45 protein-coding genes, 2 pseudogenes and 1 riboswitch (2 of these 48 only partly in view) are annotated in these 57,671 nt (G+C 61.2%); of the genes and pseudogenes, 30 read left to right on the top strand and 17 right to left on the bottom strand.

Features of this window, described 5'->3' with window-relative positions:
- The 4 genes from BLT65_RS48470 to BLT65_RS26970 all read left to right on the top strand — a co-directional run.
- On the top strand, positions 1 to 1,194 hold the 3' portion of the coding sequence (locus BLT65_RS48470) for a methyl-accepting chemotaxis protein (RefSeq protein WP_091783094.1). The gene continues 363 nt to the left of window position 1, outside the view; 1,194 of the gene's 1,557 nt are visible here — the last part of the coding sequence; its start codon lies off the left edge, out of view; it ends in the stop codon at positions 1,192 to 1,194.
- 344 nt (positions 1,195 to 1,538) lie between these two features.
- Entirely contained in the window at positions 1,539 to 2,780 is a 1,242-nt protein-coding gene (locus tag BLT65_RS26980; protein ID WP_091783091.1) for an MFS transporter, read from the top strand.
- On the top strand, positions 2,773 to 4,437 hold the full coding sequence (locus BLT65_RS26975) for a thiamine pyrophosphate-binding protein (RefSeq protein WP_091783088.1): 1,665 nt from the start codon (positions 2,773 to 2,775) through the stop codon (positions 4,435 to 4,437). Before BLT65_RS26980 ends, BLT65_RS26975 begins: the two co-directional genes overlap by 8 nt.
- 8 nt (positions 4,438 to 4,445) lie before the next feature.
- The gene (locus tag BLT65_RS26970; RefSeq protein WP_091783085.1) at positions 4,446 to 6,035 is read left to right on the top strand and encodes an aldehyde dehydrogenase (NADP(+)); all 1,590 of its coding nucleotides are present in this window, start codon (positions 4,446 to 4,448) and stop codon (positions 6,033 to 6,035) included.
- Positions 6,036 to 6,121: 86 nt separating this feature from the next.
- On the opposite strand, the gene BLT65_RS26965 is transcribed toward BLT65_RS26970, so the two are convergent.
- From BLT65_RS26965 to phnA, 3 genes are all read right to left on the bottom strand, one after another.
- Positions 6,122 to 7,063 (bottom strand): LysR family transcriptional regulator, encoded by a 942-nt coding sequence (locus BLT65_RS26965; RefSeq protein ID WP_091783082.1) that lies wholly within the window; start codon positions 7,061 to 7,063, stop codon positions 6,122 to 6,124.
- Between the two features lie 327 nt (positions 7,064 to 7,390).
- On the bottom strand, positions 7,391 to 8,848 hold the full coding sequence (gene phnY, locus BLT65_RS26960; protein ID WP_091783079.1) for a phosphonoacetaldehyde dehydrogenase: 1,458 nt from the start codon (positions 8,846 to 8,848) through the stop codon (positions 7,391 to 7,393).
- 13 nt (positions 8,849 to 8,861) lie between these two features.
- Positions 8,862 to 10,097 (bottom strand): phosphonoacetate hydrolase, encoded by a 1,236-nt coding sequence (phnA, locus tag BLT65_RS26955; RefSeq protein ID WP_091783076.1) that lies wholly within the window; start codon positions 10,095 to 10,097, stop codon positions 8,862 to 8,864.
- 278 nt (positions 10,098 to 10,375) lie between these two features.
- On the opposite strand from phnA, the gene BLT65_RS26950 reads away from it, so the two are divergent.
- From BLT65_RS26950 to BLT65_RS26930, 5 genes are all read left to right on the top strand, one after another.
- Entirely contained in the window at positions 10,376 to 11,368 is a 993-nt protein-coding gene (locus BLT65_RS26950; RefSeq protein ID WP_425273156.1) for a putative 2-aminoethylphosphonate ABC transporter substrate-binding protein, read from the top strand.
- Between the two features lie 115 nt (positions 11,369 to 11,483).
- Positions 11,484 to 12,575 carry a putative 2-aminoethylphosphonate ABC transporter ATP-binding protein gene (locus tag BLT65_RS26945; protein WP_091783072.1) on the top strand — a complete coding sequence of 364 codons (1,092 nt, stop codon included), beginning with the start codon at positions 11,484 to 11,486 and terminating at the stop codon, positions 12,573 to 12,575.
- Positions 12,572 to 14,299, top strand: a complete 1,728-nt coding sequence (locus BLT65_RS26940) for a putative 2-aminoethylphosphonate ABC transporter permease subunit (protein WP_091783070.1) — start codon at positions 12,572 to 12,574, stop codon at positions 14,297 to 14,299. The genes BLT65_RS26945 and BLT65_RS26940 overlap by 4 nt, the downstream gene beginning before the upstream one ends.
- 34 nt (positions 14,300 to 14,333) lie before the next feature.
- Entirely contained in the window at positions 14,334 to 15,464 is a 1,131-nt protein-coding gene (locus BLT65_RS26935) for a 2-aminoethylphosphonate--pyruvate transaminase (protein ID WP_091783205.1), read from the top strand.
- 96 nt (positions 15,465 to 15,560) lie between these two features.
- Positions 15,561 to 16,949, top strand: a complete 1,389-nt coding sequence (locus BLT65_RS26930) for an FAD-dependent oxidoreductase (RefSeq protein WP_091783067.1) — start codon at positions 15,561 to 15,563, stop codon at positions 16,947 to 16,949.
- 12 nt (positions 16,950 to 16,961) lie between these two features.
- Here the strand turns inward: BLT65_RS26930 and BLT65_RS26925 are convergent, their stop codons facing one another.
- Complete coding sequence (locus BLT65_RS26925) at positions 16,962 to 17,690, bottom strand: phosphonate utilization associated transcriptional regulator (protein ID WP_042309504.1); 729 nt, start codon at positions 17,688 to 17,690, stop codon at positions 16,962 to 16,964.
- 170 nt (positions 17,691 to 17,860) lie between these two features.
- Between BLT65_RS26925 and BLT65_RS26920 the strand changes: the two genes are divergently transcribed.
- Positions 17,861 to 18,013 carry a hypothetical protein gene (locus BLT65_RS26920; RefSeq protein WP_244186629.1) on the top strand — a complete coding sequence of 51 codons (153 nt, stop codon included), beginning with the start codon at positions 17,861 to 17,863 and terminating at the stop codon, positions 18,011 to 18,013.
- A gap of 89 nt (positions 18,014 to 18,102) precedes the next feature.
- Complete coding sequence (locus BLT65_RS26915; protein WP_091783064.1) at positions 18,103 to 19,023, top strand: PTS sugar transporter subunit IIA; 921 nt, start codon at positions 18,103 to 18,105, stop codon at positions 19,021 to 19,023.
- Between the two features lie 110 nt (positions 19,024 to 19,133).
- Here BLT65_RS26915 and BLT65_RS26910 read toward each other — a convergent pair whose 3' ends face one another.
- Positions 19,134 to 19,409: a hypothetical protein gene (locus BLT65_RS26910; RefSeq protein ID WP_042309585.1), complete on the bottom strand. Its 276-nt coding sequence runs from the start codon at positions 19,407 to 19,409 to the stop codon at positions 19,134 to 19,136.
- Positions 19,410 to 20,179: 770 nt separating this feature from the next.
- On the opposite strand from BLT65_RS26910, the gene BLT65_RS26900 reads away from it, so the two are divergent.
- The 4 genes from BLT65_RS26900 (at position 20,180) to BLT65_RS26885 (ending at position 24,197) form a co-directional block, all read left to right on the top strand.
- Positions 20,180 to 20,530: a hypothetical protein gene (locus BLT65_RS26900; protein ID WP_244186627.1), complete on the top strand. Its 351-nt coding sequence runs from the start codon at positions 20,180 to 20,182 to the stop codon at positions 20,528 to 20,530.
- A 204-nt stretch (positions 20,531 to 20,734) separates the two neighbouring features.
- Positions 20,735 to 21,076 (top strand): hypothetical protein, encoded by a 342-nt coding sequence (locus BLT65_RS26895; protein WP_091783055.1) that lies wholly within the window; start codon positions 20,735 to 20,737, stop codon positions 21,074 to 21,076.
- A 458-nt stretch (positions 21,077 to 21,534) separates the two neighbouring features.
- Positions 21,535 to 23,517, top strand: coding sequence for an SMP-30/gluconolactonase/LRE family protein (locus BLT65_RS26890; protein WP_091783052.1), 1,983 nt, complete (start codon positions 21,535 to 21,537; stop codon positions 23,515 to 23,517).
- 233 nt (positions 23,518 to 23,750) lie between these two features.
- A complete protein-coding gene (locus BLT65_RS26885) occupies positions 23,751 to 24,197 on the top strand; it encodes a cupin domain-containing protein (protein ID WP_091783049.1) in 447 nt (148 codons plus the stop codon).
- A 47-nt stretch (positions 24,198 to 24,244) separates the two neighbouring features.
- Here the strand turns inward: BLT65_RS26885 and BLT65_RS26880 are convergent, their stop codons facing one another.
- Complete coding sequence (locus tag BLT65_RS26880; protein WP_091783046.1) at positions 24,245 to 25,177, bottom strand: DMT family transporter; 933 nt, start codon at positions 25,175 to 25,177, stop codon at positions 24,245 to 24,247.
- Between the two features lie 130 nt (positions 25,178 to 25,307).
- Between BLT65_RS26880 and BLT65_RS26875 the strand changes: the two genes are divergently transcribed.
- A complete protein-coding gene (locus BLT65_RS26875) occupies positions 25,308 to 26,234 on the top strand; it encodes a LysR family transcriptional regulator (protein ID WP_091783043.1) in 927 nt (308 codons plus the stop codon).
- 143 nt (positions 26,235 to 26,377) lie between these two features.
- Here the strand turns inward: BLT65_RS26875 and BLT65_RS26870 are convergent, their stop codons facing one another.
- The gene (locus BLT65_RS26870) at positions 26,378 to 27,655 is read right to left on the bottom strand and encodes a D-amino acid dehydrogenase (RefSeq protein WP_091783040.1); all 1,278 of its coding nucleotides are present in this window, start codon (positions 27,653 to 27,655) and stop codon (positions 26,378 to 26,380) included.
- 146 nt (positions 27,656 to 27,801) lie between these two features.
- Positions 27,802 to 27,892, bottom strand: a riboswitch (glycine riboswitch).
- Positions 27,893 to 28,189: 297 nt separating this feature from the next.
- Between BLT65_RS26870 and speB the strand changes: the two genes are divergently transcribed.
- The gene (gene speB, locus BLT65_RS26865; RefSeq protein WP_086919291.1) at positions 28,190 to 29,167 is read left to right on the top strand and encodes an agmatinase; all 978 of its coding nucleotides are present in this window, start codon (positions 28,190 to 28,192) and stop codon (positions 29,165 to 29,167) included.
- Positions 29,168 to 29,178: 11 nt separating this feature from the next.
- On the opposite strand, the gene BLT65_RS26860 is transcribed toward speB, so the two are convergent.
- Complete coding sequence (locus BLT65_RS26860; protein ID WP_091783037.1) at positions 29,179 to 30,102, bottom strand: LysR family transcriptional regulator; 924 nt, start codon at positions 30,100 to 30,102, stop codon at positions 29,179 to 29,181.
- Between the two features lie 145 nt (positions 30,103 to 30,247).
- On the opposite strand from BLT65_RS26860, the gene BLT65_RS26855 reads away from it, so the two are divergent.
- A complete protein-coding gene (locus BLT65_RS26855; protein ID WP_091783034.1) occupies positions 30,248 to 31,387 on the top strand; it encodes a branched-chain amino acid ABC transporter substrate-binding protein in 1,140 nt (379 codons plus the stop codon).
- A gap of 24 nt (positions 31,388 to 31,411) precedes the next feature.
- On the opposite strand, the gene BLT65_RS26850 is transcribed toward BLT65_RS26855, so the two are convergent.
- A complete protein-coding gene (locus BLT65_RS26850; protein WP_091783031.1) occupies positions 31,412 to 32,338 on the bottom strand; it encodes a LysR family transcriptional regulator in 927 nt (308 codons plus the stop codon).
- A 193-nt stretch (positions 32,339 to 32,531) separates the two neighbouring features.
- On the opposite strand from BLT65_RS26850, the gene BLT65_RS26845 reads away from it, so the two are divergent.
- The 3 genes from BLT65_RS26845 (at position 32,532) to betA (ending at position 37,416) form a co-directional block, all read left to right on the top strand.
- Positions 32,532 to 34,040, top strand: a complete 1,509-nt coding sequence (locus BLT65_RS26845) for an aldehyde dehydrogenase family protein (protein WP_091783028.1) — start codon at positions 32,532 to 32,534, stop codon at positions 34,038 to 34,040.
- Positions 34,041 to 34,154: 114 nt separating this feature from the next.
- Complete coding sequence (locus tag BLT65_RS26840; RefSeq protein WP_091783024.1) at positions 34,155 to 35,681, top strand: purine-cytosine permease family protein; 1,527 nt, start codon at positions 34,155 to 34,157, stop codon at positions 35,679 to 35,681.
- Between the two features lie 43 nt (positions 35,682 to 35,724).
- Positions 35,725 to 37,416, top strand: a complete 1,692-nt coding sequence (gene betA / locus BLT65_RS26835) for a choline dehydrogenase (protein ID WP_091783021.1) — start codon at positions 35,725 to 35,727, stop codon at positions 37,414 to 37,416.
- 165 nt (positions 37,417 to 37,581) lie between these two features.
- Here betA and BLT65_RS26830 read toward each other — a convergent pair whose 3' ends face one another.
- Entirely contained in the window at positions 37,582 to 38,427 is an 846-nt protein-coding gene (locus BLT65_RS26830) for a DUF3667 domain-containing protein (protein ID WP_091783018.1), read from the bottom strand.
- A gap of 447 nt (positions 38,428 to 38,874) precedes the next feature.
- Here BLT65_RS26830 and BLT65_RS26825 point away from each other — a divergent pair, with 447 nt between their 5' ends.
- From BLT65_RS26825 to BLT65_RS26810, 4 genes are all read left to right on the top strand, one after another.
- Positions 38,875 to 39,519, top strand: a complete 645-nt coding sequence (locus tag BLT65_RS26825) for a hypothetical protein (RefSeq protein WP_042309582.1) — start codon at positions 38,875 to 38,877, stop codon at positions 39,517 to 39,519.
- Positions 39,520 to 39,634: 115 nt separating this feature from the next.
- Positions 39,635 to 40,243, top strand: a complete 609-nt coding sequence (locus BLT65_RS26820) for a hypothetical protein (protein WP_091783016.1) — start codon at positions 39,635 to 39,637, stop codon at positions 40,241 to 40,243.
- Positions 40,244 to 40,325: 82 nt separating this feature from the next.
- Positions 40,326 to 40,814 carry an NUDIX domain-containing protein gene (locus BLT65_RS26815; RefSeq protein WP_091783013.1) on the top strand — a complete coding sequence of 163 codons (489 nt, stop codon included), beginning with the start codon at positions 40,326 to 40,328 and terminating at the stop codon, positions 40,812 to 40,814.
- A gap of 110 nt (positions 40,815 to 40,924) precedes the next feature.
- Positions 40,925 to 41,938 carry a Gfo/Idh/MocA family protein gene (locus BLT65_RS26810; RefSeq protein ID WP_091783202.1) on the top strand — a complete coding sequence of 338 codons (1,014 nt, stop codon included), beginning with the start codon at positions 40,925 to 40,927 and terminating at the stop codon, positions 41,936 to 41,938.
- A 20-nt stretch (positions 41,939 to 41,958) separates the two neighbouring features.
- On the opposite strand, the gene BLT65_RS26805 is transcribed toward BLT65_RS26810, so the two are convergent.
- On the bottom strand, positions 41,959 to 42,372 hold the full coding sequence (locus BLT65_RS26805) for a GNAT family N-acetyltransferase (RefSeq protein WP_244186624.1): 414 nt from the start codon (positions 42,370 to 42,372) through the stop codon (positions 41,959 to 41,961).
- Positions 42,373 to 42,609: 237 nt separating this feature from the next.
- Here BLT65_RS26805 and BLT65_RS26800 point away from each other — a divergent pair, with 237 nt between their 5' ends.
- Entirely contained in the window at positions 42,610 to 42,930 is a 321-nt protein-coding gene (locus tag BLT65_RS26800; RefSeq protein WP_042309465.1) for a hypothetical protein, read from the top strand.
- A 489-nt stretch (positions 42,931 to 43,419) separates the two neighbouring features.
- Here the strand turns inward: BLT65_RS26800 and BLT65_RS26790 are convergent, their stop codons facing one another.
- Entirely contained in the window at positions 43,420 to 44,427 is a 1,008-nt protein-coding gene (locus BLT65_RS26790) for a transglutaminase family protein (protein WP_091783005.1), read from the bottom strand.
- 537 nt (positions 44,428 to 44,964) lie between these two features.
- Here BLT65_RS26790 and BLT65_RS48020 point away from each other — a divergent pair.
- Positions 44,965 to 45,063, top strand: a pseudogene (locus BLT65_RS48020) (IclR family transcriptional regulator); the annotation flags it as partial.
- Between the two features lie 11 nt (positions 45,064 to 45,074).
- Here the strand turns inward: BLT65_RS48020 and ptsG are convergent.
- On the bottom strand, positions 45,075 to 46,853 hold the full coding sequence (ptsG, locus tag BLT65_RS26785; protein WP_091783002.1) for a PTS glucose transporter subunit IIBC: 1,779 nt from the start codon (positions 46,851 to 46,853) through the stop codon (positions 45,075 to 45,077).
- Positions 46,854 to 46,971: 118 nt separating this feature from the next.
- Entirely contained in the window at positions 46,972 to 49,524 is a 2,553-nt protein-coding gene (ptsP, locus tag BLT65_RS26780; RefSeq protein ID WP_091782999.1) for a phosphoenolpyruvate--protein phosphotransferase, read from the bottom strand.
- 546 nt (positions 49,525 to 50,070) lie between these two features.
- Here ptsP and BLT65_RS26775 point away from each other — a divergent pair.
- The 3 genes and pseudogenes from BLT65_RS26775 to glgX all read left to right on the top strand — a co-directional run bounded on the left by BLT65_RS26775 (position 50,071) and on the right by glgX (position 54,784).
- Positions 50,071 to 52,470, top strand: a complete 2,400-nt coding sequence (locus BLT65_RS26775; RefSeq protein WP_091782995.1) for a phosphoketolase family protein — start codon at positions 50,071 to 50,073, stop codon at positions 52,468 to 52,470.
- Positions 52,471 to 52,473: 3 nt separating this feature from the next.
- A pseudogene (locus BLT65_RS48775) lies at positions 52,474 to 52,629 on the top strand (hypothetical protein); the annotation flags it as partial.
- On the top strand, positions 52,565 to 54,784 hold the full coding sequence (glgX, locus tag BLT65_RS26770; protein ID WP_425273155.1) for a glycogen debranching protein GlgX: 2,220 nt from the start codon (positions 52,565 to 52,567) through the stop codon (positions 54,782 to 54,784). The pseudogene BLT65_RS48775 and the gene glgX, both read left to right, overlap by 65 nt.
- A 12-nt stretch (positions 54,785 to 54,796) precedes the next feature.
- Here glgX and BLT65_RS26765 read toward each other — a convergent pair whose 3' ends face one another.
- The 3 genes in view from BLT65_RS26765 to BLT65_RS26755 are tightly spaced (at most 57 nt apart) and all read right to left on the bottom strand, a layout consistent with a single transcriptional unit that may run on beyond the window.
- On the bottom strand, positions 54,797 to 55,192 hold the full coding sequence (locus BLT65_RS26765) for a tautomerase family protein (protein ID WP_091782992.1): 396 nt from the start codon (positions 55,190 to 55,192) through the stop codon (positions 54,797 to 54,799).
- Positions 55,193 to 55,249: 57 nt separating this feature from the next.
- A complete protein-coding gene (locus tag BLT65_RS26760) occupies positions 55,250 to 56,491 on the bottom strand; it encodes a complex I 51 kDa subunit family protein (protein ID WP_091782989.1) in 1,242 nt (413 codons plus the stop codon).
- 19 nt (positions 56,492 to 56,510) lie between these two features.
- On the bottom strand, positions 56,511 to 57,671 hold the 3' portion of the coding sequence (locus BLT65_RS26755; RefSeq protein ID WP_091782987.1) for an FAD-dependent oxidoreductase. Its footprint extends 489 nt past the window's final position; the window shows 1,161 of its 1,650 coding nt (coding positions 490-1,650); its start codon lies beyond the right edge, outside the window — the gene reads right to left on this strand; the stop codon is at positions 56,511 to 56,513.

The following is a 57,671-nucleotide window of genomic DNA, read 5'->3' as shown; positions in this document are numbered from 1 at the left end:
CTTCAGAACCTCGTGACAACCGGCTACGAGCCGATCTTCCAGGCCATCGCGACACGCGACGGCGCGAGCATCAAGAGCGCTGTGCAGAACTCGTCGTCGGCGCTCTATCAGGATGTGACGGGCGGCATCGACACGCTGCAGAAGAAGCAGGCTTCCGTTGCCGCCACGACCTACGAACGGGCGCAAGCGCGCTTCGACTGGTTCGTGACGATTGCCGTCGCGGGTGTCGCCTTCGCGCTGATCGCCGCTGCGCTCGCATGGCGCTCGCTGCAACGCGCGATCGGCGGACCGCTGCAGGAAGCGCTCGCTCACTTCAAGGCGATCGCAAACGGCGATTTGACCGCACGCGTCGAAGTCCGCTCCCATGACGAAATGGGCCAGTTGATGAGCGGCCTTCAGGCAATGCAGCGCAAGCTCGTTGAAATGATCGGCACGGTCAGGGAGAGCGCAAGCGCCATCGACACAGCCGCGCAGGAGATCGCAGCGGGCAACACGGATCTGTCGCAACGCACTGAGGAACAGGCCGCGTCGCTCGAAGAGACGGCTTCGAGCATGGAGCAGTTGACGGCCACCGTGCGGCAGAACGCCGACAACGCGAAGCGCGCCACGCACCTCGCGGGCACGGCGTCCGACACCGCGCAGCGCGGCGGCGAAGTGGTCGGCCGCGTGGTCGAGACGATGCAGGGGATTTCGTCGAGTTCGTCGCGCATGAACGAGATCATCGGCACGATCGAAAGCATCGCTTTCCAGACCAACATTCTCGCGCTCAATGCGGCCGTCGAAGCGGCGCGCGCAGGCGACCAGGGGCGCGGGTTCGCCGTCGTCGCATCGGAGGTCCGCACGCTCGCGCAGCGGGTTGCGACGGCTGCCGGCGAGATTCGCGGCCTGATCGGCGAAGCGACGTCGCGCGTCGATACGGGGGCGACGCTGGTGCGGGACGCGGGCGGCACGATCGACGCGATCATTCGCGACGTCGCGCGCGTCAACGACATCCTGCAGGAAATCTCGTCGGCGTCCGAGGAACAGAGCACGGGCATCGGCCAGGTCAACACTGCCGTCAATCAGATGGATCAGGTCACGCAGCAGAACGCAGCGCTTGTCGAACAGGCTTCGGCGGCCGCGCAATCGATGGCTCATCAGGCACGCGGACTCAGCGACGCCGTGTCGATCTTCAGGGTCGGTGCAACGGCCTGAGTGGGATCTTCGGGGCGGCGGTGGACGTCGCCCATCTATCCCGTGACGGGACTTGCTCCCGTCCGTCATCGGGCCTTGGCGGGAATGCCGAGGCCTGTCTGCATCCGCTCGCAGCGCCGCCTTATGCAACGCGACAGGCAGCGCTCATGCCCTTTCCCGCCACGAGAAGCATAGCTGGTATGCATTGCCTGCAATGAGCGGGCACGACTGCAACCGCATAATCCTTGGACGTCAATTCGTGTGCCTCGCATGTGGATCCCGCACGGGACCACGCAGCGACGGCATCTCGACAAAGACCGACAGCGACAACAACGACAGGCCCTTGCCTGATGGAGATAAACCGCATGCAACCGTGGTACAGCACCATGGCGCCAGCCCAGCGCCGCACCTTCTGGGCGTGTTTTCTCGGCTGGGTTCTCGATGCAATGGACGTGCAGTTCTTCGCGTTCGTGATCCCCACGTTGTTGACGGCCTGGGGCATGACGAAGGCGCAGGCGGGCGTGATCGGCACCTCGGCGCTGGTGTCCTCGGCGATCGGCGGCGTGATTGCGGGCGTGCTGGCCGACCGGATCGGTCGCGTCGCCGTGCTCAAGCTGGCCATCCTGTGGTTCTCCCTCTTCACGGGTCTGTCGGCATTCACCAACAGCTTTCACGAACTGCTGATCACACGCAGCCTGCAAGGGCTTGGCTTCGGCGGTGAATGGGCGGCGGGCGCGATTCTCATCGGCGAAGTGGTCGACAAGCGCATTCGCGGACGCGCGGTGGGCACGGTGCAAAGCGGCTGGCCCGTGGGCTATGCGCTTGCCGCGCTCGCGTACTGGAGCCTGTTCGGTCTGCTGCCCGAACATATGGCGTGGCGCGTGCTGTTCCTGATCGGTCTGCTGCCGGGTCTGCTGGTGTTGTGGATGCGTCGTAACATCGATGAATCAGAAGCCTTCCAGGCTGCCGCGACCTTCCGCAAGAACAGCAATTCGTTCGGCACTTTCGCGCGCATCTTCGCGCCGAACGTGCTGTCGCGCACGCTGCTCGCTTCGCTGATGGCGGCGGGCGCGCTCGGCGGCAACTACACGATCCTCACGTGGCTCGTCACGTATCTTCGCGAGACGCAAAGCCTGACGGTCAATCTCACGACGCTCTATCTCGGCGTCAACATCTTCGGTTCGTTCTGCGGCTACATCGGCATGGCCTATCTGAGCGACGCGATCGGACGACGCTGGACCTTCGCGCTGTCCGCACTCGGCGCGGCGCTCACGGTGCTGGCCTACACGCGGCTGCAACTGCCCATGACGACGCTGCTGATCCTCGGCTTTCCGCTTGGTCTGTTCCAGTCGGGCATCGTCTCGGGCATGGGCGCCTGTTTCACCGAACTCTTCCCCGCGGAGATTCGCGCGTCGGCGGGCGGGTTCTCGTACAACTTCGGGCGCGGCATCGGATCGCTCGTCCCGGCAGCCGTCGGCATCACGAGCGCTTCGTTGGGGCTCGCCAAGTCGATCGGCGTGTGGGCTGCCCTGTCGTACGTGCTCGTTCTGATCGTCGCCGTGTTTCTTCCGGAAACCCGCAATATGGAGCTTGAATCTCATGTCTGACCACGGACAGCCGCGCAACGGCGGCCGCATTCTCGTCGACGCGCTCGCCAGCAATGGCGTCGATACCGTCTACTGCGTACCGGGCGAAAGCTATCTCGCCGTCCTCGATGCGCTGCACGACGCGCACGGCATTCGCACCATCACGACGCGTCACGAAGGCGCGGCGTCCAACATGGCCGACGCGTACGGCAAGCTGACGGGCCGCCCCGGCATCTGCTTCGTAACGCGCGGGCCGGGCGCCACGCATGCCGCCAACGGCGTTCACACCGCCAGCGAGGACTCGACGCCGATGATTCTGTTCATCGGCCAGGTCGAACAGAGTTTCATTGGGCGCGGCGCGTTTCAGGAGGTCGATTACCGCCAGATGTTCGGCGGCATCGCGAAGTGGGTGACGGAGATCGACAGCATCGAGCGCATTCCCGAGATCATGGCGAAGGCGTTCAGCATTGCGATGTCGGGCCGTCCTGGCCCCGTGGTGATAGCGCTGCCCGAGGACGTGCTGTTCGGCTCGGCAACCGTCGCTGATGCGCCTGCGGCGCGTGTCGTTCAGGCCGCACCTTCCGTCGCTGCGCTCGGCGAATTGCGCGCGCTGCTGGAACGCGCGTCGCGTCCGCTCGTGATCGTCGGCGGCACGGGCTGGGATGCCGAAGCGACGGCCGCCTTCAGGCGCTTCGTCGTTGCGAACCATCTGCCCGTCGCTGCATCGTTTCGCCGCCAGGATCTGTTCGACAACCGCGATCCGCATTACGTCGGCCAGTTGGGACTGGGTGTCTCTCCGAAGCTCGCGGAACGCGCGCGCGCTGCGGATCTGCTGATCGTCGTCGGCTCGCGGCTCGCAGAGACGACCTCGTCGGGCTACACGGTGTTCGAAAGCCCGACGCCGAAGCAGACGATGATTCACGTGCATCCCGATCCGCAGGAGCTTGGCCGCGTCTATCAGGCGCGTCTGCCCATCAACGCTGGTCTGCGCGAGTTCGCGCTGGCCCTCGACGGCATCGCGCCGGTCGCCTCGCAAGCCCGGCAGCAGTGGACGACGGACGCGCGCGCCGACTACGTCGCCCATTCGACGCCGCCCGCGCCATCGGCGGAAATCGCGGGCGTGGATCTCGCGCAGGTCGTCGGCCACCTGAGCGAAGTGTTGCCCGACGATGCCGTCATCGCGAACGGCGCGGGCAACTACACGGTCTGGGTGCATCGCTACTATCGCTATCGTCAGCCCGCTACGGAACTGGCGCCGACCAACGGCGCGATGGGTTATGGCTTCCCTGCTGCGATCGCCGCATCGCTGCGCGATCCGAAGCGTAGCGTCGTCTGCTTCGCGGGCGATGGCTGTTTCATGATGTATCCGCAGGAACTGGCGACGGCAGTGCAGTTCGGTGCGCCGCTCATTGTCATCGTCGTGAACAATGGGATGCTCGGCACGATCCGCATGCATCAGGAGCGCGAATATCCGGGCCGGGTTTCGGCAACACGGCTCGAGAATCCCGATTTCATCGCGTTCGCGAAGTCGTTCGGCGCTCACGCGGAACGCGTCGAGCGCACGGAAGACTTCGCTGCCGCGTTCGAGCGCGCGCAGAAGGCAGGCGTCGCGGCGCTGATCGAACTCGTCACCGATCCCCGGCAGATCACGCCGACCAACCGCCTGAGCGCAGCATGAGGCCGACGATGGATATCCGTGGCGAATTGATCATCGGTCAGCAGGCGTTCAAGGCGCGCGGCGGCGACGTGTATGCGATTGCGGCGGCCTCGGGCGAACGCCTCGAACCCGCGTTCGGCGCGGCGACCAGCGACGACGTTGAACGCGCCTGTACGCTGGCCGAAGAGGCTTTCGATGCGTATCGGCAATTGCCCGACGAACAGCGCGCGCAGTTCCTCGATGCCATCGCGCAAGCGATCGTCGATCTCGGCGCGGTGCTGACGGAGCGCGCCCATCTGGAAACGGGCTTGCCGCTGCCGCGTCTAGAAGGCGAGCGCATGCGGACCGTCGGTCAGCTGAAGCTGTTCGCGAGCCTCGTGCGCGATGGCCGCTGGCACGGCGCTGTGATCGATGCGGCGCAACCGCAGCGCGCGCCGCTGCCACGGCCCGATCTGCGTTTGCGGCGCATCGGGCTTGGCCCGGTGGCCGTATTCGGCGCGAGCAACTTTCCGCTGGCGTTCTCGGTTGCGGGCGGCGATACGGCTTCGGCTCTGGCTGCCGGTTGTCCTGTCGTCGTGAAGGCGCATCCGTCGCATCTGGGCACGTCGGAACTGGTCGCGCGCGCGATTGCAAAGGCCGCTCGCGAGACGGGCATGCCAGAAGGCGTGTTCTCGATGGTACACGGCGACGGCATCGCGATCGGCGAAGCGCTGGTGCGTCATCCCGCGATCCAGGCCGTTGGCTTCACGGGTTCGCGGCAGGGCGGCCTCGCATTGCAACGGATCGCGCAGAGCCGCCGCGAGCCGATTCCCGTCTACGCGGAAATGAGCAGCATCAATCCGGTCGTGCTTCTGCCTGCGGCGCTCGGTGCGCGCGGCGCGGCCATCGCACGCGATTTCGTCGACTCGCTCACGCTCGGCGCGGGACAGTTCTGCACGAACCCTGGTCTCGTTGTCGCGATCGAAGGCCCCGCGCTCGATGCGTTTTGCGCAGCGGCTGTCGAAGCGCTCATCGCGAAGCCGGCCACGACGATGCTGTCGCCGGGCATTCATGGTGCGTACTGTCGTGGCGTCGAGCGTCTGGCGACGCGCAACGGCGTTGCAAAACTCGCGGCGGGCAAGCCAGCGAGCGGCGCCTACGAGGCCGTCGCTGCGTTGCTGCGCACGGACGCAGAAAGCTTCCTCGCCGATGAATCGCTCGAAGACGAAGTATTCGGTCCGAGTTCGCTCGTGATTGCGTGCCGCGACTTCGACGAATTGCATCGCGTGCTGCGGCGTTTGTCGGGGCAGTTGACGGCAACGGTTCAGCTCGACGACGACGACCACGCACTCGCGCGAAAGCTGCTGCCCACACTCGAACGCAAGGCCGGGCGCGTGCTGTTCAACGGCTTCCCGACAGGCGTCGAGGTCAGTTATGCGATGGTGCATGGCGGGCCATTCCCGTCGACGTCGGACAGCCGTACGACATCGGTTGGCGCATCGGCAATCGACCGCTTCCTGCGGCCCGTGTGCTATCAGGCCGTGCCGGATACGCTGTTGCCCGAAGCGCTGCAGGCGGACAACCCGCGCGGGATCTGGAGGCTGGTGGACGGTCAACTGGCGCGCGATCAGGCGCAGTGACGACGGGCAGGGCGCCGGCACGCGTTGTCGGCGCAACGATGCACGAAGGTCACGCTCGCCGGGCGGGCCAACACCGTGCAGCCGTTTTACGCTTTGCTGGCCGGATGCAACGTCGTGTTCGGCCAGCTGCCGTCGCCGGAAAGATCGGCGGCGAGATCGCGGATCATCTGCGCGACATGCCAGACGCCCTCCGGCATCACGCGGTTCTGCGGCCACGCAAGCGCGACTTCGCGCTGGACCTCAGGGTCCGTTAGCGGGAAGCACCGCACGCGCCCGGATGCCACCTCCTCGACCACGGCAGCCGCTGGCAACACAGTCGAACCGCACTGCTCGATGACGAGACGCTTCGTGATCGAAATGGAGCCGTCGCATTCGAGCGCGATGTTGGGCGTGAACCCGTGTCGCGCCGCCAGCGATTCCACCAGTACGCGCAAGCCGTGATGCGTGCTCGGCAAGATCAGCGGCACGCCAGCGAGCCCGCTGACGGCAAAAGGTCCGTCCGGCAGCGGCGATGCGGCGGGCGTCACGAGGCACACCTGTTCCGATAGCAGCGTGTCGAACTGGCTCGCGCCCGGATGCTCGGGAACGTACATGACGGCGAGATCGACATCGCCGTCGTTGAGCCAACCGAGGATATGCGTCGCCAGTCCTTCGACGAAGCGAATCCGCGTGCCTGGATAGCGCGCTTTCAGCCGATGCCCGAGCCTGCCGAACATGATTCGCGCGATAGTAGGCTGTGCGGCGATGGAGAGTGTCGCGGGCCCGCGCTTGCCGCTGTCCTGCATCGCGATGCGCGCTTCGTCGAGTGTCTTCTCCATGGCAAGCGCATAGCCGAGCAACTGTTCGCCGTGCTCAGTCAGCCCCACGCCGCGTCCGCTGCGACGAAACAGGCGCACGCCAAGTTCGGCTTCGAGTATGCCGATGCGCCGGCTGATGGTGGACTGGTTGGCGCCGAGATCCATCGCGGTGCGCGAGATGCTGCCCGTTTTTGCGACGCGCGCGAACAGCTCGAGATCGTCTGAGTTCATGGCTTCGTGTGATGAGGGGCGACGGCAAACCGTTCGGCAGTGAACGGTTGCAAGGTGCGGCGCGCTTGATTGTAATCAGTCGCGGCGGCGCGCGGCCGTTAACCATCACATCCACTCTCGAAAGCGAACGAATCCAGGCGGTGCGGAGGCGCGGCCGGATCAACCGGCCGCGCTCCCTCTCTGCTCCATGCCTACCCAGCGACGATCACGCCTGCATCTTCGCAGACGTAGCCCAGTGCTTCAGCGACCTTCGGAACGCCTATGTGGATACTTGCCTCCTGTATGGAACTGCGTGCCAGCCATGCAGACGCGTCTATCCTCAGATGTTCACCACGGCAGCGAATAGGTTTTGGTATTGGTGAAGCTCTTCATCGCCTCCTGCACGCCTTCCTTATAGCCCAGGCCGGAATCCTTTACGCCGCCGAAGGGTGTGAGTTCGAGGCGGTAGCCGGGCACCTCGCGCACGTTGACGCTGCCCACCTCCAGTTCCGAAATGAAACGTGTGATGTAGTCGAAGCGATTCGTGCAGATCGACGAGGACAGTGCATAGTCCGTGCTATTCGACATGCGGATCGCTTCGTCGATGTTGCCAAAGCGCATGATCGGTGACACGGGTCCGAAGGTTTCGTGCTTGACGAGCGGCATATCAGGCGTCACGCGATCGACCACAGTGGGCGCATAGAGCGCGCCGTCGCGTCGGTTGCCCGCCAGCAGGCGCGCGCCGCGCGCGAGCGCATCGTTAACCTGGCGCTCGCAAAAGCGCGCGGCGGCTTCGTCGATGACGGTGCCCATGTCGACCGATGCATCGGCGGGATTGCCGTATTTCCATGCGCGCGTCTTGTCGACGACGAGATCGGTGAAGCGATCGGCAACGGCTTCATGGACCAGCATCCGCTTGATGGCGGTGCAGCGCTGCCCAGAGTTCTTGTACGAGCCCGAAACGGCGAGCGTGCTGGCTTCGTCCAGATCGGCATCCTCCATCACGATGATGGGATCGTTGCCGCCCAGTTCGAGCACCGCCCGCCGATAACCCATGCGCGACGCGATCGACTTGCCGATCGACACACCACCCGTGAAGGTGATCAGATCGATCGCGGGATTGGTGATCAGCTCATCCGCGATCACGGCCGGGTCGCCCGTCACCACCTGAAGCATCTGAGCGGGCAGGCCTGCTTCGTAAAGGATGTCGGCCAGCAGGTAGCACGACAGCGGCACTTTCTCCGACGGCTTCACGACGATACGATTGTTGGTCGCAATCGACGGCACGATCTTGTGCGCGACCTGGTTCATCGGATGATTGAACGGCGTGATGGCCGAGATCACGCCCAGCAGCGGATCGCGCTGCGTGTACACGCGCCGCTTCTTGCCGTGCGGCGTGAGATCGCACGAGAAGATCTGGCCGTCGTCCTTCATCACTTCGCCTGCGCCGAACACGAGCACATCGGCGACCCGTCCCGCTTCGTAGGTCGAATCCTTCATGCATAAACCGGCTTCCGCCGTGATGACGGCAGCAATCTCCTGCGTGCGCGCCCGTACCGCGTCCGCCGCGCGCCGCAGGATCGCGGCACGCTCGTAACGCGTGAGCGCGGGGCGATAGGCGCGCGCGACGGCGAATGCGCTGCGCACGTCTTCCAGCGTCGCCTTCGGCACCGTGCCGACCAGCGCGCCGTCATATGGGCTGCGCACTTCGATGACTTCATCGCGCCAGATCTTCTCGCCGTCGATACGCAACGCTTCGTGGCGAATCTGCGCGCTTGCTTTCGTCGTGTCTGCAATAGCGTTCATGAACGTGTCCTCGTCACTGGAGATGGTTGAGTGCGATATCGATGACGTCGAAGTTGCGCAGCCGCGCGCGTTGCGCGGCGGACTTCGCGACGGGCTGGCTGAAGATCAGCGGCACGCTTTGCTCGGCGAGGCCGCCGTGCGAGCGCAGCGGCGCGTCGAGCCCCGACAGGTCGTGCCGGATACGTTGCGTGCCGAGCACGACGTCGCGCCTGGAAATCACGATCAGGTCGCCCATCCGCGCGGGCGGCAGCTCGAACCGCGCGCAGCCTTCTTCGCTGGTCAGCACGAGTTCGATGCCGGGTTCGGCGGCGAGCTTGCTGCGCAATGCATCGATATCCGCCGATTCGGGCAGGTACACCGTCGCGAACGAACCGAGCGCGCCGTGATGCACGACGTAGGGATCGGTGATGGGCAGGATCACGCGCGCCTGGTCCTTGCCGAGCCATTCGTCAAAGCGCTCCTGCAGATAGATCACGTTCGGCTCGCCGTCTTCATTGTGTTTCGCGTTCATGCCGTGGTCGGCCGTGATCGCGACGATGGCGCCCAGTTCGTCGAGCCGTTGCAGATAGCCGTCCATCATCTGATAGAACGCGTTTGCGCCGGGCGTGCCGGGCGCGCATTTGTGCTGCACGTAGTCGGTGGTCGACAGGTACATCAGATCGATCTCGCGCGTTTCCAGCAGACGCACGCCCGCCGCGAACACGAACTCCGACAGCTCGGCGCTATAGACGCTCGGCACCGGCTTGCCGACGAGTTCGAGCACGTCGTCGATGCCGTTTTCTTCGAGCGAAGCCTCATCCGCTTTCTCCGATGAAAAGCAGATGCCCTTCAGGCCCTTGCCGAGCAGGCGGCGCAGCTTGTCCTTCGCGGTGACGACGGCAACCTTCGCGCCCGCCTCCGCGAAACGCGCGAGCACGGTTGGCGCGACGAGGTACTTCGGATCGTTCATCAGCACCTCGGTGCCGCTCTCGCGATCGAAAAAGTAATTGCCGCTGATGCCATGCACGGCGGGCGGCACGCCCGTCACGATCGACAGGTTGTTCGGGTTCGTGAAGCTCGGCACCACACAGTCGCCCTTGAGCGCGGTGCCCGGTTTCAACAGCTTGCCGATGAAGGGCGCGACGCCCGCCGCGGCGGCCATCTCCAGATATTCGTAGGCGCAGCCGTCCACACAGACCACGACGACGGGCCTGCGCATCCAGTTGTAGCGGCGGCCGTTCACTTCGACGGATGCAGGGGATGTGCTCATTCGCTTCTCCTTTGACCAGGGTAATCCGGGAATTGATGATGTGGCGTTGTGTGGCATTGTGCGGCAATACTTGACATTAAAATTGACACTTTGTAGATTGTCAACAACAGACAACAAGAAAGAAGTCTCCCCGGGGCCGCAGTAGTCGAAGCCGCATGTCGCAGTTCTGGCCGTTTCCGTCGCTGGCCGCGACGCCACTCATCAAGGGGTCTGAAATGAAGGAAGGAGCGGGATTCAACGGTTGCAAGGGATTTCTGAAGGTGGCGGCGCGCTGTGTGATGGCGGCGTCGGTGATGTTCGGCGCTGCACAGGCCGCACAGGCGAAGACGCAGTTGCTGGTCTACACCGCGCTCGAAGACGAGGCGATGAAGCCGTACAAGGACGCCTTCGAGAAGGCGAACCCCGACATCGAGATCCGCTGGGTGCGCGATTCCACGGGCGCGGTCACGGCCAAGCTGCTCGCCGAAAAGAGCAACCCGCGCGCCGACGTCGTGCTTGGACTTGCCGCGTCGAGCCTCACGCTGCTCGACCTGCAAGGCATGCTGATGCCCTATCAGCCGAAAGACTTCGACGCCCTGACGCGCAAGTACAGCGACAGCAACAATCCGCCGCATTGGGTCGGCATGGACGTGTGGGGCGCGACCATCTGCTACAACCGCGTCGAAGCGGAAAAGCGCCATCTGCCGAAGCCGACCTCGTGGGAAGACCTCGCCAAGCCTGTCTACAAAGGGATGATCGTGATGCCGAGCCCGGTGTCGTCGGGCACGGGCTATCTCGACGTGACGTCGTGGTTGCAAACCTTCGGCGACGAGAAAGGCTGGCAGTACATGGACGCGCTCGACAAGAACGTCGCGCAATACGTGCATTCCGGCTCGAAGCCTTGCACGCTGGCGGGCACGGGCGAATTTCCGATCGGCATCTCATTCGAATTCCGTGGCCATGAATTGCAGGCGCAAGGCGCGCCCATCGACCTGATCTTTCCGAAAGAGGGGCTTGGCTGGGACATGGAAGCGACGGGCGTCATGAAGACGACGAAGCATCCCGAAGAAGCGAAGAAGCTCGCCGACTTCATGGCTAGCCGGCAGGCGAACGAAATCACCGCGCAATGGTGGGCGATCGTCGCCTATCCGGGTGTCGCAAAGAAACTGTCGGGCATTCCTGACAACTATCCGCAACTGCTCGTGAAGAACGACTTCGTCTGGTCCGCGAAGAACCGCCAGTCGATTCTCGAAGACTGGCAGAAGCGCTACGGCAGCAAGGAGCAGAAGTAGCGACGGGTCTCGCGTGAAGCGCGCGCGATGCGCGCGCTTCGATCGGGGCGGGTAGCGTGCCGCATGTCGAGCGCGCTGCCGCGATGCGGAAAGAGTAGCGAAGTCGGAGGATCAGATGACAGCGTATTTGAGCGTGGAGCAGGTTTCCAAGCGGTTCAACGAGACGACCGTTCTGAACGATATCCATCTCGGCGTGAAGAAGGGCGAGATGCTGTGTTTCCTGGGGCCGTCGGGGTGCGGAAAGACGACCTTGCTGCGGATCATCGCCGGGCTCGAAACGCAGAGCGCGGGGCGCATCATGCAGGACGGCCGTGATATCTCGCGCTTGCCGCCGCAGTTGCGCGACTACGGCATCGTGTTCCAGTCGTATGCGCTGTTTCCGAATCTGACGATCTTCGACAACGTCGCGTATGGCCTCGTGAATCGCAAGATGAAGCGCGCGGCGATCGCGGAGCGCGTACACGAACTGCTTGCGCTGGTGGGCTTGCCGGATTCGCATCGCAAGCATCCGAACCAGTTGTCGGGCGGCCAGCAGCAGCGCATCGCGCTCGCACGGGCGCTGGCTACGTCGCCGGGCTTGTTGTTGCTCGACGAACCGCTATCGGCGCTCGATGCGCGCGTGCGCGTGCGCCTGCGCCAGGAGATCCGGCAGTTGCAGCAACGGCTCGGCGTCACGACGATCATGGTCACGCACGACCAGGAAGAAGCGCTGTCGATGGCTGATCGCATCGTCGTGATGAATCATGGCGTGATCGAGCAGATCGGCTCGCCGCACGAGATCTATCGCGAGCCCGCGTCGCCGTTCGTCGCGGATTTCATCGGCAAGGTCAACATGATTCCCGCCGAAGTGATGCGCGACGGCACGCTGAAAGCGGGCGAGATCGGGCTGCACTACGGCTGCGGAAGCGCGCAGCCCGCGCCGGGTTCGCAGGTCTCGGCCTTTGTGCGCCCGGAAGACATTCATATCAGCGTGCCCGGCAGCGCGCCGGACAACCTGCTTGCCGCGTGGGTGGAAAAGCTCGAGTTTCTCGGCGCGTTTTGCCGCGTCAGTTTCAAGGTTGAAGGACTTGCGGGGCAGGAGATCGTCGCCGACCTGTCGTTCCATGAGATGCACCGCACGGGCCTGCAAGCGGGCGCGCGCTTCGACCTTGCCATTCAACGCGAAAACGTCTGCGTGTTCACGGCCGCGAAGGAGCGTCTGCAATGAGCGCCGTTCTGATCGAACGCCGCAGCGGCGAGGAAGCACACGCCGAAGTGCGGCAAATCACGCATTGGCATGACAGGATCGCGCAGCTTGCGCTGTTGCTGATGTCCGCGATGCTCGCCATGTTTCTGCTGATGCCGCTCGCGCTCGTGATCGGCAAATGTTTCGTCGATGCGGATGGACGGTTTATTGGGCTGGCGAACTTCAGCGGCTATCTGGCCAACTCGGCCGTCTGGACGTCGGCGCTGCATTCGGTGGCCGTCGCGTGTACGGTGACGTCGATCGTCATTCCGATGGCGTTCACGTTCGCCTACGCACTCACGCGTTCGTGCATGCCGATGAAGAACGCAGTCCGCACGGTGGCCTTGCTGCCGCTGCTCGCGCCTACGCTGCTGTCGGCGGTGTCGTTCATCTACTGGTTCGGCAATTCGGGGCTTCTTAAACCGCTGTTGCACGGACATTCGATCTACGGTTTCTCCGGCATCGTGTGCAGTCTCGTCTACGCTGCGTTTCCTCATGTGCTGATGATTCTCGTCACGGCGTTGTCGCTCTCGGACGGACGCCTGTATGAAGCCGCCGATGCAATGGGCACGAGCCGTCTGCGCAAGTTCGTGACGATCACGCTGCCGGGCGCGAAGTACGGCCTCATCAGCGCGACGATGGTGTCGTTCACGATCTGCATCAACGATTTCGGGGTTCCTGTTGTGATCGGCGGGCCGTACACGGTGCTCTCCACGGATATCTACAAGCTCATCATCGGCTTGCAGGACTTCAATCGCAGCGCAGTGGTCAGCTTGCTGCTGCTGTGCCCCGCGCTGGTTGCATTCGCCGTCGACTACTTCATTCGCCGCAAGCAGCAGTCGCAACTCGGCGCGCGTTCGACGCCGTTCCAGCCGAAGCCGTCGCGCGGCTTCGACATGACAATGCTCGCTTACTGCGGGATCGTGTGTCTGTTGATGATCGCCGTGGTCGGCATTTCGGTGTTTGCATCGTTCGTGAAGTTCTGGCCGTATCAAATGAGCCTCGGCTTGCAGCACTACAAGATGGGCCTGATCGCCGCCGGCATTTTCGATGCGTACAAGAACAGCCTGCAGATGGCGGCATGCGTGGCGCTCGGCGGCACGGCGATCGTGTTCGGCGGCGCGTATCTCGTCGAGAAAACGCGCGGGCCGCGCTGGTTGCGCGGCTTCATCAACCTCTGCGCGATCCTGCCGATGGGCGTGCCGGGGCTCGTGCTCGGCATCAGCTACATCTTTCTGTTCAACGCGCCTGCCAATCCGCTCAACGGTCTGTACGGCACGCTCGCGTTGCTCGCCATAGTGACGGTGGTCCACTACTACTCGTCGAGTCACCTGACGGCAGTGACTGCGCTGCGGCAGATCGATAACGAGTTCGAGGCTGTGTCCGCTTCGCTGAAAGTGCCTTTCTACAAGACCTTCTGGCGCGTCACCGTGCCCGTATGTCTGCCGTCGATCCTGCAGATCGCACGCTATCTGTTCGTCAACGGCATGACGACGGTATCGGCTGTCGCGTTTCTCTATTCGCCCGACACGCAACCCGCATCGGTCGCGATCCTGAACCTCGACGACGCAGGTCAGATCGGACCGGCCGCAGCGATGGCGACGCTCGTCCTCGTTACCGCTGCATTTGCGTGCCTGCTGTTTGCCGCCGTTTCGCACGGCGTGTTGCGTCGAACCCAGGCATGGCGCACCACGCGCCGTGGCTGAAATGAACCTTCATCGTGTCCATCAAGGAGATGCCGTGAATCTGCCCCGTCAACCGATTTTGCTCACTCCCGGTCCGCTCACCACGTCTGACCGCACGCGCGACGCCATGCTGCGCGACTGGGGATCGTGGGATGGCGATTTCAACCAGATCACCGCGCGGATTCGCCGCGAGACGCTGCGCATCGTGCATGGCGAAGACACACACGAGTGCGTGCCCTTGCAGGGCAGCGGCACGTTCTCGGTCGAAGCGGCTATCGGCACGCTCGTTCCGCGCGACGGTCATGTGCTGGTGCCGAACAATGGCGCGTATTGCCAGCGCATCGTGAAGATCTGCCGCGCGCTCGGGCGGCGTCATCAGAGCATCGACTATCCGGAGGACAGGCAAGTCAAACCGGCCGATATCGACCGCGCGCTCGCGGCCGACCCGAGCATCACGCACGTCGCGCTGGTCCACTGCGAAACGGGCGCGGGCGTGCTCAATCCGCTGCACGAGATCGCGATGGTGGTGGCGAAGCACGGGCGCAGCCTGATCGTCGACGCGATGAGTTCGTTCGGCGCGATCGATATCGACGCACGCCAGACGCCGTTCGATGCCGTCGTCGCGGCTTCGGGCAAGTGCCTGGAAGGGGTTCCCGGCATGGGATTCGTGATCGCCCGGCGCAGCACGCTCGAACGCTGTGAAGGCAACAGCCATTCGCTCGCGATGGATCTCTACGATCAATGGGCCTACATGAACCGCACGACGCAATGGCGCTTCACGCCGCCGACGCATGTCGTCGCAGCGCTCGATCAGGCCATCGCTCAGTACGTCGAGGAGGGCGGTCTCGAAGCGCGCGGCGCACGGTATACGCGCAACTGCCGCGCGCTGATCGACGGGATGGCGGAACTGGGGTTCAGGCCGTTTCTCGACCCGTCGATTCAGGCGCCGATCATCGTGACGTTCCATGCACCCGACGATCCCGCCTACGACTTTAAAACCTTCTATCAGGAGGTGAAAAAGCGCGGCTACATCCTCTATCCTGGCAAGCTGACGCAGATCGAAACGTTCCGCGTCGGGTGCATCGGGCATTTCGGCGAGGCAGGTATTCCCGGCGCGGTTGCGGCAATCGCGGACACGCTGAATGCAATGGGAATCTCGCAAGTGTCGCCGAAAGCACTTGCATGACTTGACTGACCGTTTCGAAGACTTCGCGCGGTGTCATAGGCGCGAGGTCTTCGGAGCATCGGCGTGGCTTTCGGCAAACCTATTCTGCGAGCAAACATGCGACCCTTCTGGATCGAACAGGCGCTTTTCTCCGATGGCGAATTGTCACCTGCCTTGCAAGGCGCGACCACGGCTGACGTGTGCATTGTCGGTGGCGGCTATACGGGACTGTGGACAGCCATTCAGACAAAGCTGCTCAAGCCCGACATCGATATCGTGATCGTCGAAAGCGATCTTTGCGGCGCGGGCGCGAGCGGCCGCAACGGCGGCTGCATGCTGACGTGGTCCACGAAGTTCTTCACGTTGCGGCGCCTGTTCGGTGAAGCGGAAGCGCTACGGCTGGTCAAGGCATCGGAAGAAGCCGTTCACCGCATCCGCGATTTCTGCGCGGCGCATCGTATCGACGCCGAACTGCGCATGGACGGCACGCTCTATACGGCGACATCGCGCGCGCAGATGGGCGCGCTGGACCCCGTCATCGCCGCGCTGCGCGATCACGGCATCCATTCGTATCATGACGTTTCACCCGATGAGGTGGCGCGCCGTTCCGGCTCGGCGCGCAATCTGGGCGGCGTGTTTTCTCCTACGGCGGCGACGGTGCATCCGGGCAAACTCGTGCGCGGCTTGCGGCGGGTCGCGCTCGAGATGGGCATACGGATCTACGAACGCACGCCGATGCTCGACTTTTCAGGCGGTGAACGTGTGACGGTACGCACGCCGTCGGGAAGCGTAACGGCCGGCAAGCTCGTGCTCGCCATCAATGCGTGGATGGCGAGCCGCTTCAGGCAATTCGAACGTACGCTCGCAATCGTCTCCAGCGACATGATCGTCACGGAGAAGTGCCCCGAACTGCTGGCGCGCAGCGGTCTCACGAATGGCGTGTCGGTGCTCGACTCGCGCATCTTCGTCTACTACTACCGCAGCACGCCTGACGGGCGGTTGATGCTGGGCAAGGGCGGCAACACGTTCGCATGGCGCGGCCGGATCGCGCCCGTATTCGATCAGCGCTCGCCGTATGAAGCCGAGTTGACACGCGGTCTGCACGCGTTCTTTCCCGCGTTGCGTGAGGTGCCCGTGACTGCGAGCTGGAACGGCCCTTCGGATCGATCGGTGACGGGCTTTCCGTTCTTCGGCAGGCTCGACGACGCACCCAATGTGTTCTATGGATTCGGCTACTCAGGCAACGGCGTAGGGCCGACTTACATGGGCGGACAGATTCTGTCTTCGCTGGTGCTGGGACTCGACAACGCCTGGACACGCAGCCCGTTGACGCGTGGACCGCTGGGTCACTTTCCGCCGGAGCCGGTACGGTATGTTGGTTCGATCACCGTGCGCAACGCGATTCGCCGCAAGGAGCGCGCCGAGGACGAGGACAGGCAGCCGTGGCTGGTCGACCGGTGGCTGAGCCGGTTTGCGAGCGCAGCGGGTAAATCGGACAAGGCGTAGTCGGGTGTAGTTCTACGCCTCCGCGACGGATGCCCCATTAGAACTGGCGGCTTCGATCCAGCGCTCATGCGCGCGCCGCATCCTGGCGATACCGTGCGCGACATGCTCGCGCACAAGCGCGACCGCGCGCTCTTCATCGCCGCTTGCGAGCGCGTTGACGATCTTCTCGTGCTCGGCGACGGATTCGCTCAACGCGCTTTGATCCGTTTCGATCGCCGCCTGGCGCAACAAGCCGAGTTGCAGCACCAGTTGGCGGTACGTCGCAACGAGATGCTGATTGCCGACGCCTTCGACCATCGCACCGTGCAACTGGACATTCAGTTCCGTGTAGCGCGCGAGATCGCGGGTTTTCTTCGCCGTTTTCATCGCCGTGATGATGCCCTTCAACGTGGCGAGCGTGTCTGGCCGCATGTGATTCGCCAGCTTCCGTGCGACCGATTCGTCGAGCATCGCGCGTACTTCATAAATCTCTTCCGCTTCCCGCAGCGACACGACACGTACGATCACGCCGCGGTTCTTTTCCGTCTTCAGCAGGCCGGACGCCTCCAGCGCGCGAAACGCTTCGCGCACGGGGCCACGCGAGACACCCAGGCGCGTGGCGATTTCGACTTCATTGAGCTTTTCGCCGGGCGCGAACTCGCCCGACAGGATGCTGCGGTGAAGACTTTCCTGCACGAGCATCGCGAGGGATTGTCGACGCAGGAGTTCGAAGGCATCGGGCAGGTTGTTGTTGTCGGTCATGGAGATCGATCCCGGAGTGTCAGCGGTCACATATCATCTGCGCAAACATTGCGGTGAGTTTTGTTTATTGTCAACAGTAACCGTGGGAGAAGACCTTCAGGATAAACACGATCCACACCGGTGGGCCGTCCGGCTCGGGCCCGGACCCGCATATCACGCTGGCGAACGCGATGTATCAGCTCGATCACGTCGCGGCAGTGTGGGTGAAGGACACGAAACGCGACCCCGATGCCGTGCGCGCGGAAATCGGCGCATTATTGCGTGATAACGCGCACGCACCGTTCGGCTCGCCGGCGATCCGTTCGTCAATGTGCTCGAGGTGAACCTCGATTTGCGCCGCTGTTATGGACCGCCTGCATAACCGCTGCTGAAACCCGAAGCGAAAACGGGAACGCATGCATCAAGGGACAACATGAAACACGCCCTGCCAGACCTGAAAGCCCTCTTCGGCCGGAGGCACGCCGCACCGCATCGCGCTGCACCACCCGCCACGGGCCGCGACGTCATCATGCGCATCACACTCGATGCGCAGCATGCGACGCCGTTGCGCCAGGCGTTGATCCGCGATTGCGCCGGGCAGTCGTGGACGATTCGCATGACGCCGCTGCACGGAACGGATCGCGTTCGGCTGATACTCTACTTGCCGAGATCGGCGCTGAAGGACGCGATGCAGCGCGTGACGCGTTTCGCGCCGACTGCCGAAATTGGGCAGTTGCTGGAGGTGCCGGACGCGCCCACCGACGCGTGGAGCAAGCTCATGCATGATGCCGAGCCGCCGCTTGCCGATGCGTATGGGCGGCACAAGGACCTGGCCACGGGCGAAGACACGATCGCTCATCTGCTCACCGAGGACCACGTTCTGCTCGATCTGGCGGTTGCCGATCGCGAAGCGCTTTTCGCACACCTTGCGCAATTCATCGAACAACACTACGGGTTGGAGGCAGCCTCCGTCACGGCCGGGCTGGCTGCGCGCGAAGCATTGGGTTCGACGGCGCTTGGCCAGGGGGTTGCCGTGCCTCATGGCCATATCAAGGGGCTGCAGCAGGCGCTGGCGCTATACGTGCGGCCGCGCACGCCGATCCCATTCGATGCGCCGGACGGCAGGCCCGTGACCGACCTGGTCGTGCTGTTCGTGCCGGAATGGGCGAACATGACGCACCTTCACCTGCTTGCCGAGGTCGCGGAGCGCTTTTGCGATCAACGGTTTCGCGAGCGGCTTCACGCCTGCGCAGACCCTCACGCCGTATGCGGGCTTTTTGCCGATTTCGAGGTGCAAGATGCTGCGGAGCGTGGCGTAACGGGTGCAGCGCGGGCGACAGATCATCGACTGTAGTGAAACCGTTTCGGCCGTGCATGATTGCAAATGGTCTCGAGGAAGTCACGCAAGCGACCGTTTTCAGGCCACGCACCCGTGAATTGTTGATGCTTCGCCGAAGCGTGGCGTTAGAGGTCGGCGGCGCAGAGCGTAATCCGCTCGCCTGTACGTGGCAATTGCTTCTCGGCGATCGCTTTCCGAAGATGGTGTTTACCGAGCTCGAATGCGAGCACCAACTGTCTTGGCGTCTGGTCCGCCGCACCCAGTCCCTCGCACATCACTTCGGCAGGCAGCGCGAAGGCGCAGTATCCCCATCCGAAACCGTACGCGGAAAACCACACCGACGAGTCGGTAGTGAGGGTGGGTGCGGTGAAATGGGTCTTGGTTCGATCTTTGTCCAACACGATTCTGTCCGATAGCAAGGGATACGGAAGATCCGGCACGATCCAGACGCGCTCGTCGCAAGTAGCGCAACGCTGTCGCAAGCGCTCGCAGAAACACGTCCGGTGTATGCACGATTCATGCACTTCGTGCCGTTGCCGCCCCCGACCACCTGGCGTATTCCTGCAAGCGCTTGCGTCAACCGTCTACGAAAAGAACGCGAACGGCAAAATCGCTGCGATATAGACCGAGATTCCGAACGTAGCAAAGCCCAGGCTGATCGCCAGGAGTCCGAGAACGCCAGCGGCGATTGCCAGTCTGACGCACCAGCGGTGCTGGATTTGACGGCCTGCGATGACGCTTCTATCCACGGTCGCTTCCGCGACGGTTTCTGCTGTACTTGTGTATTGACGAAATCTCAACCGAAGCATGTACAACCTCGCTTTCTTTAACGTTGAGATTCTGTTACTTGCCGTGTAACGAATTTATAAAACCATGGGTGCGCGGCGTTAATTCAGCGTATGCGAGCACGCGTTCAACATACGATTTTTATAAGCCGCGTCAGGTGTCTTTACGCGGATTTTAGAAGCGGCTCGTTACGATTTCGCCGATTGGCTTTGCAGCCCGCTGAGAGTGACCCGAACCGGCACGGCACGATGCCTTCGTCCGGAAGGATCGACTGCGTCGAACAGCGGCACAAGACCGCGTGATGGCTTTGACACAAGAGGAACATCCCATGCGAATCCAGCCCACGAGAAGTCGACATCGACGGGCACCGCGTACAAGAGCACTGGTGAAGATCATTGTCCTTGTCGTGCTGGTCAACCAGATTCTGACGGCCAGCTTCGCGTTTCTCGCGCACGAGAATCATCCCGACATTGCGTTCGGCCTGACGACGCTTTTCAGTTTTCTGCTGTGCGCGATTCTCAGTACCTGGATCCGCTCGGATGCGAAGCACGCATGGCTTCACGCACGCGACGCAGGTTTTTTGAGTTCCGCGTTGATACGTGGCGGCCGCACGGTGTGGATCCGGCCGGACTGTCCCAGACGCTGGCTGGTCGTACTTCATATCGAGCTCGAAGGCGGGCTTGCGGCGTCGGAGACCGATCCGGCGCGAGCCGCGCAGACTGGTCGCGAGACCTGACATACGCACTCGCGTGTGCGACGGATCTCCGATGTTTCCTCAGGTGCTTGCCGACGAGCCAGATCGCGGTGAGTAAGAGCGGATCAGGTTTGACTGGCGCTACAAATGGGAGCGTCTTTCTGCCGCTCTTTACGACATTTTTTCTTGCGGCGCTTCAACGACGAACCCTACACTTCGCGGGTTTGGCGAAGCCAGAGGAAAGCAATGACCCGCACCAAGGCAGCAATGTTTTTCAGGGGGATGAGCAAGGTTATGTTCATCGCGATCGCAGTGAACCTGTTCCTGACGAACATCTTCGAATATCTGGCGCAGACGCTGGATCTCGGTCTGGACAATCAGGCAGTGACGCTGTTCAGTTGCGTGACGTGCGGGCTGCTGACGCTATGGCTCCAGTCCGATGCGCGCCGTGCATTTGCACTCGCGCAGACCAACGGTTATGTCCGCGCGGAAGGCGAGAGCCGCGATGGCCTGCAGATCGCCGCTGATTGTCCCAAACGCTGGCTCGTCGTCTTGCACGTCGAACTGAGTTCCGCCGCCTTGCGCTAGCCGCCTTGCCGCGCTGCACTACGACGCGCGGCGCAACGCAGACATATCGTGAGATGCACATCTCAGGCGCGCTGACGACGCAAACCTTCCGTCGGCCTTCGCCGTGACTGCCAATGATTTTTGGAACGACACGTACAAACCTCAAACTTGATTCGCTAGCCGATTCGGCAATAATCAACGGGTCACTACGCCGCCCAGAATTCACCGAGCGCCCGACCGATAACGATAAGCAAAGCCCGGCTCGCGGCCTCGTCATCATGGTCCAGTTGAAAAATCGCTCAACTCGAGTCGCGCTTCGCCGTTAACTCAGACGATATCCCACACCATTTCGACGCGCTACGTCGCCCGCGACGCACGGGCTCGAATCGTGAGGGTTCGGACTGCAAGTTTGCCAGGGTTGGCAACACCGCGCTATGGACGCCCGTACTGCACGGCGTGCGATCGGACAAACATCCCTCATGGTATTCAAACGACTCTGTACCGCGTTAGTCGCGGTCATGCTGAATGTAGCGGCTGCGTCCGTTTGCGAAGCCCAATACTCCACCAGCTGGATGGCCAACACACATGGTACGGCGACGACTCGGGTAGGCAATGTGGCTCGCTCGATGTGGGTGGCATCCGAAGGGGTGATCTATACGGCCTCTATGTGGGACGAGGACGAGGGCGGCATCGCGGCCTATCAGAACGGACGGAACATCGGCTCGATCGGGGCGCACGGCGAGTTTCAGGGTGGCGCGATCACCGGCAACTCGACCTCGCTGTTCGCTGCGCTGCAGTTCAACGCCACGTACGGAAGCGGCAAGGTTGGCCGATACGACCGGGGAAGCCGCACGCGCGACCTGCTGATCACGGTAAGCGACACGACCACCGAACACCTCGCGGATGTCGTTACGGGACTCGCGACGTCGGGCTCGCTGCTCTACGCGAGCGATTTCCCAGGTAACCGCGTACGCGTGTTTACGACGTCGGGTGTCTGGCTGCGCGATATAGGCGTGGCAGGGCCGGGCGCGCTCGCGGTGGACGCGGGCGGCAACATCTGGGTCGCGCAACAGAGCATGGGTACTGTGATCCAGTTCAGCCCGACGGGTGAACGCGGAAAGACCATCCAGCTGGCGGCGAAAGCGCAACCCTCATCGCTGTATTTTGACTCGCTCACCGGGCAGCTATGGATCGGCGACGAGGGGCCCGATATGAACATCAAGATCTATGACGTCTCCAGTACACCGTATGTTGCCGGTACGTTTGGTGTTCAAGGTGGATTCCTCAATACGGTCACCGGCATCAAGGGGCAGGTGGGCGACAGGCGGTTCACGCGCGTTACCGGCATCGGCAGGGATTCTGCGCGCAATCTCTACGTGCTGAACAACCCGTGGGGCGGATCGTGGGATCTCGGCCGCAACGGCGGCACCGACATCCACGCATACGATGGCACGGGAGTGTTGCGCTGGCAGCTTCAGTCGGTGAACTTTGAAGGCAACGCCGCACCCGACCCAGCCACCGACGGGGCGATCTTCTACGGCGGTATGAACATTTATGCGGGCACCCCGGGAGGCGTCTACGTTGCGAACACGATCGATCCATTCACCTACCCCTCCGATCCGCGCATCAATCTCGCCGACCACGAGCGCGGCGAACATTTCGCTCAGGTAGTCAGCGTGGGCGGACACCGGATACTCGTCGCAGCGAGCCAGAATCCCGATACCTTTTACTTTTTCCATTTCAATCGGGCAAGCGGGTACATTGCGATTCCCGATAGCACGCTGCCGGGAACGTCGTTCGGCGCGACGGCAAAAGTCCGCAATGGCTTCTGCCTGGATAGCAAGGGCGATATCTGGGCTGGCCTCGACAAGACCAACGCGATTTCACACTACCCGCTGAACGGTTTCGATGCGAACGGCAAACCGCTGTGGGGTGCCGCGATCACGATGCCGATTCCGGCGACGATCGGGCAACTGACGCGCATCATGTACCTGCCCGAAAGCGACACGATGATTCTCACGGGGATCACGGGCAGCACGGACTGGACCGCGATCGGATCGCGTGTCGAGGTGTATCACGGCTGGCTGGCCGGCAACAGGACTGCGCCGAATCCGGTGATCAACCTTGCTAGCGCCAATCCAAAATCGGTTGTGGCCGCCGGGAATTATCTTTTTGTGGGCTACGTCCATACCGTGCCGAATATCGATGCGTTCAACCTCACGACGGGGAACCTCGATATCACGCTCGTCAATAGCAATCCGAACACGGTCGATGTGGGCAACGACGTGGACTCGATGTATGGACTTCGGGCGTATCGGCGTTCGAACGGCGAATATGAAGTAACGAAGGACAACTACAACGACGCGAGCATTGTGCTGTATCGCTGGACGCCGCCTGCGTCGAGCGGGACGGGCGTGAGTGCGACCAAGACGATGATGGTGTCACCGTTCAGCGTGAATTGACGATGCGCGTGGGCCGCAGCGACCGAAGGGGCGAATCAATGCATCGATGCGTGAGTGGGCAGGGTTCGGGCCAATAGCGGCCTATCGCCCTTCTGCACAAAATGCGTTCTAGAGAGGCGCATAATCCGAGATGAATTGCGTTCCGTTCGGTCGGCGGACGCGCCGCGAGCGGCACGCCCCAACCTGCAACGCGGGCGGACTGACGAGTATCCTTAATCCGAAGGAATTCGAAAATGACACCTGGCGGCGCGGTTCCGATCGAACCCATCAACATTGGTCAATTGAGCATTCAGTATCTGATTGATGGAACTGCCACTGGCGGGATGGGCGTTTTCGAGTTGACTGTGGCCCCCGGCGCTCAAGTCCCGCCGCCACACAGCCACACACGTAACGAGGAGTGCGTCTATGTGCTGGAGGGCATGCTCCGGTACTCGGTCGACGGGGTAGTCCGCGACCTCGTACCGGGCGAATGGATGTTTACCCCACGCGGGTCGGTTCATCACTTCAGCAACCCGCACAATGGCACGGCCCGCGCACTGATCGTCCTGACGCCGGACGTAGGTGCTCAGTATTTTCGTGATGTCGGAGCAATCGTAAGCGCCGGCGGGCCGCCCGACCGCTCGAAGCTTATCGATGTCATGTCCAGGTACGGGCTGGTGCCAGCGCCGCCGCCTCAATGAAACCAGGGTGTTGGGCGTTCAGGGGGCGGCCAACAACCTCTGCCTCGTCAAGCCTCATTCGAAATCACCGGACGCATGTCGACCGAAGTGCCGTCACGCCTTTGCCAACGCACTGTCGCAAGCACCGAGGCAAATACCATCAACCCACCTCCGGCCCAGCCCCAGACAGACAGGTGCTCCCCGAGCCACGCATACGCGAACAGCGCACCAAACGCCGGTTCGCTGCCCATCAGCAACGCCACGCGCGTTGGGCTACTACGCTTGACGGCAAAGTTCTGCGCGAAGAATGCGAACAGCGTACACGCAGCCACCAGATAGCCGATGCTCATCCAGAAGCTGCCATGCCCAGCTAACGTCGGCAGAGCAGGCCACGGCTGCGACGGACACACCAGCGCCGCGATGACACTGCCGAACGCGACGGTGCCTGCCTGAACCGCCGTCACGGACAACGGAGCGAGCGTCGAGTCGTGCATCACGCGCCTCGTCACGCACATCATCAGCGCGCGGAGCAGCGCAGCCAGAAGAATCAGCGCGTCGCCTGCAGTCGGAATGAACACGCCACCACTCACCAACGTGGCGCCGGCCAACGACACTACGACGGCAATACGCTCGACGTGCGACGGCTTTCTATGCAGCAGCGCCCATTCGACGAGCGGCGTGAGCACGACACACAAACTGATGAGGAACGCTGCGTTCGAAGCACGGGTCAAAGATATTCCAAATGTCTCGGCCAACAGGATGCTGAGCAGTAGTACACCCGTGCCGAGCGTGCCGATCAGCTCGGACGCCTTGGCCCGCCGGAGCGAACGCAACGCGGGCGACAGCACCACAAACGTCAGCCCAAAGCGCAGCGCCAATAGCCCCAGCACGGGATAGAACGCGAGCGCGCCTTTCGCGACCCCATAGCTTGTGCCCCACACCATCGCGACCGCGAGCAGCATCAGGTCGGAGATCCAGAGCAAGCGCTTTTGTTTCGACATGGCGGACCTTCAATCTCTATTCGAACAGTCCAGATTGTCGAGTATTGCGTACAAAACTATAATCGGGTCTAGCGGAACATCTTTTATGTCGCCGATGCACAGATGCGTTCGGCGGGTGTGTGTACGACAAATGAATCCCAATGAGCTTTTTGCGTTGTTACCGGACATGGCGACTTTCGCCCGCGTCGTCGACGCAGGCAACTTCTCGGAGGCCGCGCGCCAGCTGGGCAGCACGCCGTCGACGGTAAGCCGGCAGATCAAGCGCCTTGAAGAAGCGCTTGGCACGCGCTTGCTGGAGCGGTCGACGCGCAGCGTCCGGGTCACGGATTCGGGCGCGCAGGTCTACCGGTATTGCCGCGACATGGTAGGCGCGGCGTCGGGTGCCGTCGATGTCGCGGGACAAGTGGTTGGCGAGCCGCGTGGCAAGGTCAGCATCAGCGCACCGGTTGCATTCGCCAAGTCCGTCATCCATCCGCTGATCCCGGGATTTCTGCGTAGCTTGCCGGACGTGGACGTTCAGTTGATCTTCGCCGACCGCGAAGTCGATCCGCTGCGTGATGACGTCGATATGGTGATCCGCCTGACCCGTTCGCCGCCGTTGGGCCTGGCCGCCCGGCGGCTCGGCACCGTGAAATGGCTGCTATGCGCGTCGCCCGCTTATCTCAAAGTGCGCGGGACGCCCGTCGCGCCACGCGATCTCAGCCGGCACGAATGCCTGTATCTCGGGGAAACGGTTGACGACAATCGATGGCATTTCCGGCGTGGCACCGAGACGCAGTCGCTGGAAGTCAGAGGGCGCTATATCGCCAACCATGCGGGCGCCCGCCTTGAGGCTGCGTTGCAGGATCTCGGCATTGCAGGCTTGCCCGACTTCGCTGCTGCAGAGGCGCTACAGCAAGGCTGCCTCGTTCAGGTGCTCGCCGACTGGGAATTCGAGGCGCGTTCTTACATGGGTCCCGTCTGGCTGCTGTATCCGCCTAACCGCTTCCTTCCGTCGAAGGTGCGAGCGCTGATCGACTACCTCGCAAGCCACCTGCATGACGCCGTGGATGAGTGATCTGTCTCGCGCCATGTCATGTTTGAGCGCGACGCGGTGCGGGAGACTCGAACGGGATGGGTTGGTTAGCCGGAATGGGCGACCTCTTAAAAACTCGAGACCCCGCGTCGCGCGGGGCCTGTGCTGTCGGCTGAAAACGCTTATCAGACGTTGACCGGCAGGCCTGTTCGCTTTCTCGCGGGCTTGACGCTCATTAAGTTAGGCATACTACCGGCCACGAGTTCTGCAACAGCTTCCGCAGTCGCTGCTGAGAGGGTCCACCCCAAATGCCCGTGTCCAGTGTTGTAGAAAATGTTGCGTCGGCGACCGGCGCCCACTTTGGGCAGCATGCCTGGCAGCATGGGGCGCAGGCCAGCCCACGGAATAATGCGCGCCGTCGACATGTCCGGGAAATGCGCGCGTGTCCAATTGACGAGGGGCTGGATTCGATCCGAACGGATGTCACGGTTCAGGCCGTTCAATTCAGCCGTTCCAGCAACACGGAAGCGATCGACACCGAGACGGCTGGTGACAATCTTGGCGTTGTCATCAAGCAGGCTGACCCAAGGCGCGGCGTGCTGGCTTTCTGCGTCGTCGAGGCACACAGTGATCGAATAACCCTTCACCGGATAGACGTTCACGTGATCTCCCACATACGCGGCTAGCGCACGACTTCCGACACCCGCACAAATCACTACCCGGTCGAAGCTTTCCGTATCAGTCTGATTTTCGTGCGCGAAAGCAACCCTCAATTCACCGTCTGCGGCCTCGGAAATGGACTGCACGCTCGTGTCGTAGCGGAACTCGACACCCAAACGCACGCAGGCTTCAGCAAGCCCACGCGTGAACTTGTGAATGTCGCCGGTCGAATCCGACTCGGTGAAGAAGCCGCCGTGAAACTGCCCATGAAGCGCCGGCTCAAGCGCGCGGATTTCGTCGGGTGTCACTGGGCGCCGCTCAAGACCGCCTTCACGTAGCAATGCATTGACCTTTGTCGCGGCGTCGAACTCCTTGCGGGTCGCATAGAAATGCAAGATGCCACGTCTTTCGAGGTCGAAATCGATGTGCTCCCGCTCCGCGATCGAGAACATGTGCTCACGTGCAGCGATGGCTAGCCGCACCGTCTCGATCGTGTTGGTGCGATAGTTCGGAATCTGGCGCAGGAACTCGCCGATCCAGCTGTACTTGTGCCAACTCGGTCTCGGATTCATGAGGAGCGGAGCGTCGCGGCTAAACATCCAACGCAGGCCTTTCAGCACGGTGGAGCGGCTGTTCCACACCTCAGCGTTGCTGGCCGATAGTTGGCCGCCGTTGGCAAATGACGTCTCCATTGCCGCGTAGCGATGACGTTCGAGAACGGTGACGCGGTAACCACGACGGGCGAGGGCGTAAGCAGTGGTGACGCCCGTAATTCCGGCGCCAATGATGGCAATATGGGACATGACATGGTCCAGTGTTAGTTGAGCATCGCCGGCCGATGATTACCGGCGTCAATGCCCCATCTGTCCATGTACCTGAGAGTTTCGCTAATACCGGTTACGGTAATAGCTCCCCTTCGGTGGGCGCGCATGCGCCGCTCTCCAGATGTTCTCGCTGCACGGTCCTTTTGCCTGAGAGTTTCCGGGGCGGTTGCTCCGTCGGCGTCGTCGCGGATGGACGATCTCTCCCGTGCTTCGTTGTAGAACAGCGCAAGACTACTACCTCAAAGAAGCGAACTCAAGTCTTTTCAAATAGACGGCAGTCAACTTCCCGCTCGGGTGCATAGCGGCTCTATCGCGATCTGGATGTGCCCGCAAATGCTTCGGATTATCCCGAAGTGTGTTTCTGATTTTTGGCATTTTTCCGTCGAATTTGTTTGCCTAGACTCCGTTCCAGATGCACCGCCTGCCTGTCACAACGGACGGCGCTGCGGCGGTGATGAGGGCGCCCTGTGCGCCGTACCTATCTGAACGAACAACTGGGACGAGTGCAATATCATGTCTGAAAACAGCTACGAAACCGGTCGGCTTAATTTGCCCTTTGTTGGAATCTGCACGTTCGCGAAGTCTCCGCTGTGTCTTGACTGGGACAAAATTGATGCGGATGTCGCGGTGATGGGCGCTCCTTTCGACTGCGGTACGCAGTGGCGGGCGGGTGCAAGGTTCGGTCCGCGCTCGATCCGGGATGCGTCGACGCTGTTCTCATTCGGACACGGCGGCGCGTATGACTTCGAAGACGACGTCGTGTATTTGCCCAGCAACGAAGTTCGCATTGTCGATATCGGTGATGCGGACATGGTGCATACCAACACGGAGAAGAGTCACGCCAACATCGAGTACGGCGTGCGCAAGATCCTGGCGGCGGGCGCATTGCCGGTGGTGATGGGAGGCGATCACTCGATCAACATTCCGTGCATCAATGCATTCGAAGGTCAGGAGCCGTTTCACATCGTCCATATCGACGCCCATCTCGATTTCGTCGACGAGCGCCATGGTGTACGCCATGGCCACGGCAATCCGCTGCGGCGCGCGGCGGAAAAAAGCGTGGTATCGGGCATGACGCAAATCGGCATCCGCAACGTGTCGTCTACTGCGCGCGAGGGCTATGCCCAGGCACGCGAGATGGGCTCGGACATTATCTCGGTGCGCGACCTTCGACGCCTCGGCATCCAGGGCGTCCTGGACCGTATCCCGAAGGGCGTGCGATATTACCTGACCATCGATATCGATGGCTTCGATCCGTCGATCGCGCCCGGCACGGGTACGCCGAGCCACGGCGGCCTGCTGTACTACGAAGGACTCGAACTCTTCGCTGGCCTTGCTGAGCAGGGTGACGTGATTGGCATCGACCTCGTGGAAGTCGCACCTGACTACGATCATTCGGGCTCGACGTCGATCCTCGCGGCGCAACTGCTGCTGAATACGATTGGCCGCGTGATGCATCAGCGCAAAGTCAAACGAAACCTTTCCCGCTAAGTTCTCTTTAGCTATTTGCTGCTGCGTGTGGCCCGGTTGACTTTCCTGGCCGCCGCTCGCAGCTGGTTGCAAAAAGCCTGCACGACGCGCGCCGATTCGGCGCCTTTGCGCGTGATGATCTGAAAATCCAGATGAGTCACATAGTGCTCAGGATCGATGCGCGCCAGTAGTCCGCTGTCGACCCACGGCTGCGCATAGTGAGGCGGCAGAAAGCCCACATAGTTGCCCGACAGGATGAGCATCGCGCGGCCTTCGACGTTGTCGACCGAGGCCGCGGCCTGTGCCATGTGCAGTAGCTTGAGTTCCTGGCTGCCGAGGTAAGCACGCGCAGCGAGCCGTTGCTTGCTAATAACCGACAACGGGACACGGCCGCCTGCCCGCTCGTACAACGAGTGGGTCGATGCGCAGTAGAGCCCCTGCTCCTCTCTATAAAGTGGCAAGTAATCGAGACCGGGAATCTGCGCGGGAAACGGCCCCACGGCCAGATGCAGGCGCCCGTCCAGCACGTGCTGCTCCATGCTGCCAGGTGTGTCGATCTGCACATGCAGACGGACGTCGGGCGCCATCTGGCCGAACTCCCGGATCGCTGTCGGCAGCGGCGAGTATTTGTCGGTCAACGTTGCTTCGATCATGCCGAAGCGCAATACACCAGAAAGCTGATTGCGCAACGTACCTGCTTCCATCTGAAACGTATCGACCGCGCCGAGCAGACGCTGTGCGGCGGCGTGCAGTTCCGCGCCTTCGTCTGTCAGCCGGAAACCCGCGCGTCCGCGCTCACACAATCGTAGTCCGAGGCGTGTCTCCAGCTGCGACATGTATTCGCTGATGCTCGATGCGCCAATGTTGAGAATAGGTTGCGCTGCGGCGAAGCCGCCGCAACGGACGATGGTTTCGAAGATCCGCAACAGCTTGAGATCTGTGTCCTGAACTTGCATCGCGCGGTCCCTCGGTTACTTCGGAAATTACCGAAATGTGTTTCATCAATGGTGCATTTTATTGGGGAATTTGGCTACACAGAATTGCTGTCAACTGCCTGCGGAGGCAGGGCGACTTGATACTTACCGATGTGAGGAGAGCGCGATGAAAAAATTGAACGCAGGTGCATGGTTGACGGCAGCCGCTTTGAGCATGGTGTCGGCGCACGCGGCGACGGAGGAGCAGGTGGTGAAAATCGGCTTGACGGGTCCCTTGACCGGCCCGCAGGCTGCCATTGGCAAGGACGACGAAAACGGCGTCAGGATGGCGATCGAGCGTCTGAATGCCCAGGGGCTAGTGATCGGCGGCCGGAAGACCCGCTTCGAACTGGTCTCGCAAGATGATGCCGCCGATCCGCGTACCGGTATGACAGTGGCGCAGCGCCTCGTCGACGACAACGTGAAGGTCATCTTTGGGCCTTTCAATTCGGGCGTCGCGATTCCGATTTCAAGCCTGGTGAATGTCGCGGGAATCGTGATGGCGACCGTCGCATCGAACCCGTCGATCACGCAACACGGCTATCCGTTCGTGTTTCGCATCTCCGCCAGCGACACGCAGCTTGGCAGCCGCATGGGCGAATTTGCGGCCCGGAAGTTGAAGATCAAGCGGATCGCGGTGATCGACGACCGGACAGCATACGGCCAGGGTCTCGCCGACGAATTTATCGACGCAGCCAAAGCCAACGGCATTGAGATTGTGGATCGCGAATACACGACCGACAAAGCGACCGATTTCGTCTCGATCCTCACACACATCAAAGGCGCGAACGCGGAAGGGATTTTCTACGGCGGCTACTACGCGCAAGCCGGAGCGCTGCGCAAACAGATGAAACGCCTCGCGATGAACGGTTACCTGCTTGGCGGCGATGCCATGTGCAATGCCGAACTGGCGAAAGTTGGCGGCGAGACGGTCGATACGGGCGTGTATTGTCCGCAAGGCGGCCCCGTGCTCGACCAGACGCAGGAAGGGCGGCAGTTCAAGGCGGATTACAAGCAGCGCTTCCATACGGACCCATTGACCTACAGCGCTGCGTTATACGACGGCATGAACATCGTCGCGCGGGCCATGCAGAAGGCCAATGCCATCGAGCCGGCACAGTATCGTGCTGCACTCGCCGGCATCGATTTTCAAGGGGTTTCAGGGCACTATCGATTTGACCAGAACCGCGATCTGAAGGACTCGCCAATCACCATTTATACCTATCGAAACGGTGAGCCGACGCCGCTGGCACCTTCCCAGCCGTAGATCGAAGCGGACGCTTTGCAATCCCTACGTCGCGTTCGCTGCCTGCTGGGCCAGACGGTAGCTTTCCATCAAGTCCGTCATGAATACCTGCAGGATGGTAGGGGGCACGGCGGCCCGCTTCGTGATTGCGCAGAATGGCCAACGGCTGCCGAACTGGTCGGGGCAAATATGATGCATCTCGTCGCGCCCGACCCATCGGGCAGCGTAATGGATCGGCAGAAATCCGATGTACGCGCCCGACAGAATCAGGATGGCCTGCGCCTCGATGTTGTCCACGGTCGCTGCGGCTTTACTGGCGCTGAGCATTCGCAGGTCGTGCTGCTGCAGATAGCCGCGCGCGACTACGCGGCTGGACGCGATGGCCTGTTTGAGCGAGGCATCGTCGGGTGGGAGGCCAGCGAGCACGTGATGCTTCCCGCAATACAGACCGTCCGGTTCGCTATAGAGGTCGGTGTAGGTGAGGCCTGGTACGTGCAGCGGAAAATGCCCGACGGCGATGTGCAAACGGCCATCGAGCACGCGCTCCTCCAGTTCGGCAGGCATGCCCACATAGACATCCAGATGCACGTCGTGCCCCCTCGATACGAACGCCTGCAGTGCCTGTGGCAGTGGTGAAGCCGAGTCGGTCACCGTGTTGTCGATGATGCCGAGGTACAGCCTGCCCGAGACGTTCTTCTTTAGTGCATCTGTGTCCACACAGAAATTTTCCACCGCCAGTTGCAAGCGCTGCGCGGCCTCGTAAGTCGCCAGGCCATGTTCGGTTAGACGAAAGCCGCTGCGCCCCCTCTCACAAAGCTTGAGCCCCAGACGCGTTTCGAGCGTCGTCATCTGTTCGCTGATGGTCGACTGGCTGACGTTCAGGGTTGCCTGGGCGGCGGAAAAGCCGCCGCATCGCACCACTGTCATGAAAACCCTTAACAGCTTCAGGTCCACGTCCTGCAACTGGATCACCGTCGTCGCTCCGTTACTAACGCTTGCTTCGGAATTTCCGATATGAATATCTGATCCACGTGATTTTTTCACGCGACCGTGTCGCTCATAGTCTCTCAAAAGGCCGCGCTGCCACAAGCCACGTTTATATCGATGTTTGCCGATGGCCCACCAGAGGCCGTGCAGCAGTTAATCCGTAACACAGGAGACAATGATGGATAAAGTCGTACAAAATTATCTGGAGACGTTTGGGATCTGCGAAGCGACGCAACGGTTTCTCACCAGCCCGCAGAAGATGTTCATCGGCGGTGCCTGGGTTTCACAAGGCGACCGCGAGTCATGCGCGGTACACGAACCGTCCACCGGGGGTGTGATCACACAGATTCCGCTGGCGACGACCGCCGATCTGGATCGCGCGATCGAAGCTGCTCGCAAACAATTCGACGGGGGACCGTGGCGAAAGCTCAAGCCCCTTGAGCGTGAACGACTGCTCCATCGCCTTGCCGATCTGATCGAAGCGAATGCAACGGAGTTGGCCGAGATCGAATCGATCGATGTGGGCAAGTCAGTCGCCAATGCGCGTGACGTCGACGTGCAGGGCACGATCGACACCTTCCGTTATTTTGCAGGTTGGGCGTCAAAGCTCCATGGCCGCACGGTAGAACCCTCCCTGCCTGGCAATTATGTTGCCTACACGCGCAAGGAACCGATTGGTGTCATCGGCGTCATCGTCCCCTGGAACTTCCCGCTGCAAACGATGGCGTGGAAGGTGGCGGCCGCGCTCGCCGCGGGTTGCACAACCGTCATCAAGCCGGCCGAGCTGACGTCGCTGTCGACGCTTCGCTTCGCGGAGCTGGTGCAAGAGGCCGGGATTCCAGACGGCGTCGTCAACGTCATCACGGGGCGAGGGCGCGATATTGGGGCGGCGATGGCTGCCCATCCGGGTATCGACAAGATCACGTTCACGGGTTCCACCGAAGTGGGCCGCTCGGTCGGGCACGCGGCCGTGGGTGGCATCAAACGCATCACGCTCGAACTGGGCGGCAAATCGCCGGTGCTGGTGCTGGAGGACGCCGACATCGAGGCGGCTGCCCAAGCCGTAGCAAACGGCATCTTCTTCAATTCCGGACAGGTGTGCGATGCGGGAACACGGGTGTACATCCAGCGCGGCATTCACGACAAGTTTGTTGATGCTTTGATCGAACACACGCGTCAGATGAAGATCGCGCCCGGCCTCGATCGCGATTGCTTCATCAGCCCGCTTGTTTCCGCGCTTCAGAAGGATCGTGTCGAATCGTATATTGAAGCTGGGCGGCGCGAAGGCGCGGAAGTGGCGTACGGTGGCCATTTACTGGATCGGCCAGGCTATTTCGTTCAGCCGACGATCTTTGCGAATTGCCGCAATGACATGAAGATTGTCCGCGAAGAAATCTTCGGTCCCGTGCTCGTGACCGCACCCTTCGACGATGTCAGCGACGCGTTGTCGCTCGCGAATGACTCGCCATACGGTCTTGCCGCCGCGATTTACTCAAACGACCTGAACCGCGTACATAGACTGATTCCAGAGCTGCGTGCCGGCACGGTCTATGTCAACGCACACAGCACCATCGACCCGTCGATGCCATTCGGTGGATTCAAGGAATCCGGCTTTGGCAAAGACCTCGGCCCCGAACAACTCGATCATCTGATGGAGAGCAAAGCGGTCTGGATCACGTTGCACTGAGCCGTCAATCCGCCGGCGCCCAATCGAACGTAGTCCAGCGAGCGGGTGTCCGGGCGTGGCATGCATGACCGGTCTATTCTCATTCCATCAACCTCTCACTCGAGTCAGGGGTACATGATGCAAGCAGCAGACGATACAGTGAAAGGCACCGTAGCCGGAGTCGAGCACGGCGCCATCGAAGGCCACTCAATAGACTTTATTCCGGATAACGAACGAACTGACAGACTATCCAGACAGGGACCATTCTGGTTTCTGGGTAATTTCACTTTCTTTACCATGACCATTGGCTTTGTGGGCCCCAGCATTGGACTGAGCGCGCTGTGGACCACCATAGCCGGCACGCTGGGCATCATGTTCGGCACCTTGTTCATGGCTTTTCACGGGTCACAAGGTCCTCACCTTGGCCTGCCCCAGATGATCCAGTCTAGAGCGCAGTTCGGCTATCGCGGGGTCATCGTCGTGCTGTTGGCTACGCTATTTGTGTTTGCCGGATTCAACATCGTCAACCTCGTGCTGATGATGCAAGGCCTCAAGGCACTGTTCAACTGGGACCCCGTCAAGGTGGCGCTGGCTGTGACGCTGCCCGCTTCGATTCTGGCGATTCTCGGTCACGACTGGATGCACCGGAGTTTCAAATGGGCGTTGTATCTGTCGCTGCCCCTTTATGGACTCGTCACGGTGGCCGTGCTGATGCATTGGGTGCATGACGTGCCGCTCCCCGCTGTCGCGCCGGGAGCCACGCCACCGCCGCCGCTGGGCTTCGGCTGGATCGCTTTCATCGCACAGTTCGCAGCGGCCGCCAGCTACAACATCGCCTACGCACCGTATGTATCCGACTATTCGCGCTATCTGCCGAAGAACACGCCGAGCGGCAAACTGATAGCGGCTGTGTTCCTTGGCGCATCGCTGTCGGGGGCGTGGATGATCGCGATTGGCGGCTGGCTGGCGGACCATCTGCAGGCGACCGATGTGCTAGTCGCGTTGAATCAGGTGGGTAACGACCTCGCACCGGGAATGGGGAGCGTTGTGGTTGGCGTCACGATCCTGGCCTTTCTACCCGTCATCGCGATGAACATATATAGCGCAAAACTGACGGCTATCACCGCAGTCGATTCATTCCGGAAACTCCAGCCCACCCCCAGGACTCGCATTCTCGCGATTATCTTCGTGGTGATCCTTCAGCTCGGTGTGGCGCTTAGCATCTATACGTCGGGGAAAGGTCTTTCCGTCCTGAATATCTACCTGGTCGTCATGCTGTATTTTTTGGTGCCCTGGACGGCTGTCAATCTGACCGACTACTTTTTCGTCCGCAAGGGTCGCTACGCCATCCCACACTTCTTCCTGCCTCATAACAACCTGTACGGGACATGGGGCTCGCGCGGTCTGACGGCTTACGCGATCGGATTCGCTTCGATGATCCCGTTCTTCTGCGTGCTCGACGGCGCTAACGAGGTGTATGTCGGGCCGCTTGCCCGCGCGATGGGCAGCGTCGATCTGGCCTGGCTGGTCGGTCTGTTGGTATCCGGCCTCGCGTACTACGCATTGTCGCGCTCGCTCGATCTGAAGCACGAAGAGTCTGTTATCGCCTCCGTCGAGAAGACATCACCGCAGTACACCACCGGCGACAAAGGTCGCTACTGAACCATAGACGACCCCATCAAGATTCAGGAAGCAGGCAAATATCATGGCTACCGAGCAATTCGATTACATCATTGTTGGCGCTGGATCGGCCGGGTGTGTATTGGCCAACCGGCTCACCGAGGACCCGGCGGTCCGCGTTCTGGTGCTGGAATACGGCGGAAGCGATCGCAGTGTCATCATTCAGATGCCGAGCGCGTTTTCCATGCCGATGAACACTTCGAAGTACAACTGGCGCTATCAGACCGCCCCCGAAGCTCATCTGAATGGCCGCCAATTGCATTGCCCGCGCGGCAAGGTGCTGGGCGGATCGTCGTCGATCAACGGCCTCGTTTATATTCGCGGCCACGCTTACGACTTCGACGAATGGGAGGAATTGGGTGCGCGAGGCTGGGGCTATCGCAACTGTTTGCCGTATTTCAGGCGCGCTGAGAGCTACAAGTTCGGTGGCGACGAGTACCGGGGCGAGGCCGGACCACTGTCCACGAACAACGGCAACAACATGGCGAATCCGTTGTACGGCGCGTGGATCGAGGCAGGCGCAGAGGCTGGATACATCAAGACGGAAGACTGCAACGGTCATATGCAGGAGGGCTTTGGCGCAATGCATATGACTGTCAAAGACGGTGTGCGCTGGTCTACTGCTAATGCATATTTGCGCCCGGCAATGAAGCGGCCCAATCTGTCCGTGGTGACGAATGCGATGACCCGCCGCGTGATTCTCGAAGGCAAGCGCGCGGTTGGGGTTGAGTACGATCAGGGCGGAAGGACGCACGTTGCGCGATGCCGTGCTGAAGTACTGATCGCCTCGGGTCCGATCGGTTCGCCTCACCTGCTGCAACGCTCCGGAATAGGGCCCGCCGAGGTGCTGCGCAAGGCTGGGATCCAGGTAAAGCATCATTTGCCCGGCGTCGGCGAAAATCTGCAGGATCATGCGGAAATTTATATTCAGTATGCCTGCAAGGAGCCCGTCACCCTCAACGCGAAAATGGACCCGTTCAGCAAATTCATGATCGGGCTGCGGTGGCTCTTGTTCAAGGATGGACTTGGGGCAAGCAACCATTTCGAGGCGGGTGGATTCATCCGGTCGAAAGCGGGATTGCGCTGGCCTGACATTCAATTCCATTTCCTGCCCGCCGCCATGCGCTACGACGGCGACAAGCCGTTCAAGGGACATGGGTTCATGATATTGACCGGACCGAACAAGCCGAAGAGCCGGGGCTATGTCAGGGCGATGTCGGCGGATCCCTATACGCATCCGCAACTCCGCTTCAACTATCTGGATAACGAAGAGGATCGCGAGGGCTTTCGACGCTGCGTCCGGTTGACGAGAGAAATCATCGGGCAGCCGGCGATGGACCGGTTTCGCGATGCCGAACTCGCGCCCGGCCCGCACGTGCAAACGGATGAGCAGATCGATGCGTTTGTCAGGGCGAACCTGGAAAGCACGATGCATCCGTGTGGTTCGTGCCGCATGGGGGAGGATGACATGGCTGTGGTCGATTCCGAGTTGCGGGTGCGTGGCATGGAGGGCTTACGAGTCATCGATTCATCCGTATTCCCGACCGAGCCCAATGGCAATCTGAATGCACCGACGATCATGCTCGCCGAGCGTGCGTCCGATCTGCTTCGCGGGGTCCCCATGTTGCCCGCGTCCGACGCAGATGTGGGCCTGGCCGACGGGTGGGAGACACGGCAACGTACGCATGCGCCGACACGAAATCTGTTTGTCGAGTAGCTTGGTTGCGGGCTCGGAGAAAGGGATGACGCAACCGCCATGACCGAAGAACGTTAGCGAGGGCGCGGCGGGCGACCGTCGCATGCTATACGGACTTCGGTCATTCGTTTTGCCATTCTGAGGGACGGCAATGGGGCGATCTCATCCGACATCGATGTTCCGCGCTCACGCCGTATATAGCGTGATCAGAAAAATTGCGAACCGATAGCCTGGAACGATGAGGCCAGCCGCCAGCGCCATAGCTGCCGCCTTGACGAGCCGCGTTATGCCGTGAGAGCCGAACACGGGTTTCAAGGCAAGAAACACATAGCCGCCACAGAGGCCAAGATTGACGATCGAAAGAAGGTTGTCGACGACGGGTGAAGCGAGTCCGAGGCCGCCTAGACGCAACTCGATAGCTGCGACGGCCAGCGCGAGCGAGAACAGCAACAGCAGGAACGTATAGAGATGGAGTGAGAAATAGACAAAGGTAACGAATGGCTTGCGCGCGCGGAGAAAGGTCATCCACAACACCAGAGTGAACGGAACCACCATGAGAATGATGAGTGACTTGGCATTGATCACCGCCGCACGGTCGAAAGTGGACGTGTACTGGGGCAGGTCGGTCCGTAGTGTCGCAACGCGTTCGGTCACCAGCGACCGCGCGAGCGGACTCCAATCCTGATGATAAAGATGGGACACCAGAGTCGAGCCGAAGATCTGGGTGTCGGTCAGCGACTGCATCGCGAAGAAAAACGCGTTTGCGATAAGAAACAGTTGGAACGGCGCGACATAAGGCATGCGCTTCCCATTCAGATGCGCGACCGTCAGCTCGCCTGGATGACGTAGCAACACCCAGAACGTGCGAAGCAGGCGTCCGTCGATGCTCGTCGCCGCGTGCAGGACCTTTGCTCCGATACCGCGCAGCGTAAGGTCGGGCGGCCGAATTGGGCTCTCGCCGCACATCGGGCAGAAAGGCGTGGTGACGTGAACTGCACACGTCGGACATATCCAGGGTTCGGTCGCAGGCATGATTTCCTCCGTTGGACCGCTTGTGTCTATCGCGCTGTGTTATCGAAGCAGTTTGCGCCTTTCGAGACACCCGCGCCGTTTTGTGACGCGCTCCAGAGCGAGACGACGAACGCCTCCGCCGAAGGCCGGCATGCGGTGTGTCAATGCGTGGCAAAGCGATGACGCTCCTGCCACGAAAGCTGCCGCGCGCCCGATCGGGCGTCCACCTGTTCGACCGGCCTATAATCTCTCGTATGCACGTCCTCTCGCCATCGTGTGGAGCGATCCATGCGGCATGTGGCGGCAGGGTGACGGCACGAGCGGCGCCATTGCCGCCGCGGAAGCTGGTAACAGGCGAATAGCCCAGAACAGGAACGTAAGCACGTTCAGACGCGTGAGCGGAGGTGGCGCCCGATTTCGGTCGTTGTGACCTGGCCGCTCGCGACAACCTTGCTGCAGAGAAACCCAATGAAGAAAGGAAAGACGAAACTAACGCGCCATGATGCTGAGCGCCTTTTCGAAGGACTGCCTGCCGGGAGCGTGAAAACATCCAGCCGGCCTGAGAACCCATTCGAAGCAGGGGCGTTCGACGTGGTCGAGCGCGTGGACGAGGAGTCCAAACTCTGGAAAGACAACCTCATTTCACTTCCGATGGCGATCGAGTTGCCTGCCGGCTACGAGTCGATATCTCGCATGCGCGAGTCGATGGTGAAAGCGTGGCGCGTGAAGTGGGTGAGGGAAGGTAAGAGCGAGGTTGTCACCGACTTTCCCGAAGGATGGACAGCCGTTCGCCCGAAAAGCGGTCCCATCGAGTTGCGAGATCCGTCCGGCGTGGTGCGCGCCTTATACGGGTGGGCCGAGGATGCCGAGCTCAGGATTCTGCCGCGGTATCTGGTCGAGTCACAGACGAACAGTTCGAGCGGATTAGGCAGCTTGATTGTCCGTGATCGCATGAACGGTCAAATTCTTGAGCGGTCGTCGATCTGGTCTGCCCAGACTGGTACCAACCATCCAGATTGGACCAGGCTGTCGGTATGGCTCAAGACACACTATCCACAGCATCACGACCCGCTTCGGTACTGGGAAGATTGCGAGCGCAACGTCAAGGACTGAGCTGGTTTGTGGGGCATGGTTCTCGCGTCTGCCGCGCCCTGTTTAGCGGAGGCAAAAGCAGGGGGGGACGGCATGATGATGCCGGCTTCCGGGTGTATGAACAGACATCATTGCAATGGTAAACATTGACCACGATACCGCTTCGATATTTGGAGTCATCGGTTCGGTTATATCGCTCCTGGCGGCCATTCCCTACGGGCTCGCGATTCTCAGGCGCGCCGTTCGTCCCCATCTTTTCACGTGGCTAATCTGGTCGATCGTCACGACCATCGCTGCCGCCGGTCAATTTGTTGCGGGTGCAGGCCCTTCTGCGTGGTGTACGGCGGCGATCGCCGTAACATGTATTCTGATTTTCGTGGCGAGCTTCTATCGAGGTGAGAAAAGTTGGACAAGATCCGACTGGATGTTTCTCGGCGCAGCGCTGCTAGCCATACCTCTTTGGATGCTGACTGAAGAGCCGACGCTCTCGATCTGTCTGGTGACGCTCATCGAACTTGCGGGCCTCGGTCCGACGATCCGCAAGACTGTTCGCGATCCTTGGGGCGAAAGCCTCCCATATTTCGTTTTGTGCGTTGTCAAATATGCTCTTGCATTACTGGCCTTGAGACAATGGACGGTGGCAGTCGCTTTTTATCCCGTTGTGAACATCCTGGCGTCAGTCGGGATCTGCTTGCTGATGGTTGTTCAGCGTTATCGCCTCCGTTCTGGTAGCGCCTTCGATTAAACGAACCGGAATTGGTGTGAGAGAGGCACCAACGCGGCGCCCCGGAGGATCATCGGGACACGAAACGAAAGGAGAGAACTCAATGCCGAGCCTTGAGCGAGCGCGACGGCCCACGTTTATCGACTTTGTCTGGCGTATGGTGCTTCGCCTCGGATATCGATTCGCTCGCGTCTGGTGGCGGCTTCGACGGCCTCGTCATGAGGGCGCGCTAGTGGCCATCTACGTCGGGCGGGCACTGTTGCTCGTGAAGTCATCGTACCGTCCCGAGTGGAATTTCCCCGGCGGTAGTCTCCAGCCCGGTGAAACGCCTGATGCGGCGGCGCGGCGCGAAATGGAGGAGGAGATTGGTTTGTCGTCGTACGCATTACGCCCCGCGGGCAGCGTCTGCGGCAGTTGGGAGGGGCGAAGAGACCGGGTGCATTTCTTCGAACTGCACCTCGATCGCATGCCCGAGCTGCGGCTCGATAATCGGGAGATCGTCGCGGCGCATCTGGCATCGCCGGAGGAATTGCACGGCATCGCGCTGACAGGGGCGGTCGTTGCATATCTCGGCGGAAATCTCCGCTGTTAGTACACTGGCGTGACCAGACGCTTCTGGTCCTTCGCGGGCTCATGGACTTGCCGATTCACGCGCTTGTTCCGCCTGCTCTCTTCAGAGACTCAATCGGAAAAGGGAATGTCATGGCAAAGAATGAAGTTGTCTGGGGAATCCTGGGCGCCGCGAAGATCAACGACAAGGTTGTCGTGCCCATGCACAACGCGTCGAAGTGTCGGGTGAAGGGCATCGCGTCGCGATCTCCGGAGAAGGCTCGGGAAGCTGCAACCAGATATGGTTTGAGTGTCGCATACGACAGCTACGAGGCGCTGCTGGCGGACCCGGAAATCGACGCGGTATATATTCCGCTGCCCAATCACATCCACGTGGAATGGACGATCAAATCCGTCGAGGCTGGCAAGCACGTCCTGTGTGAGAAGCCGATCGGGCTGGACGCGCAACAGGTTGAACAACTCATCGCCGCACGCGACAGGAGCGGCCGATACATACAGGAAGCCTTCATGGTTCGCACCCATCCGCAATGGTTGAAGGTGCGGGCCTTGATCGACGAAGGGGCGATCGGCGAATTGCGGGCGGTGACGGGCGGCTTCACCTATAACAACACGAACCCTGACAATATCCGCAACCAGAGCGGAATGGGCGGCGGCGGTCTGCTCGATATTGGTTGTTATCCCATCACAACGTCACGTTTCGTTACCGGGTCTGAGCCAAAGCGCGTGGTTGCCCTGATGGAGCAGGATCCGGTATTCGACGTGGACCGGCTTGGCTCCGTGCTGATCGACTTCGACGGTGTGCAGGCGAGTTTCTTCTACTCGACTCAAACCCACCCCTATCAGCGGATGCAATTTCACGGGACCAAGGGGCGTATCGAGGTCGAGATTCCATTCAATGCACCAAACGATCGTCCGACGCGTCTGTTAGTCAGTGAAAACACAAGCGCCGGTGTCGGGACTGATCGCTGGCTGGAAATTCCGGTGTGCGATCAATATGGCGTCGCAGCCGCCACGTTCGCGGAGGCGGTATTGAGTGGAACTCCGCAGGCTATTCCGCTAGAAGATGCGCGCGCAAATATGCGAGTGATCGACGCCGTGTTCCGCTCGGCGCGATCGGGCGCGTGGGAGAGAATTCTGGAAAGTTGAGGTGACGTTGATTGTGGACATCAAGCACTCGTGCGCTTCACAAAGATCAACTCTGGATCGCCTTCGTCGAGGTTGTCGATATAGCCGCTCTCTACAAATCCGCACTGCGACAGAAGCGCGCGCATCGGTGTATTGGACGCATTTGTCGATGTGAATAGTTTGGGCCCCCGGCACTGAGTCTCCAGTTCGCGCAGAATCGCGATGCCGATTCTCCGGCGTCGCGATTCCTCTCCAACCACGATCAGTGGAACAAAATAGTGTTCGAAGAAATTTTGATTCAACACACCGTATCCAACGGGTGATGCGCCATCGCCAGGTTCGGTTGCAAGCCAACATTGCGCAGCGATAACTGCATTTTCGATGAACGCTTGCCGCTGGAGGGAACGCTGCGCGATCGAATCCAATTCAATCAATGCGGCGATGTCTGCGCTCATGGCGGCTCGAATATTCACTCGAACGGTTTTCATGGCTGTAGTGGGATGACAGATATGGCGAGCGTAGCATCGGTTTCGGGGCCAGTACTCACCATTCGGGTCGGTTGATGCCGACTGCATCTGGCTTGGCGTTGCAGTGCGGAAAAAGATCAGCGGCACAGTGATTGTTCAATTCATGGTCGAGCAGGCGGCGATCGTCTGCGTCGATATTCCAGTTCAATCAAGGAGGAACGGATCATGAACAAGGCAACCAGCGCATTAATCGCGGCCGTCGCGGCGCTCGCGCTGTCGGGCGGCGCTTATGCACAGACGGCTGGCGGCACGGCCGGTGGCGGTTCGTCGAGCCATGGCAGCACGTCCAGCCCGGCAACGAACCAGATGAACGACTCAACGAGCGGTTACGGCACGCCTGGCGCCACCAACTCGGACAGCGGCATGAGCGCCGGGTCTCCTAACTCGGGCATGCAGCAGCAGGGTCCGAACAATAGCTCGACACCCGCTCCCAAGACCAACAACACGCTGGCGACCCCGACCACAAAGTCGCCGGCCAGCAATTAAGGATCACATCGCGGCGCAAGTGAGCGCGAGCGAATAAGCGCTTGAATCGCGCAACTGCGACGGCCGCCACGGTTCGCGTATCTGACAGGCGCCGGTTACTACGACCAACCTACACGGTTCATTGTGGGCCACGAGCGCCACGTGCGGATACTCGCCGTGGCGCGTAACTCGTTGAGCCCACTTGCCTCTGGAAGACCTCTGGAAGCGCTCATGTCTGTGGATTCACACCTCTATCCCGCTTTCTCGAAGTCGGGCACACAATTCGACGTGTCGATCCCGAGCCAGCCCGATCAGACGGCTTTGCGCCGTTGGCGTCGACAGGATATGCCGATACTGGACACCGGGCTTCGTCCACGACGAGACAGGATTGCTGATCCATTTGTTCAACGAGCGGCAGCGCCGGGTCGACGCCAGGCAATGCGAAGGATTGAGTGACAGCAGGCGGAGGTGCCGTAGTGACACGCCTGCTGGAAACACAGTCGTCAAACATTAAGCCCCGGCCGCCATCGGCTTTTGCGAGGGAGGTTCGCCGACCAATGCCGGCTCTGCCGGCTGCTCGATTCGCCGCACGCTGACGCTGACGTCCATGCCGATGAAGTCCTGCGCGGCACCGAACCAGGAACCGGACACTGGCGAGGCCTGTTCGGGCTTGCGCGTGTATGCCACCCGGATCAGGTCAGTGCCGCCAACGAGCGAATTGGTCGGGTCGTATGGCACCCAGCCGGCGCCTGGCAAGAAGACGTGCAGCCATGCGTGGGTCGCGCCGGCACCTACCACGAGCGGCTCGTCGCGGCTTTCGACCTGTTTCGCGCCCTGCTGCAGTCCTGTGTTACGTACCGCCGGCGGGGCCGGCGTGTCGAGCGCCTGGTCGTACAGATATCCCGACACAAAGCGCGCGGCCAATCCCAGCCCCCGTACCACCTCCATCATCAACAGTGCGAAATCGCGGCATGTGCCGCCGCGTCGGTCCAGCGTCTCGGATGGACGCTGAGTGCCCAGTGCGTCGCGGGACTGATACTGGAAGTCACTGCGGATGGCGGCGTTGATATTGGCAAGGATGTCGCGCGTGTGGGTCGTGCCGCGCCGGGGGAGAAACTGCGTCACCCAGTCGCGTAGCAGTGGCTGATCCTCTGGATATTGCGGTGGCAGGAAGGGGGCAAGGTCGAGCCGATCCTCGTCGGTGTACTGAAACGGGTAGTTCTCGGCTTCGGGCGTCACTGGCAACTCCAGGTTCCTGACGCCGAAATGCTCGATCACGAAGTGCGCGCGGAGTTCCAGCGCGTCCGCTGGCACCCGTGGTTCGACGATCGCAACTGAATTGGAAAACACGTCCTGCAGCCAGTATTGTGTGCTGTGCGGCGACACCGTCAGCGTGGACGACAGCACACGGATGTCGTGCGCGGCACGCGGCCGGAACATGACGCGGTGCGGGGAGAACTCCACAGCCTTGCCGTAGCGATAGGTTGTGACGTGCTCGACTTCGAGAAAGACGGACATGTGCGACCTCCGGGCCAGTGCTGGGCGAACTGGTTGTCTCGCACGGACGCTGTTGTCCGCATTTTAGATGGGTAGCGAGACGACAGCGATGGCTAACATGCCAATGATGCCACTGACAGTTCCAACTCAACATACGCAGGATCAGTATGTTGATCGCAAACTCCGCCCCGACAAAGCTGAGCGTATTGCGGCGGCGACGACGCCTGCACAGGCCCAGCCAGGCAAATCAGATAACCGCCCCAACCGACGATGAAAGCGCCCCAGGGGCGCGAGCTCGGCAAATGTCCGATAAGCGAAAGCGACACCACCAGGTAGCGCAATCGGCGCGCTGAACATCAGCGCGACACACAATGCGAAAACTCGAGGCATGTGCCATGTGGCGAGAACGCGCTAAAAATACGCGCCGCGCGACGTCCATGGATGCCGAGTAGCATGCGTCGCCGACGCAACGCGTGCGCCGGTGCTAATCCCCTTCTCAGAATTGCCTCGGCGATGCATTCGCACGCTCGTTTCCCACCGATTTTTCCCCGGCTGCGCGACGCATTCGCTTCGCTCACGAACCTCGTGCCTTACACATCGTCGACCGTGTATCAGCCACGCAAGATCAGGGACCGCATCGCGCAGATCCGCAAGCAAGCACTCAGCATTTATCGCAAAGCCTCGGCTAATCCTACGGCACCGAGGCCCACGATCAGATCCAGTTCGCCGTTAGGGAAGGACTGCATTGCAGGGACACCAGCTGCTTCCAATGCAGCGGTGTCGATCCTGGAGCGGTCCGATAGTCTGATGCGCAGGCGAGTTACCGCGAGCGCTTCCAGCTTCTCAATGTTCGGCGCGCCGCCAAGCGCAGCCTGGATTTTCTCGGCACGCATTTTCTCCGCCTGACTGTGTGCCACTGCAGCAGCGGGTTTCGCCGGTGTTACGCTAGCCGCAACTTGCGGCGTCTCGCCCGGCACGTGATCGGCTTCGCTGCCTGCCGTCTTCAAATATTCCTGCATGTCGGTCTTCATGTTTTCCGACAGCGGACCGAAAATCGCCTGCACACCGTTGCCGACCCGCATGACGCCCGCGGCGCCCAGCGCTTTGAGCCTTGCGTCGTTGACGAGCGCCGGATCTTTTACGGAGATGCGCAGACGCGTGATACATGCGTCCAGGCTTATGATGTTGGCGCGGCCACCGAAGGCGAGCACGAGTTCGCGCGAACGTCCACCGGCGCCCGCTGTGGCGACGGTGGTTGGTTCGGCTGCGTCGTCCTCGCGACCCGGTGTCTTCAGATTGAACCGTGTAATGACGAGGCGGAACACGACGTAGTAAATCACTGCGTATATCGGCCCAAGAATGAAGACATACCAGGCGTGGGTCGACCGGTCACCGATCAGATTGAAAGCCAGGAAGTCGATCGCCCCTTGTGAAAAGGTGAAGCCCATGTGCATGCCGAGTGTATTTGCGACGAACTGCGCCGTCGCGGCGAGACATGCGTGAACGAAATAAAGAGCGGGCGCCACGAACAGGAATGCAAATTCGATCGGCTCTGTGATGCCGGTGAGGAACGAGGTCAACGCGGCCGAAATCATCATGCCACCGACGGCAACCTTTTTCTCAGGTCTCGCGCAGTGCCAGATCGCGATTGCTGCAGCGGGCAGACCGAACATTTTGAACAGGAAAGCGCCCGCGAGAATGCCGGCCGTAGGGTCTCCCGCGAAGAATCGCGTGATGTCGCCGTGGACCACTTTGCCGGTCGTGGGATCGAGGTAACTACCCATTTCAAAGAAGAACGGCACGTTCCAGATATGATGCAGGCCAAATGGAATCAGCAGGCGTTCGACGAAGCCATAGATGGTTGCAGCAGTGCGAGGGTCAGAGACAGCCGCCCATTCCGAAAAGGCCTTGATACCGCTGCCGATCGGCGGCCAGATGACGGACAGAATGGCGCCCAGCACGATCGCACCGACGGCCGTCACGATAGGGACGAAGCGCTTGCCGGCGAAAAATCCGAGGTAGGGTGGCAGCGCGATCTTGTAGTAGCGGTTGAACATCCACGCCGCGAGTGCGCCTGCCAGGATGCCGCCGAACACGCCCGTCTGGATGGACGGAATTCCCATGATCGTGTCCGGGGTGACGCCCTCTGCTTTTGCGATCACGCCCAGCGTCGCGGTCATCACCAGATAGCCGATCGTGGCGGCGATGCCTGATACGCCGTCGTTCTCAGTGAAGCCTAGCGCGACGCCGATGGCAAAGATGAGGGGCAGGTTGGCGAAGATGACATCGCCTGCGTTCTTCATCAGTGCAAGTACGATGGCCGGCACGTACCCGTGAAAATCGGTTGCGCCGAGGCCGAGTAGCAGTCCGGCCACGGGCAGGACTGCCACCGGCAGCATCAGCGATTTGCCGACTTTCTGTAAGACACCAAACGCGTGCTTGAACATGGATGGTCTCCTGACGGCCGGGTTCGATCTATCGACGCGAGTAAGCGCTATCGCGCCTGCTTCCGTGATACGTCCTGCGTTGTTCGGATCACATGCGGAACGGTTGATCTTGCATCGCTCACTCGGAGAATCCGGCGAGGAGGGCGCGGACTTCGGCAGCGGTGCCCTGGCGCAATGCCGCGGTCGCGAGTTCGCGCGCCGTTTGCATCGTCAGCCGCGCAAGCTGCGCCTTGATGGAGCCGACTGCAGGAATGCTCACGGAGAGTTCGTCGACGCCGAGGCCCACCAGCACAGGTACGGCCATCGCATCCGAGGCGATGCCGCCGCAGATACCGACCCATTTGCCGTGCGCGTGCGCGCCTTCCACCGTCATCCCGATGAGCCGCAGCACCGCGGGGTGGAGCGCGTCGGCTTGCTTTGCCAGCTTCGGATGCCCTCGATCCATTGCGAGCGTGTACTGTGTCAGATCGTTGGTACCAATCGAGAAAAAATCGACCTCCTGTGCGAGCGGCTCCGCAATTAATGCAGCAGCCGGCACTTCGATCATGACGCCAACCTTGATGTTTTTCGCACGATCACCGGCCTCGTCACTCAAGAGCTTTCTCGCCGCGCGCACCTCCTCGATCGTAGCGACCATCGGAAACATCACGTGCAGGTTGCCGATGTCGGCGGCGCGCAAGATGGCCCGAAGCTGGATGCGAAACATGTCTGGATGGTCAAGGCTCACCCGCAATCCTCGGAGCCCGAGGAACGGGTTGTCCTCTTTGGGCAGCGGCATATAGGAAAGCGGCTTGTCGCCGCCGACGTCGAGCGTGCGGACCACGAGCGGTCTGTCGGCACCGAGAGCGTGCGCAACGGCGCGGTATTCTGCGGCCTGTTCGTCTTCCGACGGCGCGGTGTCACGGTTGTCAAACAGGAATTCGGAGCGCAGCAGGCCTACCCCTTCCGCCCCGGCCGCCACGGCATCACGCGCTTCCTGTGCGTTACGGATGTTCGCGACGACTTCTACCCGGTGGCCGTCGGCCGTCATGGCGAGCCTGCTTGCGGCAAGCTTTTCCTGCGCGCGTCTCTCCGCCTGGCGCTCGATGCGTTTGCGCGCCTCGCTTACCGCCTCAGTGCCAGGGTTGCGGCGCAAGGTTCCGCGTGAGCCATCGAGCACGACGAGCATGCCGTCATCGAGCTGCAAGGCGCTCTCGTCGATGCCACAAATCGCCGGGATGCCCAGCGAGCGCGCGAGTATTGCCACATGGCTCGTGGCGCCCCCCGTCGTTGTGCAGAAACCTAGTACCTTGGTGCGATCGAGCGAAGCGGTATCGGATGGAGACAGTTCTTCTGCGATCAGGATCGAGTCGGCGGGCACTTCGATCTGTGCCTGCTTCACGTCGGCCAGCAGCGCCAGCACGCGTCGGCCGACATCACGTACGTCGCCGGCGCGTTCGCGTAAGAGAGGGTTATCGAGCTTTTCCAGCGCACCTGCTTGACGTTCGAATGCCTCGCGCCACGCAAATCCCGCGCTTTTGCCTTTGCTGATGGTCGTGATCGTCGCATCGGCGAGATCCGGATCTTCGAGTAGTTCGAGGTGTGCGTCCAGGATTTGTGCCTTGGATGCATCACTGAGGTTCGCCTTGAGCGCCTCGATGTGCTGACGCGCTTCATGCCGGGCTGCATCGAGCCGTGCGCGTTCGCGCTGCGGAGACTCGCCCGCTTCTGCGACATCGATGACTTCCTTCCGATACTGAACGATCTTCCCGACCGCGACACCCGGAGACGCTGATACGCCAACCAGTTCATTGACGTCCGCGGGCGCCTGACGCGCCATGGCAACTGGCTCGGCGGATACGGCGGCGGGGCCGGGCGCTTCTCCGGGCTTCTCGCCTGAGCCTTCATTCAGCAGCCGTGCAAGCGTGCTGGCCGCTTCGAACGCGTCGGGCCCTGTGGCTTGCACGCGTAACCGGTCGCCGAACCTGGTAGCGAGTCCCATTATCGATACGATCGACTTTGCGTTTGCGCTGGCTTCGCCGCTGCCGCTCCCGCGCAGGAGCCGGATATCCGATCGGTACTTCTTCGCCTCGGCGGCCACGACAGCGGCGGGTCGGGCGTGCAGGCCGGCCGGATTCGGGAGCACCACTTCGTCAGACAAGATGGTGTCTGCCGTGCTGCTGTCGTCCGTCGAATGGTCGTGAGTAACGCCGATGGCCAGTTCAAGCGACAACGCGGTATCCTTGCCCGCTGCGACGAGGCCTTTAGACGGCTCGTAACGCGTCACGAGCTCGCCGTTGGCGATCACCATCTGGGTCAGGAGGCTAGTCGCTTTTGCGCCGACCACGACAGGGTCAAACCTGATCAACGGCTGCCCAACCGCCACGGCGTCCCCTTCCGCGACCAGCGGCGTGAATCCTTCCCCGCGCATGGTTACCGTGTCCAGTCCGATATGCAGCAACACATCGAGCCCGTTATCGCCCGTTATCGTTAGAGCATGATGTGCGTTATGCAGCTGCTTGACTTTGCCAGCAAGCGGCGCCAGGAGTTCATTCGACGTGGGATCGATGGAGATACCGTCACCTACCATCTTTTGCGCAAAGACGGCGTCCGGTACGAATTCAAGTGGGAACATGACGCCTGACAGCGGCGCCAGCAATGCTATGCGCACTGAACGAAGTGGGGCTTTCATGTGCGCGGCTCCTTGTCATGGACGCATGGCAGTGCGGTCTTCGTTTGAATGGAGGGCGGGAAAGCTAGAAAGATAGAACGGGCTGGTATCTATGATAGGAAACCGCACGGAAATCCGCTGCAAGATCGACGACATCGCGGCGTCCAGTGTCCCTCTTCATCAATCAGATGGATGCCTATATGTGCTCATGTCTCCAGCGGTGTAGACCGTGCTAATCACTTCACCCGGTACATCGACAGGACACCGCACAAACGAAACTGAAAACGGACTCCTTTATTGTTTCACTATCTGTGAACAGGTATCCGGCGTCATTCGAAATAGCTGCGCACCTGAAGCACCCACAAGGCCATTGCGGTAGCACTTGAAATACGTTCCTGGTAACGTATTCTGGCTTTACGGCCTTGCCGTCTCGCAAAGAGATGCTGGCAATGGAGACCGCTCAAAGGCGATACGTGATCCGCCAGTTCCGGACACTTGGCGACCCGGCACACTCAAGGCTTTCCACATTTCATTGCTGTTGCGCCGCAACGATCAGGAGGCGTCGAAATGAGCAAGCACTCCGCTTCGGACATTTCACGGCAGACATCTACCCTGGACACAAAAGAACTGCGACTGATCGATGCCTGGTGGCGAGCGTGTAACTTCCTGTCGGTCGGAATGATCTATCTCATCGACAATCCGCTCCTGCGCGAGCCTCTCAAACCCGAACACGTGAAGCAGCGCCTGTTAGGGCATTGGGGCGCGAGCCCGGCGCTGTCGTTCGCATGGGCGCATCTAAACCGCGTGATCAGGCGCGACGGACTAAATGTGATTTTCATGGCGGGCCCAGGGCATGGCGCGCCAGGTGTGCTTGGCCCCGCCTACCTTGAAGGCACCTATTCGGAGGTCTATCCGGACAAGAGTGAAGACGTCGAAGGCATGCAGAAGTTCTTCAAGCAGTTTTCGTTTCCAGGCCATATCGGCTCCCATGTGACGCCGGAAACCCCGGGTTCCATTCACGAAGGTGGTGAACTGGGTTATAGCCTGTCGCACGCTTACGGCGCAGCGCTGGATAACCCGGAGCTCATCGTCGCGTGTGTGGTGGGCGACGGCGAAGCTGAAACAGGGCCGCTTGCAACCGCGTGGCATTCGAACAAGTTCACTAATCCTGCACGCGACGGCGCCGTGCTGCCGATTCTTAATCTGAATGGCTACAAGATTGCCAACCCGACGGTGCTCGCCCGCATCAGTCATGAAGAACTGGAGGCGCTATTCGTCGGTTATGGTTACAAACCGTACTTCGTCGAAGGATCGGACCCAGCCGAAATGCACCGGACGATGGCCACCACGCTCGACACCATTGTCAGCGAGATTCGTGCGATTCAAACGAAGGCGCGTGAGGGCGGGGAGGTCGAACGGCCGAGATGGCCAATGATCGTGCTGCGTACGCCCAAGGGCTGGACCGGTCCGAAGGAGATCAGAGGGCACAAAGTGGAAGGCACGTGGCGCTCGCACCAGGTGCCGTTTTCCGACGTGCGCGGCAATTCCGAGAATCTCGCGCTTCTGGACAACTGGCTGCGCAGCTACAAGCCGGAGGAACTGTTCGATTCGAGCGGACGCCTCATTCCCGAACTGAGAGCGCTGGCGCCAAACGGGCGACAGCGAATGAGCGCCAATCCGCATGCGAATGGCGGCGTCTTGCGCAGAGAGCTGAAACTGCCGGATTTCCGTAACTATGCGGTAGACGTCACGCACGCCGGACGGGTGTTACGTGAAAACACGCATCCCCTCGGCGAATTCCTGCGCGACACGATGCGGGAGAACATGAACACGTTTCGCGTGTTCGGACCGGACGAGACGGCATCGAATCGTCTGCAGGCCGTCTACGAGGTCAGCAAGAAGATCTGGATGGCCGAGATGCTGCCCGAGGATGAGGACGGTGGCGAACTGGCGCGTGATGGCCGCGTCATGGAAATACTCTCCGAGCATACGCTGATGGGTTGGCTGGAGGGCTATCTGCTGTCGGGGCGACACGGCTTCTTTCATACCTACGAGGCATTCGCCCATGTGATCGATTCGATGTTCAACCAGCATGCAAAATGGCTGGACATCAGCAAGAATCATGTGCCGTGGCGGGCAGCGGTGGCGTCGGAGAACATTCTGCTGTCGTCGACCGTATGGCGCCAAGATCACAACGGGTTCTCGCATCAGGATCCTGGTTTCATCGATCTCGTCACGAACAAAAGCCCGTCTGTCACGCGCGTCTATCTTCCGCCCGACGCCAACACGCTTCTGGTCGTCGCCAACGAGTGCTTGCGCTCCACCGACTGCATCAACGTGATCGTGGCTGACAAGCAGAAGCACCTGCAGTTCACCACGATCGACGAAGCAATCGTCCATTGTGCGAAAGGCATGGGCGTCTGGCGGCGCGCGAGCAACGACGAAGGCGTGGAGCCCGACGTAGTGATGGCTTCGTGCGGCGATGTCGCGACGCAGGAGGCACTGGCGGCCACGGCTATCCTGCGTGAGCATCTGCCGGAACTGAAACTGCGGTTCGTGAACGTGGTCGACCTGTTCAGGATGCAGCCGGCCAGCGAACATCCCCACGGATCGACTGCACGCGAATTCGACAGTCTGTTTACCGTCGACAAGCCGGTCATCTTCAATTTCCACGGCTATCCGTGGTTGATCCATAAGCTCGCATATCGCTTTCGCAATCACGAAAATATCCACGTGCGTGGTTACAAGGAGAAGGGCAACATCAATACGCCGCTCGAACTGGCCATTCTCAATCAGGTCGACCGTTTCAACCTGGTGATCGACGTACTCGATCGCGTGCCGCGATTGCAGGCGCGCACCGCGCATCTGCGGGAAGACATGAAGAACGCCATCATCAGTAATCTGGAATATGCGCACACACACGGTATCGATCGTGCCGAGATTACCGACTGGGTGTGGCCTGAGTAACGCCTGGGAACCGACTTAAAGCGACGAACCCGAGGTCGGCAAGCGGCTGCCCCTCGCCCGGCAGTACTTCTTCATGTCCTGCTCGTTGCAGGACATGTTGCGTCTGCTCGGACGCGGATATCGATCCTTAACACGGCGCGTTCGGGGAAATTTTCGTCGGGTCGCGCAATTAGCGAATACTGTGAGCGAATCTGGAAAATCTAGCCGGTGCGAATCGCCCTCGATCGAGGCTGACGCCGGGGCGCTTCCGTGCTACCGCGTCGGCGCCGGGTCGCGGTTTCCTCCTGGCGCGACCGTTCTTGCCGAGGGCGTGAATTTTTGCGTATTTTGCCGCGACGCATCACGCGTCGAACTGCTCCTTTATGCGCAGCCCGATAGCCCGGTGCCGTTTCAGACCATTACGCTCACGCCTGAACACAATCGAACTTTCTTCTACTGGCATGTGTTCGTCGAAGGGCTCCCCGTGCGCGTCTGCTACACGTGGCGGGTCATTCGATCCGTTGACATGCAACGCTCCTATCACGCGTGCGATGCCCGTCGCGAACTCCTCGATCCGTTTGCTCGCGCCGTGAGCGACGTCCTGTGGGATCGGCGCATGGCGATCGACGCGCCGAACGACATGGAGCAGCAGGGCGTGCCTCGCGCAATCGTCGTCGAAGGGGGCACTTCATGCGACCCGCCGGACGCGCATAGTCTCGATGGCGCGCTCATTTATGAGCTTCATGTCGGCGGCTTCACACGACACCCGTCGAGCGGTGTGCAGCATCCAGGGACCTTTGCCGGGTTGATCGAGAAGATTCCGTATCTGCAGGAACTGGGCGTCACACATGTCGAACTGCTTCCTGTCATGGCTTTCGATGAGCAGGATGTTCCGCCTGCGGTGGCTGCGCTCGGCTTGTCGAACTATTGGGGTTACAGCACGCATAGCTTCTACAGTCCGCATGCGGCCTATTGTGTCGATCCTGCTCATGCCCCGGGCGAGTTTCGCGCGCTGACGGATGCCCTGCATGCTGCAGGTATCAGGGTGTTGCTCGATGTGGTCTTCAATCACACCGCAGAAGCCGGCGAGGCGGGGCCTGTGATCAACTTCAAGGGGTTTGCGAACGACATCTTCTATCAGCATGACGCACACGATGAGCGCCGCTACCTCGACCACACGGGCTGTGGAAATACGGTCAACTGCAACCATCCGCTGGTCACTGCCTTTATCGTCCACTGCCTCGAATATTGGGTCGAAGAACTGGGCGTCGACGGATTCAGATTCGATCTCGCCAGCGTTTTTACCCGCGACAGGCATGGCGCCTTGATGGTCGATCCACCGTTGCCGTGGGCGATCGAGTCTTCGCGCATCCTCTCGCGTGTTCCGCTGATTGCGGAAGCGTGGGATGCAAGCGGTCTCTACCATGTCGGTGCGTTTCCGGGCATGGCGTGGGCCGAGTGGAACGGGCGCTACCGCGACGTGATTCGCCGCTTCGTGCGCGGCGATGCCGGGATGATCGGCGAGGTCGCTACCTGCATCGCTGGCAGCGCGGATCTTTACGCGGACGATGGCAGGTTGCCGGCCAACAGTGTCAACTTCGTCACGTGTCACGATGGATTCACTTTGCACGACCTTGTGAGCTACAACGGCAAGCATAACGAGGCGAATGGGGACGATAACCGCGACGGCAGCAATGACAATCTGTCGTGGAATTGTGGCGCAGAGGGCGATACAGACAATGCCGATATTCTTCAGTTGCGCTCCCGTCAAGCCCGCAACATGATGGCCACTCTGTTTCTCAGTCAGGGCGTGCCGATGTTGCTTGCTGGAGACGAGGTACTTCGTAGTCAGCGTGGCAACAACAACTGCTATTGCCAGGACAATGCGCTTTCGTGGTTCGATTGGAGTTCAGTGGCGCGTGCTTCGACGATGCTGCGCTTCGTGCGTGAATTGATCGCACTGCGCAGGCGCCACCCCAGTTTGCGTCGGCGACGCTTCCTGACGGGGCAGCCTGCGCATGGACATTCGATCGCGGACGTGTCCTGGCACGGTAGTCAACTGCACGAACCCGCCTGGCAGGATCGAGGCGCGCGCCTGCTCGCGTTCACGCTGGGTGGTGAAGCCGAAGGCGAAGCGCCACTTCATGTGATTCTGAACATGGACGACTCGATGCATCGCGTCGCGCTGCCCGCTCTCAACAGTTGGCGCTGGCGCCGCATTGTCGATACTGCGCGGAATAGTCCAGACGATATCGTAGCGTCGCCACACAAGGGGCCGATTGAGGCTGAAGATTGTGAGGTACAGGCGCGCAGCGTCGTCGTGCTGGAGGGCTGAGCGTCCAATGTGTCACGACTGCCCCGGCTCCCATTCCGGGCTATAGCCGCCAAGCGCCGGGTGATACATCTCGTCGCCCGAGTGCTGCGTGAACTCGACGTTGAGCCGGTCCTGCTGTAAGCCAAGAATCTCCACGCAATGTGCGCAGAGCGCTTCGGCGAGTTGCATGCGCAATTCTGGCGGCCGTCCTCGCCGGATGTCGAGCATCATCAACGACACCGCCACGGGTTCTCCGTCTGCCTCCGGAATACGCCAGACGCTCCCCTCGCCGAGTTCGCGAATGGCCACGCTGATTCTCCTGATATCGACGGACATTATGCGTGCATAGGTTTCGCTGAACTTTGCCGCGAGCAGCTTTTTCTGCTCGATCGGGTAGTGCCCGTTCACATCGAGTTGCAGGTAAGGCATCGGCTATGGCTCCGTAAATTCTTGTTCGTCGTGTGGTCGGACAATCCACGAATCCAGCTAGGCGAGAAGCGCTTCATATTCCTCACGAAACTGGTTGATCGAACTTTCGACTACCGTCACTGCGCCGTCTATCAGACCGCAACGCCCGCTGCCGGGAAGGATGCGGCACAGGTTCTCCAATGCATCCAGATCGGCGCGCACGCCACGACCCGTGTCGAGCCGGTTGAGAATACGCATCAACTGAAACGTCCCGCCTTTGCAAGGCGGACATTGCCCACACGAACCCTGGGCAAAGAAGCTCACATACTCGGCAACCTTGCGGACAATGCTGGTGCCTTCCGACACGACGATCATCGCGCCTGTCCCCAGACGCGATTGGCGTTGCCGCACCGAATCGAAGTCCAGCGCCACATCGAGATCACGCCTCGTCAGCAGGGTGTTGGAGGGGCCGCCCGTAAAGACTGCCTTGAATTCCTTGTCCTGTAGCATGCCGCCGCCGTGCTCGAAGATAAGTGTTTCGAGGCGGGTGCCCATCGGCAGTTCGTATAGGCCGGGGCGCAAAACGTCGCCCGACAGCGAATAGAGCTTGGTCCCGGCGGCGTTGCCTTCGCCAAGGTTGCGATACCACTGCGCCCCGTGTCGCAGAATGCCCGGTACGTGCGCGAGGGTCTCCGTGTTGTTGACGACGGTCGGCGCGCCATGGACGCCTTGTTCAGCCGGGAACGGCGGTTTGCGCCGAGGAAACGGAAAACCGCCTTCAACACTCGCAATGACGGCCGTTTCCTCGCCCCCGATGTACAAACCGGAGCTGGGGACGACACCAAGCGACAGCGGGCCGCCGAGCCGCTGCTCGATCGCCGCGAACAGGCGATGCGCCCGCCACTGCTGCACGGCCTCGCGGGTGACCGCGAGGGCCTCTGGTTGATGCGGGTTCACGTAGAGGACGACGTGGTTGGCGCGCGTCGCCACCGCGGCGATGAGCGCGCCCTCGATCACCTGATGCGGCGTGTGCTCTAGCAGAAAGCGATCTTTGAACGTGCCGGGTTCGTCCTCGTTGCCATTGCAAATAATGTACTTGTCTCCGTCGGGCGCGGCGGCGACGGGCGCCCATTTTCGATGTGTCGGGAAGCCGGCACCGCCCATCCCGCGCAAGTCCGCATTGGCGATTTCCGTGATGACCGCTGCCGGGTCATCCAGCGCCCGGGTGAGCCCTTCGCCACCGCCGAGCGCAAGCCAGCCGTCGAGGTCGGCTCCGACACAGCTATCGACGCGTAGAAGCGTCTGATTGAGCATGTTCATTGGCACTCCGTGGAACGTCTCACCGAATGCTGCCGACCGCGCGCCCCGGCACGGTCGGGTGCAAGCTGGCATCGACTCGCAGATCGAAGTGGGCGTAATCGGGGAAGAGTTGTGGCGCCTTTACGTGCATCGGCAGTTCCGCCAGCGTGAGTTCCCGCTGCCACGCGTGAACGTGTCCGATCCCCGCGCGGCTTGCCATCACCCGGCCTTTCGATTCTGCGGCACTGGCCCCGGAGCGGCGTCCCATGCTCAGGATGTCGAGCAGCGCGTTGCCCATCAGCCGGTTGCGTCCGTGAATGCCTCCCGTTACTTCGCCAGCGCAGTACAGGCCGGGCACGTTCGTCGCGCCATGCTTATCGATCGCGACGCCGCCGTTCTGATAGTGAAGTGTGGGGTAAACGAGAAACGGCTCTTGCGCCGGATCGATGCCGCACTTGTGGGCGAGATGACGCAGCGTGACGAGGCGCTGCGCGAGTATGCCGGGGTTCTCCATTTCGAGCGTCGGCGTGTCGAGGAATACGCCGATCTGGCCGTCGCGCGTGATGCCGCGACCTTGCGCGCATTCGCGCAGGATGGCGGACGCCACCACGTCGCGAGGCTTGAGTTCATCGACGAAACGTTCTCCTTCGCCGTTGATCAGTCTGGCGCCTGCGGAGCGCGCCGCTTCTGAGATCAGCCCGCCTGCGAGATGAGGTGGATAGGCGATGCCGGTAGGGTGATATTGGAACGAGTCGAGTTCGCGCAGCCGCGCGCCGATCCGATACGCCAGCACGAGGCCATCGGCAGTCGCGCCGTAGTGGTTGGACGTCGGGAAGGCATTGAGGTGCAGTCGCCCGGCGCCGCCCGTCGCGAGAATGACGGCACGCGCCCGCACCAGCACAAAGGTCCGCCACTCGAGGTTGTAGATCACGGCGCCCGCGCAGCCGCCGCGCTCGTCCGATAGTAGTTCGACGGCGGGACAGCGGTTCCACACCTCGATGCCTGCGTCGAGATCCACCGCCTCGCGCAGCACGCGCATCATCTCGAGGCCGGTGTAGTCCCGATAGGAGAGAATGCGTGCGGCTGATGCGCCGCCGGGCTTCTTGCGCAAAAGGTTGCCGCCTGTCGGCCGGTCGTCCTCCAGGTCGAACGCCATGCCGAGCTGGATCAGCCAGCGGATCACATCGGGGCCATCCATCAC

Origin of the sequence: Paraburkholderia steynii, assembly GCF_900100565.1 — a bacterium.
Lineage (GTDB): Bacteria > Pseudomonadota > Gammaproteobacteria > Burkholderiales > Burkholderiaceae > Paraburkholderia > Paraburkholderia terrae.
The sequence above is the reverse complement of the archived record's forward strand: the minus strand, read 5'-3'. Positions and strand labels throughout refer to the sequence as shown.

Bases quoted from the DNA above. Each gene is read 5' to 3' on its own strand.
- BLT65_RS26845 (WP_091783028.1), top strand. From the start codon at position 32,532: ATGGATAAAGTCGTACAAAATTATCTGGAGACGTTTGGGATCTGCGAA.
- BLT65_RS26880 (WP_091783046.1), bottom strand. From the start codon at position 25,177: ATGTCGAAACAAAAGCGCTTGCTCTGGATCTCCGACCTGATGCTGCTC.
- BLT65_RS26870 (WP_091783040.1), bottom strand. From the start codon at position 27,655: ATGTCCCATATTGCCATCATTGGCGCCGGAATTACGGGCGTCACCACT.
- BLT65_RS26965 (WP_091783082.1), bottom strand. From the start codon at position 7,063: ATGAACTCAGACGATCTCGAGCTGTTCGCGCGCGTCGCAAAAACGGGC.
- BLT65_RS26970 (WP_091783085.1), top strand. From the start codon at position 4,446: ATGGATATCCGTGGCGAATTGATCATCGGTCAGCAGGCGTTCAAGGCG.
- BLT65_RS26800 (WP_042309465.1), top strand. From the start codon at position 42,610: ATGAACAAGGCAACCAGCGCATTAATCGCGGCCGTCGCGGCGCTCGCG.
- BLT65_RS26875 (WP_091783043.1), top strand. From the start codon at position 25,308: ATGAATCCCAATGAGCTTTTTGCGTTGTTACCGGACATGGCGACTTTC.
- BLT65_RS26805 (WP_244186624.1), bottom strand. From the start codon at position 42,372: ATGAGCGCAGACATCGCCGCATTGATTGAATTGGATTCGATCGCGCAG.
- BLT65_RS26950 (WP_425273156.1), top strand. From the start codon at position 10,376: ATGGCGGCGTCGGTGATGTTCGGCGCTGCACAGGCCGCACAGGCGAAG.
- phnY (WP_091783079.1), bottom strand. From the start codon at position 8,848: ATGAACGCTATTGCAGACACGACGAAAGCAAGCGCGCAGATTCGCCAC.
- BLT65_RS26980 (WP_091783091.1), top strand. From the start codon at position 1,539: ATGCAACCGTGGTACAGCACCATGGCGCCAGCCCAGCGCCGCACCTTC.
- BLT65_RS26775 (WP_091782995.1), top strand. From the start codon at position 50,071: ATGAGCAAGCACTCCGCTTCGGACATTTCACGGCAGACATCTACCCTG.
- BLT65_RS26790 (WP_091783005.1), bottom strand. From the start codon at position 44,427: ATGTCCGTCTTTCTCGAAGTCGAGCACGTCACAACCTATCGCTACGGC.
- BLT65_RS26925 (WP_042309504.1), bottom strand. From the start codon at position 17,690: ATGACCGACAACAACAACCTGCCCGATGCCTTCGAACTCCTGCGTCGA.
- ptsG (WP_091783002.1), bottom strand. From the start codon at position 46,853: ATGTTCAAGCACGCGTTTGGTGTCTTACAGAAAGTCGGCAAATCGCTG.
- BLT65_RS26915 (WP_091783064.1), top strand. From the start codon at position 18,103: ATGAAACACGCCCTGCCAGACCTGAAAGCCCTCTTCGGCCGGAGGCAC.
- BLT65_RS26885 (WP_091783049.1), top strand. From the start codon at position 23,751: ATGACACCTGGCGGCGCGGTTCCGATCGAACCCATCAACATTGGTCAA.
- BLT65_RS26940 (WP_091783070.1), top strand. From the start codon at position 12,572: ATGAGCGCCGTTCTGATCGAACGCCGCAGCGGCGAGGAAGCACACGCC.
- BLT65_RS26930 (WP_091783067.1), top strand. From the start codon at position 15,561: ATGCGACCCTTCTGGATCGAACAGGCGCTTTTCTCCGATGGCGAATTG.
- BLT65_RS26920 (WP_244186629.1), top strand. From the start codon at position 17,861: ATGTATCAGCTCGATCACGTCGCGGCAGTGTGGGTGAAGGACACGAAA.
- betA (WP_091783021.1), top strand. From the start codon at position 35,725: ATGGCTACCGAGCAATTCGATTACATCATTGTTGGCGCTGGATCGGCC.
- speB (WP_086919291.1), top strand. From the start codon at position 28,190: ATGTCTGAAAACAGCTACGAAACCGGTCGGCTTAATTTGCCCTTTGTT.
- BLT65_RS26825 (WP_042309582.1), top strand. From the start codon at position 38,875: ATGAAGAAAGGAAAGACGAAACTAACGCGCCATGATGCTGAGCGCCTT.
- BLT65_RS26890 (WP_091783052.1), top strand. From the start codon at position 21,535: ATGGTATTCAAACGACTCTGTACCGCGTTAGTCGCGGTCATGCTGAAT.
- BLT65_RS26840 (WP_091783024.1), top strand. From the start codon at position 34,155: ATGATGCAAGCAGCAGACGATACAGTGAAAGGCACCGTAGCCGGAGTC.
- BLT65_RS26820 (WP_091783016.1), top strand. From the start codon at position 39,635: ATGGTAAACATTGACCACGATACCGCTTCGATATTTGGAGTCATCGGT.
- phnA (WP_091783076.1), bottom strand. From the start codon at position 10,097: ATGAGCACATCCCCTGCATCCGTCGAAGTGAACGGCCGCCGCTACAAC.
- BLT65_RS26765 (WP_091782992.1), bottom strand. From the start codon at position 55,192: ATGCCTTACCTGCAACTCGATGTGAACGGGCACTACCCGATCGAGCAG.
- ptsP (WP_091782999.1), bottom strand. From the start codon at position 49,524: ATGAAAGCCCCACTTCGTTCAGTGCGCATAGCATTGCTGGCGCCGCTG.
- BLT65_RS26945 (WP_091783072.1), top strand. From the start codon at position 11,484: ATGACAGCGTATTTGAGCGTGGAGCAGGTTTCCAAGCGGTTCAACGAG.
- BLT65_RS26810 (WP_091783202.1), top strand. From the start codon at position 40,925: ATGGCAAAGAATGAAGTTGTCTGGGGAATCCTGGGCGCCGCGAAGATC.
- BLT65_RS26830 (WP_091783018.1), bottom strand. From the start codon at position 38,427: ATGCCTGCGACCGAACCCTGGATATGTCCGACGTGTGCAGTTCACGTC.
- BLT65_RS26760 (WP_091782989.1), bottom strand. From the start codon at position 56,491: ATGAACATGCTCAATCAGACGCTTCTACGCGTCGATAGCTGTGTCGGA.
- BLT65_RS26975 (WP_091783088.1), top strand. From the start codon at position 2,773: ATGTCTGACCACGGACAGCCGCGCAACGGCGGCCGCATTCTCGTCGAC.
- BLT65_RS26895 (WP_091783055.1), top strand. From the start codon at position 20,735: ATGACCCGCACCAAGGCAGCAATGTTTTTCAGGGGGATGAGCAAGGTT.
- glgX (WP_425273155.1), top strand. From the start codon at position 52,565: ATGTTGCGTCTGCTCGGACGCGGATATCGATCCTTAACACGGCGCGTT.
- BLT65_RS26860 (WP_091783037.1), bottom strand. From the start codon at position 30,102: ATGCAAGTTCAGGACACAGATCTCAAGCTGTTGCGGATCTTCGAAACC.
- BLT65_RS26815 (WP_091783013.1), top strand. From the start codon at position 40,326: ATGCCGAGCCTTGAGCGAGCGCGACGGCCCACGTTTATCGACTTTGTC.
- BLT65_RS26855 (WP_091783034.1), top strand. From the start codon at position 30,248: ATGAAAAAATTGAACGCAGGTGCATGGTTGACGGCAGCCGCTTTGAGC.